Below are 49,834 nucleotides of genomic sequence, written 5' to 3' on the forward strand. Positions count from 1 at the left end.
GCACCTGGGCCGGCGTCGGCTTCTCGACAGTGTCGGCGGGCGGGGCGGCCGGCTGGGCGAGGCCGGAGAGCGAGGCGTGAACCGCGTGGATCAGGGCCGGGATGTCGGCGGCAGCCACATGATTGCGCGCAACGTATGCCGAAACGACTTGTGCCGATAGTTCGATGAACTGATCGTGCGCAAGTGAAGACGTTTCTTCTGGTTCCATCGGCTACTCCTTGATCGCCTACGTACTTCGCCGCAAACTCACGCGAATGCAAGCGTAAGTAGCCGAATGATGCACAGGCGTTCCTAAGTCCGACACAACAAAAGCCTTATGGGTAACGGCTTGTACGACGGATAGGTCGACTTGCACGGGGCAAACCATCAGAAGACGCAGATCCGCCGCACGGGCGGCGAGAGCCGCGGTACCGGATGTCTCCGGCGCCGGTGCTCGCCGCCCGCTCCGGCGGGCTCAGGCCGCCGCGGACTTGCGCCGGCCGCGCGCCTTCGGCGCCTCCGGCTCGGGCTGTTCGGCGGCCGCCGGGCGGCGCTGCTGGCCGAGTCCGAGGCTCTTGGCGAGCTGCGAGCGCTGGGCGGAGTAGTTCGCAGCGGTCGACGGGTAGTCGCTCGGCAGGCCGAAGCGCTGGCGGTAGGCGTGGATGTCGAGCCCGTGCGTCGACAGATGACGCTTGAGCGTCTTGTAGGGCTTGCCGTCGATGAACGAGACCAGCGCGTCCGGCGTGATCGACTTGCGCACCTGCGAGGCCGTCGGCCGCGTGCCGGTCTCGGCCTCGGCCTCCGGGCGCGCCGACCCGAGGCTCGTCACAGTGGCGAAGACGCTGCTGATCAGAGCGGGCAACTCGGATACGGGGAGAGAATTGTTCGAGACGAAAGCCGATACGATGTCGGCTGTGAGCTCCGTGTAATCGACCTGAACAGCGTCAGCATTGTCCGCCATGATCCCGTTCCCTTTTCGTGACAGCTCAACGCTCAAGCGGGCATCGGCCGCTGAAAGGCAATCGGTATTCGAGCGTTTTTCACAGCTCAGTGATCATATCGCGATGCGTTTTTCAGTCGTGGGCTCGTTTTATCGATCTCTCACCCTGGAATCGCCCGCCCGATCCTGGGATTCATCCGCCGAGCCTGCTGCCGCCTCCGGTCCGCCCGGCGCCCGTTCCCCGTCTCCGGACCGGCCTCAGCCCGACACCCGGGCCGCGTCCAGGATCCGGCGGGCGATGCCCGGATAGTCGCCGTCGAAGTGGTGCCCGCCCTCCAAGCGGATCGCGCGGACGCCCTTGAGGCTCGGATCGGTGCAAGCGGGCTCCTTCTCGGCGGAACCGTAGATGCAGAGAACCTTGGCCGGAGGCAGGGCGGCGATCTGCGGCACCACGGCGTGCGCGCCGCCGAGGCCGAGGAATCCCTTCACGGAGACGCTGAACCCGGTGCTGCGGCCGGGTCCCAGCAGGGCGATGAGGCCGATCCGGTCGGTCAGGGCCGCCGGAAGGTGAGGCCAGGCGAAGGGAAAGACGTCCGCCCCGAAGGAGTATCCGAGCACGAGGATCGGCAGACGCCCGTCCGGGTCGGCGGCCTTGAGCGCCGAGGCGGTGTCGGCCGCGACGGTCTGCGGATTCTTGTCGGACCAGAAGTAGCGCAGCGCGTCGATGCCGAGCACGTGGACGCCCTCCCGCGCCAGCCGGTCGCCGATCGTCTTGTCGATGTCGCGCCAGCCCCCGTCCCCGGAGAAGAAGATCGCCAAAGCCTTGGCCGGGCCGGCCGGGACGTGCTCGACGAGAGGCATCTGCCCCGTGCCGGCGTCCCGCACGGCGAGCGAGACGGCGGCGTCGACCGCCGCGTCGATGCGCGCCTGCGCCTCCGCCCGAACCCGCGTCTCGGGCCGGTGCGGACCGCGCGCGGCCCCAGGTTCGGCTTCCGCGGCTGCGCTCTCCCGCACGAGGACGAAGGGCTCCTGAAGCGTGGTCGCCCGGGGATAACGGACGCCGCCGGGGGCGGGCTCCGCCGGGAGGCCGTCGCAGGCCGGACGGTCCATCCCTACGATCTCCGTCGGATCGAGGGCGACGCCCCCTGCCACCGTCGCGGAGAGCGCTTGGCCGAGGATGGCGTGGGCGAGCGCCCCCCCCTCGCCCACGCCCACCAGGACGGGGTGGACGTAGCGCTTGGCCTTGAGGGCGCGCTGAAGATTCTTGGAGAGGTCCTCCACGTCGGACATCGGCCGGATGCAGGGCCCCGCGTCGCGCGCGAGTCCGGCCCGCCAGGTCTCGAGGTCGAGGCTCAGCACCATCAGGCCGCGGCGGCGCAGGCGCTCGGACAGGGCCTGCTCGGTGGGGCCGGGGCCGCCCGCGCCCGAGATCAGCAGGGCGAGGCCGGCCGGATTGCCGCCCGGCATCTCGACGGGCACGTCCTTGAAGTGGGCGGACGAGACCCGAACCGGCGTCGCGGACGCGATCAGGGCCGGAGCGGGCGGGCGCCAGACGAGCAGCAACCCCGCGCCGGCGGCGGCGAGGAGCAGGGCTGCCCCGATCGCGAGGGCGAGGCGGGTCAGGCCCTTGTGGCTCGGTGCCCCGCCCGGCCCGCTCATCGCCGGATCAGCCCGAAGGGCGAGCCGTTGACGAGCGTCGCCACGTCGAGGAGCGCGCGCGGCGTGCCGAGGCCGCCGGGGCAGATCAGGTAGTAGGGCGTCCAGACCGGATCGAACTTCTGCTTGAAGGTGCGCAGACCGTCGAAGCTGTAGAGGTCGGCGCCGCGCCGGTAGAGGAAGGCGCCGAACCGGTTCCAGCGGGAGGCGAGGCGCCGGTCGACGAGGCCCGAGAGCGGGGCCGCGCCGAGATTGAACCAGCGGTAGCCCTCGTCCTTGGCCGCCAGGAGGAGGTTGGCGAACAGCGCGTCCATGATCACCCGCGAGGCGTCGGGCGTGTAGCGGATCAGGTCGATCGCCACCTCGTTCCGGTCGGCCCCCCGCCAGAGGTTGGCGAAGGCGACGATGCGGCCTTCCTTGCGCATCACCGCGATGTCGAAGCGGGCGAGATAGGCGGGATCGAAGTAGCCGAGCGAGAAGCGCTTCTCGCTGCCCGACTTCATGGCGAGCCACGCGTCCGAGACCGCGCGCAGCTCCTCCATCGCGGCCGGCACCTCGGCCCGGGGCAGGATCGCGAAGGTCAGCCCCTCCTTCTCGGCGCGCCGGGCGCCGTAGCGCAGATCGTGCCGGGCCGGCCCCTTGAGGGAGAAGTCGGCGAGCGGCACCCGGGCGACCTCGCCGAGCTTGAGGGCGGCGAGCCCCATGTCGAGGAAGAGCGGCAGGTTCTCGGGTCCGACTCCGTAGAAGACGGGCCGGGCGGCCGTCCGGTCGGCGAGCTCGCGGAAGGCCCAGGCGAGCTCCGGTGCGGTCCCGGCAGGCCCCACCGGCTCGCCGAGCGCCACGAGGCTGCGGCCGGCGCGGGCATACATCACGAAGCCCTGCCCGTCCGCGGAGGTGAGGAACGCCTTGTCGCCGAGGAGCGCGAGGGCCGCCGAGGCGCCGGGCGCGCGGGCCACGGCCTCCACCACGGCCTGCGGGATCTCGGGCTCGGCGCGCGGCTCGCCGCGCCGGTTCACCGCGTTGTCGAAGCCGATCGCGGCCATGCCCGCCATCAGCGCGAAGGAGGCTCGGATCAGGCTCGGGGCGTCCCCGTCCCAGTTGACCTGCCACCACAGGGCGTCCGCGTCCGCGCAGTGGCGCCACGCGACGAAGCCGAGGCCGCTCGCGCCCGTGACGAGGGCCGCGACGCCGGCCAGCGCGGGCCGGCTCCAGGTAAAGGGGGTCGCCTGCGCCGCCGGTGGCGGGCAGCGATAGAACGAGGCGCGGAAGGCCGCGAGCAGGGCGGCCAGCGTGCCGAGCAGGCACGCCTCCTCCCAGTCGAGACCCTTGCCGAGCGAGAAGGCTGCGCCGAGCACGAGCAGCATCAGGGCGAAGCGCCAAGCCCGGGCGAGGCGCCGGTTGAGGCCCCGCGCCAGGACGAGCAGGGCGAGGCCGACGAGGCTCGCGGCGAAGTGCGAAGCCTCGACGAAGGGCAGCGGCACCACCTGCGACAGGATCTCGATGCGGGCGGCGAGATCCCGCGTCGCCCCCGAGGCCAGCAGCATGACGCCCCCGGCAAGCGCGATGCCGGCGGCGGCGCGCGGCACCATCGGCTCCATGAGGCGCGCCGCCGCCCGGGCCGGCCCGGCGAATGCGGCGCGGCGGCGGACGATCTCCGTCCCGGCGAGGCCGAGCATGGCGACGAGGAAGGGCAGCAGCGTGTAGACGATCCGGTAGGCGAGGAGGCCGCCGAGCACGTCCGCCCGGCCGCCCGCGCCGAGGCTCGCGACGAGCGTCGCCTCGAAGGCGCCGAGGCCGCCCGGCGCGTGGCTCGCGATGCCGACCACGGTCGCCGCGACGTAGATCAGGGCGAAGGCGGGAAAGCTGCCGACCGCGTCGGCGGGCAGGAGCACGTAGAGGGTCGCCGCCGCGGCGGTGAGGTCGACGATGCCGGCCCCGATCTGCACCAGGGCCGCGCGGGTGGTGGGCAGGCGCATCGAGAACCTGGCGAGGCGCAGAACGCGCTCTCTGCGGCCGAGCCAGAGGACGAGGCCGGCGACGAGCCCGAGGATGGCGAGCCCCGCGGTGACCTCCGCCCGCGGCATGCCGGCCGGGGCTGCGCCGCCGTGGAACCCCGGCAGGTTGGCCGGGCCGAGCACCAGCGCCACCGCCGCCATGGTGACGAGGGAGACGAGGAGGGCGAACCACGAGGCACCGAGAATGCGCCCGACGTCGCCGAGGGCCACCGCGTGCGGACCGTAGGCCCGGTAGCGCAGGGCGCCCTGCGTGAGGAGCGGGAAGCCCAGGGCGTTCGAGGCGGCGTAGCCCCCTGCTCCCGTCGCGGCGGCGAGGAGGCGCGGGATCCGGCCGGGCGCCACCGTCTCGACGGCGACGAGGTCGTAGACGCCGATCGCCGCGAAGCTGATTCCGGTGAACAGGCAGGCGAGCGCGAGCGCGGCGCGCGGGATCTGATCGAGCGCGTCGGAGACCGCCGAAAGCGTCACGCTGCCGAGCGTGTGGTGCAGCACAGCCAGGGCGAGTGCGGCGATGCAGAGCCCCGCGATCGACGGCAGCAGCCGGCGGATCTGGGAGGTCGCGACCACGCGGGCTGCGTCCTCTTGCAGGGGCAGGGATTCGGGGCTCGTCGGCATGCGCGTCGTCGGGCTCGGGAGCGGGGCTGTATCCGGGGCGGGTTGTGGCGGCTCAGGCGCCTGGGCGCCCCATCCGCGAGGGCTGGCGCAGGCGGGTTGCGCGAGGGTCTCTCAAGCGGTGCGAACTCCGACTCGCCCCGCATGAAGGTCAGGGCGTGCATCCTCTTTAACCAGGAAAGTTCAACGCTGCCTGAATGAACCTCACGTCATGCGTGCGGAGCGTGCAGATACGGTCCTGCCGTGTCTGCATTCTGTTTGGCGAAAATCAGGCGCCTCGACGGTTTCGCGCGGGAGGCTGCTGTTTCGAGCGGAAGGCTGCGCCCGCACCGATTCGTGCCGGTCATCGCGGCGAAAGCGGGGCCGCGCCGGGTCACGGCCGACTTGAGCGGAATGCATGGCCGCGGGCGCGATCGGGCGAGACTTCGGGCCGCGGTTTCGCCTATACGGCGCGTCCCCTGTCACCGAGGCACAAGGCTCCCAACCGGATGAACGACGCGCTGTGGACGGAAGAGACGACACGGAAGGCGGTCTTCCAGTGGGTCGAGGGTCGTGACGCGGCGGAGATCGCCGCCGATCTCGGCACCACCCCCGAGGACGTGATCCGCCGGGTCGCGCAGGCCGCGCAGACCCTGGGCTCGAAGCCGAAGAAGCCCGCTGCCCCGCCGCGGCCGGCGCCCGCCGTCGCGGCCCGGCCGATTCCGGCAGCGCGGCCGGTCGAAGCCGCCGCGAAAGCCCGCATCCTGCCGCGCGCCGTGCCGACGGCCGAGGCGCCGCGCGAGGCGGCGCGGGACCTGTCCCGCAAGGCACCCGCGGCCCAGGCCGAGGTGCCCGCTCCGGTCCGGTCCGCGCCTGCCGCGCCGCCGCGCCAAGCGGTCGCCGCCGCGCCCGCTCCCGTGCGGGAGGTCCTCGCTCCGGCAGTGCCGCAGCCGGCGCCGTCTCCTGCGCCGGCACCAGCACCTGCTTCGGCCCCTGCCCTTCCTGCCACGGCCGGGCGCAGCCCTCTCGCGGCGGCGGACGGCGGCGAGGGCGTGCCCTTCATGAAGGCCGGCCTGTTCGACTGCGTCTTCCCGCTGTGGTCCGACCACGAGGGCGGCTCCATCGAGACGAAGCGCGTCTGCGGCTGCCGCGTGGTCACCGGCAAGCGCTGGTGCCCGCAGCACTACGCGATCGTGTTCGAGCCGATGCGCAAGCCCCAGCGCGCGGCCTGACCCGGCCGCCCACCATCATGGAGCCGCGCTCAAGACCGCCAGCGCGGCGGCTCCTCGTAGCTGAGGGAGCTAACGATCGCCCTGTAGGCGGCCTCCGGGAACGCCTTCAGGGTCTCGGCCCGGACGTTGCCGAGCATCCCGAGCTGCAGGCTGAACCGGGCGGCCACCGCGTCGTCCGGCGCCTCGTAGATCGCGATCACGTCGTAGACGCCCAGCGTCAGGTAGAAGTGCTTGAACTCGCCGCCCATCCCGGCGAGCAGCGCCTTGGCCGCGTCGAGGCGGCGCGGCGAATCGACGGCCGAGCGGGCGCCCTGGTCCGTCCAGTGTCCGAGCATGATGTAGGTGGTCACGACAGGCCTCCGAAAGCGAGAGACGTGCCGCGGCGATTCTCTCACAATGCCGTGTTCGGCGCGCGCCGTCGGCCATGCTCGTCCGGCATGTCTTGCCGGCGAGCACGGCATTGAATGCATGATTGTCTTAACCTGTACTTTGCATTTACTCGATCCAGGCTCGGGAACGTACGATTTCGGCGTTTGGAACTGAGACAAAGCTTGTCGGGCCCGCTATAAGACGGTCGGTTCGTGTTTCCAGACCGTCAGCGGCGGGTGCCGAGCGGGCAGCCTGCCATGTGCATGTCGTCCCACGGAGGGCCCTGCCATGACGACGCTTCACGCCGTCTTCCACCAGCATCCGTCCGCGCAGCGCCTCGACGTGCGCAGGCTCGGCGTCCACGACCTCAAGGTCGCTTTGTCCAAGGGCGTCGAGGATTTCCTTGCCATGCCCACCCACGTCCTGTTCGCCATCGCCATCTATCCGATCGCCGGAATCGTCATCGCCACCCTGACCTTTGAGGAGAGCCTGGTCCCCCTGCTCTTCCCGCTCGCCTCCGGCTTCGCCCTGGTCGGGCCCTTCGCGGCGATCGGCCTCTACGAGATGAGCCGGCGACGGGAGCAGGGCCTGGAGGCGACCTGGTCGAGCGCCTACGAGCCCCTGAGGGCGCGCTCGGCCGGCTCGATCTTCGCGGTCGGCTTCCTCCTGATGACGATCTTCCTCGCCTGGCTCGTCGCGGCGATGGGGCTGTACTGGGCGCTCTACGACGGCACGACCCACCCCTCCGTGCCCGCCTTCGTGGAGGAGGTCCTGACGACGGGCCGCGGCTGGATCCTCATCCTTCTCGGCAACCTCGTCGGATTCGCCTTCTCGCTGGCCGCCCTCTCGGTGAGCGTCGTCTCGATCCCCCTGCTCGTCGACCGGGACGTCGATGCGCTGGCGGCGATCGAGACCTCGATCGCGGTGGTGCGGCGGAACCCCGGCCCGATGCTGCTCTGGGGCTTCATCGTCGCGGGCCTTCTCCTCGTCGGGATGCTGCCGCTCTTCATCGGCCTCGCGGTCGTCCTGCCGGTGCTCGGCCACGCGACCTGGCACCTCTACCGGCGGGCGGTGGCGCCCTGAACTCCGGCGGGCTCGCGCTCCGGGCCTTGATCGCGCATAAGCCTCCGCTCGATCCGACGGAGGCGGCGCGATGACAGCGGCAGACCTGATCCCTTACGCCCATCTGGTGCTGCGGGAGGCGAGCCTGCCCGACCTGCCGAACCACTATCGCGGCAAGGTCCGGGACAATTACGACCTGCCGGACGGGCGCCGCATCCTGATCAGCAGCGACCGGCTCAGCGCCTTCGACCGGATCCTCGCCGCGATCCCGTTCAAGGGACAGGTCCTCACCCAGACCGCCCGCTACTGGTTCGATGCCACCGCCGACATCTGCCCGAACCACGTCCTCGCCTATCCGGACCCGAACGTGGTGGTGGGCCGGCGCCTGACCATCCTGCCGGTCGAGATCGTGGTGCGCGGCTATCTCGCCGGCACCACCGCGACCTCGATCCTCACGCAGTACCGGGCCGGGGCGCGCACCCTCTACGGCCACAGCCTGCCGGACGGCATGCGCCCGAACGAGCGCCTGCCGGCCCCCATCATCACGCCCACCACCAAGGCCGAGGCCGGAGGACACGACGAGCCGCTGACCGAGGCGGAGATCCTCGCCAAGGGCCTTCTGAGCCCCGAGCAGTGGCGCACGGTCTCGCGGGCCGCCCTCGCCCTGTTCGCCCGCGGGCAGGAGATGGCGGCCGCGCGGGGGCTGATCCTCGCCGACACGAAGTACGAGTTCGGCACCGACGCGCAGGGCCGCATCGTGCTCGCCGACGAGATCCACACGCCGGACAGCAGCCGCTACTGGTTCGCCGGGAGCTACCCCCAGCGCTTCGCCGACGGCGCGGCGCCGGAGAGCTTCGACAAGGATTTCGTGCGCAACTGGGTGGCGGCGCGCTGCGATCCCTACCGGGACGCCATCCCCGAGATCCCGCAGGACGTCGTGATGGAGACGGCGGCCGTCTACATCCGCGCCTTCGAGACGATCACGGGCCAATCCTTCCCCCTGCCCGACCGGGACGAGGCTCCGCTCGACCGGATCCGGCGCAGCATCGCGGCCTATCTCTCCGCGTGAGCGACCTCTCCCAAGATCCCGGCTTCTTCACGCTGCTCGACGGCAGCCACGCCCGGCTCCTCGGCCGGCCGCTGGCGCCCGAAGGGCGTGGCGCCGACTGGCTCTACGCCGAGGCGCCCTTCGCGGTGCTCGCCCATGACGGGTCGGCGGACCCTCGCTTCGTCTACGCGAACCGGACGGCCCAGTCCTGCTTCGGCTACGACTGGGCAGCCTTCACCGCCCTGCCCTCGCGGCTATCGGCGGAAGCGCCGGAGCGCGCGGCGCGCCAGGAACTCCTCGACCGGGTCGCCCGCGACGGCTTCGCCACGGGCTACCGGGGCGTGCGGATCGCGGCCTCCGGCCGCCGGTTCCTCATCGAGGACGGCACCGTCTGGCAGCTCGTCGACGCGGACGGCACGGTGCGGGGCCAGGCCGCGACCTTCTCGCGCTGGCGCGACGTCTGATGGTGGCAGGCTGGGCGCGACCGGCCTGCCACTCTCGCCGCGCATGCAGGAGACCGCTCCGGAAGGCGGACGTCGACCTACGAGACCCAGGCCGTCTCTCGGGACGACGGACGCTGCGGCCGGTGGGTCACGTCCCGATCGCGGGCGGGCTGATCACGTCCGAGAAGTCCAGGTTCACGGGGGTGATCCACGCCGGTTCGACGGATGTCCGCGCGACCGCCGGAGCGGTGATCTGCGCGGACGCATCGGCGTCCCCGACCGAGAATTCGGCGGCCCAGAGGGAACCCGACCCCTTCAGGAAGAAGCCGAAGTGGAGGGTGATCGCATCGCAGGGAACGTCGATGACGATCCTGCGTGCGGTCCAGGGAACGTCCCCGAAGAGCCAGCCGCTCCGCGCACCCTTCAGGTTGTCGAAGGCGAAGGTGTGGCCCGGCATGCCGTCCACCCGCGCCCAGATCGTGGCGCCGTGGGTCACGCCCTCACAGCGGAGACGGGCCCGGATCTCCAGCCTCCTGGCACGGAACGGCACCGCGGAGACCGTCTGCAGGTAGGTGCCGAATGCCCGGGCCAGGTTCGGATAGAGGCGTAGCGCCGCCTCGGGATCGAGACGGATCAGCGCCGTGCCGCGATCCGGATCCCGGTCGACGTCGTCGGCTCCGTGATCGTAGGCCGCCGGGTGCTCCGCCTGGAACCCCCAGCCCCTCAGCTCCGCCGCTCGGCGACGCGCGGCGGCCTCGTCCCGCTTCGCCCGTGCGGACAGGACGTTCCAATCCTTCAAACCAAACTGCCGGGACACGATGTCCAGGCATTCTCCGTGTGAGACGGCGACGTTCCTGGCGCGCAGTGCGGCCTCCAGGGCCTTGGCCATGGCCTTTGCGTCGGTGATGGTGGGCATGCGGATCCCCGAACCGGGTCGACCCCTGTGTCAGTGCTCGCGTTGCTGACCGGCCGACCCTGTGCGCGGGATCGACGATCCGTACCCGGATGCATTCACCACACTCCTCGGAGCGCGAGCGGCAGGCTGCATCGGCCGGATGGCAGGAGAGCATCCGGCACGACGAGGCGTCAACCGGCCTGTCCGAGGTTCGCTGTGGGTCGTCGGCGCGGCCGGCCGATCACGGTTCGCGGGACGAACGCCGCGCGGGAGCGGCCCGGGCGAGGGAGCCCCCTTCAGTTCCGGAGCGCCGGCACTGCCCCGGCCATGCCCCCGGCGGCCAGCGCCGCGAGCGCGCAGGAGGCGACCCGGGCCTGTCGGGAATCGGCGCGGCTCGTCAGGATGACGGGCACCCGCGCGCCGAGCACGAGGCCCGCGCAGGCGGCGCCTCCGAGATAGACCAGGGACTTGTAGAGGCTGTTGCCGGCATCGAGGTTCGGCACCACCAGGATGTCGGGCTCGCCCGCCACCAGCGAGACGATGCCCTTCGTGCTCGCGGAGGCGGTCGAGACCGCGTTGTCGAAGCCGAGCGGGCCGTCGAGGGTGGCGCCGGTGATCTGCCCGCGGTCGGCCATCTTGCAGAGGGCGGCCGCGTCGATCGTCGAGGGCAGCGAGGGGTTCACCGTCTCCACCGCGGCGAGGATCGCGACCTTGGGGTCGGGGATGCCGAGGCCGTGGGCGAGGGAGACGGCGTTGCGCACGATGTCGGCCTTCTCCAGGAGGCCGGGGGCGATGTTGACGACGGCGTCCGTCAGCATCAGCGGCTTGTGGTAGGCCGGGCAGTCGAACCAGAAGACGTGGCTCGCCCGGCGGCCGGTGCGCAGCGGCGAGTCCCGCCCGACCACCGCGCCGAGCAGCTCGTCCGTGTGCAGCGAGCCCTTCATCAGGGCGCCGATCTCGCCCTGCGCCGCGAGCTCCACGGCCCGTCGCGCCGCCGCGTGCGGATCGGACGCCTCGACGATCCGCAGGCTCCCGAGGTCGAGGCCCTGGTCCTGCGCGATCTGCCGGATCCGTGCCGCGGGGCCGATCAGCACCGGTTCGATGAGGCCCTGCTCGCCGGCCTCCAGGGCCGCCCCGAGGGCGCCCGCCTCGCACGGATAGACCACGCCGACGCGCAGGCTCCCGCAGCCGAGCGCCAGGGCCGTCAGGGCGCCGAGCTTCGGATAGCTCGCCGGCGCCTGCAGGATCGAGGTCGGCATCTCGGTCATCGCGCAGCTCTCGCTGTTGCCTCGGGAGGGTTCAGGTGAGGGTCGCGGCCAGCGCCTCGGCGGCGGAGCGCAGGGCGGGCAGGCGCTCGGCCGCGTTGTCCCGCGACAGCCGCACCACGGGGGCCTGCAGGGCCAGGGCGGCGAGGCAGTCGCGGCCGGTCCGGTCGAGGATCGGCACCGCGATGCAGAACAGGCCGGAGAGGTACTCCTCGTCGTCGAAGGCGTAGCCCTGGCGGCGGATCCGGCCGAGCTCCGCGTCGAGCGCCTCCGGGTCCGTGAGGGTGTTCGCCGTGTGCCGCTCGAGGTTGAGCGTGCCGAGGAGGCGGGACCGCTTGCCCGGCGGCATCATCGCCAGGAAGATCTTGCCGCTCGCCGAGCAGTGGGCCGGCACCCGCGAGCCCTTCTGGAAGGCGACACGCAGGGGGGCGGCGGCCTCCACGCGGTCGAGATACATCACCTCGCTCCCCTGCAGCACCGTGAGGTTGCAGGATTCGCCGAGATCCCGCGCGACCCGCTGCAGGATCTGGTGGCGCTGCGTCGAGCCCGGGTTGTTCGACAGGATCGCGAAGGCGAGCGCCGTCGAGCGCGCGGCGAGCTCGTAGCGGCGCCCGTCGGGCATGCGTCTCACCAGTTCGGCGCCTTCGAGCATCGTCAGCCATCGGTGAAGCGTGGGCTTGGGGAGGTTGGCGGTCTCGGTCAGTTCGGCGAGCGTCGGCGCGTGGTCCATCGCCGCGATGGTCTCCAAGAGCGAGAAGGCCTTCAGGGCCGGCGAGGATTCGGTGCTGTCATCCATCGGTCGATCGAGTCCTATTCCATTTTTCAGAATGTGAGAAGCAAAAAAATGAGATGAAGCTTGCGTTCGGCCGAAACCCGGCGCTAGGATCCGGGGGTGCGGCGAGAACCGAGCCCCGCACGGCCGGAGGGCCGAAGCGGCGCCGCCGGGCGGGCGGGACGCCACCCGGACGCACCCGCGCCGCGGCGCCGGCGACGGGTGCCCGAGGAAGCAGCCAGAGGGACACAGCCAGAGGGCACAGCCATGAGAATGACGACCGAAGAGGCCTTCATCAAAGTCCTCCAGATGCACGGGATCGATCAGGCGTTCGGGATCATCGGGTCGGCCATGATGCCGGTCTCGGACCTGTTCCCCAAGGCGGGCATCACCTTCTGGGATTGCGCCCACGAGACCAACGCGGGCCTCATCTGCGACGGCTACACTCGCGCGACCGGACGGATGGCGATGGCGATCGCCCAGAACGGGCCCGGCGTGACCGGCTTCGTCACGGCGATGAAGACGGCCTACTGGAACCACACGCCGATGCTCCTCGTGACGCCCCAGGCCGCCAACCGGACGATCGGCCAGGGCGGCTTCCAGGAGGTGGAGCAGATGGCCCTGTTCGAGGACATGGTCTGCTACCAGGAGGAGGTGCGCGATCCGTCCCGCGTCGCCGAGGTGCTGAACCGGGTGATCGAGAAGGCGTGGCGGGGCTGCGCGCCCGCGCAGATCAACGTGCCGCGCGATTTCTGGACCCACGAGATCGACATCGCGCTGCCGCAGATCGTGCGGCTCGAGCGGCCGGGCGGGGGCCGCACGGCCATCGCCGAGGCGGCCGAGCTCCTCTCCGAGGCCAAGTTCCCGGTGATCCTGAACGGGGCGGGCGTCGTGATCGGCGACGCGGTCGCCGAGTCGGCGGCCCTCGCCGAGCGCCTCGACGCCCCCGTCTGCTCCGGCTACCAGCACAACGACGCCTTTCCCGGCAGCCACCCGCTCGCGGTCGGCCCCCTCGGCTACAACGGCTCGAAGGCCGCGATGGAGCTGATCGCGAAGGCCGACGTCGTGCTGGCGCTGGGCACCCGCCTCAACCCGTTCTCGACCCTGCCGGGCTACGGCATCGACTACTGGCCGCGGAACGCGAGGATCATCCAGGTCGACATCAACCCCGACCGGATCGGGCTGACGAAGCCGATCACGGTCGGCATCTGCGGCGACGCCAAGCAGGTGGCCCGCCAGCTCCTGGAGCAGCTCTCGGGCAGCGCGGGCGATGCGGGGCGGACCGAGCGCAGGGCGCTCGTCCACCAGACGAAGTCCGCGTGGCTCCAGACCCTCTCCTCGATGGATCACGAGGACGACGATCCCGGCACGCGCTGGAACGTGGAGGCGCGCGAGCGCGATTCCGAGCGGATGTCCCCGCGCCAGGCGTGGCGGGCGATCCAGGCCGGGCTGCCGAGGGACGCGATCATCTCCACCGACATCGGCAACAACTGCGCGATCGGCAACGCCTACCCGACCTTCGAGAACAGCCGGAAGTATCTCGCGCCGGGCATGTTCGGCCCCTGCGGCTACGGCTTCCCGTCGATCGTCGGCGCCAAGATCGGCTGCCCCGACACGCCGGTCTTCGGCTTCGCGGGAGACGGCGCCTTCGGCATCTCGATGAACGAGATGACCTCGATCGGCCGGGAGGGCTGGCCGGCCGTCACGATGGTGATCTTCCGCAACTACCAATGGGGTGCGGAGAAGCGCAACACCACGCTCTGGTACGACAACAACTTCGTCGGCACCGAGCTCGACCCGAAGCTGAGCTACGCCAAGATCGCGGAGGGCTGCGGCTTCAAGGGCGTGAAGGTCGAGACGACGAGCGAGCTCACCCACGCCCTGCGGCAGGCCGGCGAGGCGCAGGCGCGGGGCGTGACGACCTTCATCGAGGTTCTGCTCAACCAGGAACTCGGCGAACCCTTCCGCCGGGACGCGATGAAGAAGCCGGTCCGGGTGGCGGGCATCGAGCGCTCCGACATGCGCCCGCAGCGCCCGCCGATGTGAGTCTGCCTGACCTTGAGGCGCGGGCGACGGGCCCCCTTCCGACCGGAAGGGGGCCCGACCCGTTTGGCGGATCGACGTTGGCGCGCCGAAGCCTCCTGCCCCGAACGGAACGGAACGGGCGCGACGCGCTCCCTCTCCCGTTCGGGAGAGGGCTGGGGTGAGGGGTGCGCGTTTTCCGGAGATGTCGCATCCCTCACCCGGTCGGCTGTCGCCGACTCAGACCTCCCGGACGGGAGAGGTGGGTGCTCGATGGGAAGGGCCGTGCCTGCGCGACGGCGCCTGCCCTTCCCAGCCGCTATCCGAGCCGCAACAGGTGGATCAGCCCGAGGCTGACGAGCAGGAGCAGGAACAGGGAGAGGGTCACCGCCGCCGTCACCCGGCCGCCGACGCGGCCGATCACCCGGACGTCGACGCCGAGGCCGAGGGCCGCCATCGAGACCACGGTGAGGAGGCCCGCCGTCTTGGTGATCGGCCAGATCGCGATGTCCGGCACGAGGCCGAGCGAGCGCAGGGCGGCGAGGCCGAGGAAGCCCAGGATGAACCAGGGCACCAGCTTGAGGAGGTCGAAGCGCCGGCCCCGCCCCTCCGCCGCGTCGCTCCGGAAGCGGGAGGCCATCAGCGACAGCGACACGACGACGGGGCCGAGCATCAGCACGCGCACGAGCTTCACGAGCGTCCCGATCTGCGTGCTGACGAGCCCCGCCGGCACGGTCGCGGCGAGCACCTGCGGCACGGCGTAGACGGTCAGCCCCGCCAGGATGCCGTACTGCGTGGCGCTGAGGCCGAGCAGCGGGATCAGCAGCGGCAGGCCCAGCACCATCACCACGCCGAGGATCGCCGTGAACGAGATCGAGGAGGCGACGTCGTCGCTGTCCGCCCCGATCACCGGCGCCACCGCGGCGATCGCGGAATTGCCGCAGATCGAGTTGCCGCAGGCGATCAGGATGGAGATGCGCGGCGGCAGCCCGAGCAGGCGGCTGATGCCGTAGCTCGCCGCGATCGTGACGAAGACCGCGGCGACGATGGCGCCGAGCAGGACCGGGCCGGAGGCGACGATGGCCGCGAGGCTGATCGAGGCGCCGAGCAGCATCACGGCGACCTCGAGGAGCTGCTTCGCGCTGAAGGCGATGCCGGGCCGCCAGCGCGGGCTCGGCTCCCAGAGCGTGCGCAGCGCCATGCCGAGCAGGATCGCGATGACGAGGGCCTCGACGTAGGGGTGGCCGAAGGCGTGCTCCTCGCCCGCCTGCAGCGCCAGCGAGATCCCGGTCACGGCGAGGCAGAGCCCGACCCCGGGCAGCAGCTCCGCGAGGCGTCCGCGCCAGCGCCGCACGCCGGAAGGTGCCCGCACCGGCCTATTGTCCTGCAGCAACGATCCGCTCCCCTCTTCTTGCGCGCTCCCCTGCCCCGTCAGGCCGGCAGCGTCCGGCCGGCCGGGCGCGGCGCTTCGGCCTCCGCCCGCGCGACCTCGCGCTGCCCGGCCCGGCCGATCCAGATCGCGGAGGCCGCGCTGATCAGCCCGGCGAGGGCGCAGTAGGCGCAGACGAGCCACGGCCTGTCGGCGCCCGAAACCTGGAGCAGCGCGGTCGCGATGATCGGCGTCAGCCCGCTCGCGAAGATGCCCGAGAATTGATAGACGAACGAGATCCCCGTGTACCGAACCCGCGCCGGGAACAGCTCCGAGAACAGGGCCGCCTCCGGCCCGTAGACGGAAGCATAGAGGATGCCGAAGGGCACGATCAGGGCGAGCCAGATCGCCGTGGTGCTCTCCGGGTGGGCGAGGAAGATCCAGAAGGCCGGGAAGGCGGACAGGCCCGTGACCAGCGAGCCCCAGGCGTAGACGCGCGTGCGCCCGAGACGGTCGGAGAGCCAGCCGAACAGCGGGATCGTGCCGCACAGCACGATCGCCGCCACCGCGACCCCGAGGAGCGCCTGCGTGCGCGGCACGTGGAGCGTCTGGGTGAGGTAGCCGATCGAGAACACCGCGAAGATGTTGAAGATGACGCCGTCGACCATCCGCGCGCCCATGCCGGCGAGGACGTTCCTCGGATAGCCGCGGATCATCGCCACGAAGGGGATGGCGGCCTCGCGGTTCTCCTCCTTCACGGCCGCGAATTCCGGCGTCTCCATGACGTTCAGGCGGATGTAGGCGCCGACCGCGACGAGGGCGACGCTCAAGAGGAAGGCGAGCCGCCAGCCGTAGGAGAGGAACTGCTCCTCGTTCAGGGTGTAGGAGAGGGCCGCCACGACGCCGGAGGCGAGGCAGAGGCCGAGCGCGAGGCCGATCTGCGGGATGCTGGCGTAGAGCCCCCGCCGCTCGGGCGGCGCGTACTCGAAGGCCATCAGCACCGCCCCGCCCCACTCGCCGCCGAGGCCGATGCCCTGGACGACGCGCAGGAGGAGGAGCAGGACCGGCGCGGCGACGCCGATCTGCGCGTAGGTGGGCACGAGCCCGATCAGGAAGGTCGCCACGCCCATCAGCATCAGGGTGATGACGAGCATGCTCTTGCGGCCGATGCGGTCGCCGAAATGCCCGAACACGACGCCGCCGAGGGGGCGCGCCACGAAGCCGACCGCGAAGGTGGCGTAGGCCAGCAGCGTCGAGACGAGGGGATCGCTCGCCGGGAAGTAGAGCTTGTTCAGGACGATGCCGGCCACGACCCCGTAGAGGAAGAAGTCGTACCACTCGATCGTCGCTCCGATCAGCGCGGCCGCGACCACCCGCCTGAGGCCGGCCGGGGCCCCGTCACGCCGCGCGTCTCTCCCGATCTCCGCCATGCCCGCCTCCTGCCATGCCGGCCCCTGTTCCAAGGCCCGGTTCAGATGGGTGCCGCGCCGCCCGGGCCCGGTCCGCGCCGGTGGATCGCCTCCGCCGCTTCCGGCGCGGGACGGCGCGCCGGATCCTCCGCGGGCAGCCGGGCCGACGCAGCCCGGTCCGCCGCCGCGTCCCGCGCGTCCGCCAGGATCATGCGGGAGGCCTTCTCGGCGATCATGACCACGGGCGCGCTGGTGTTGCCGGAAACCAGCGTCGGCATGATCGAGCAGTCGACCACCCTGAGCCCGGCCACGCCGCGCACCTGCAGGCGCGCGTCCACCACGGCCATCGGGTCGTCCCCCATGCGGCAGGTGCCGGCGGGATGGAAGATGGTCGCTCCCGACGCGCGGGCGAACGCGAGGAGCGCCGCGTCGTCCCGCACGGCCGCGCCCGGCCTGTATTCCTCCACCAGCAGGTGGCTCAGCGCCCGGGTGCCGGCGAGGCGGCGCGCGAACTTGATGCCCTCGACCGTGCAGCGCCGGTCGGTCTCCGTGGCGAGGTAGTTCGCCCGCATCACCGGCGCCGCGAACGGGTCGGCGCTGCGCAGGGTGACGCTGCCGCGCGATTCCGGCCGGAGCTGGCAGACCGAGAAGGTGCAGCCCGACCAGGGATGGGGCTTGGCGCCGGCGAGGTCCGCGGAGAGCGTCGCGAAATGGAACTGGACATCGGGGGTGCCGGCGCCCGGCATCACGCGGGTGAACAGGCCGCCCTGGTTGATGCCGACGGCGAGCGGCCCGCTCCGGTGCAGGAGCCATTGCAGGCCGATCTTCGCCTTGCCCCGCAGCGAGGCGAGATCGTCGTTCGTGGTGATGGGCTTCGCGACCCGGTACATCAGCCGGATCTGGAGATGGTCCTGCAGGTTCTCGCCGACGCCGGGCAGGTCGTGGACCACGCCGATGCCGTGGCGGCCGAGTTCGGCGGCCGGCCCGATCCCCGACAGGAGGAGGAGCTGCGGGCTCTGGAGGGCGCCGGCCGCCAGGATCACCTCCCGGCCGGCGCGCGCCTCGCGCATCGATCCGCCCTGGCGGTAGCGGACGCCGACCGCGCGGCGCCCGTCGAGAACGAGGCCGGTCGCGTGGGCGTTCACCTCGACGCGCAGGTTGGCGCGCCCGGCGGCAGGGCGCAGGTAGGCGACCGCGGTGCTGCAGCGCCGGCCGTTGCGGGTGAAGAGCTGGTAGTAGCCGGCGCCATCCTGGTCGCCGCCGTTGAAATCCTCGGTGCGGGGCACGCCGAGTTCCGCGGCGCCCGCGATGATCGCTTCGATCAGCGGGTGGGGCACCCCGATATCCGAGCACCAGAGCGGCCCGTCAGCCCCGTGGGCGGGGCCGCGCCCGCGGCTGTTGTGCTCGGAGCGGATGAAGTCGGGCAGCACCTCGCGCCAGGACCAGCCGGGATTTCCCTGCGCCGCCCAGCGGTCGTAATCCTCTGCCTGGCCGCGGATGTAGATCAGGCCGTTGATCGAGGACGAGCCCCCGAGCGTGCGCCCGCGCGGCCAGTAGATCCGCCGGTCGTGCATGTTCGGCTCGGGCTCGGTGTAGAAGCCCCAGTTCAGGGTCTTGTGGAACATCGTCTTCCCGTAGCCGATGGGAAGATGGATCCAGGGGGAGCGGTCGCGCGGACCCGCCTCGAGGAGCAGCACGCGGTGCCGGCCGTCCGCGGAGAGCCGGTTGGCGAGGACGCACCCGGCCGTGCCGCCACCGACAACGACGTAGTCGAAGTGGTCGCGCTCCATCGCCGACTCCCTCGCCCCGCTGCGTTTCCCCGTTCCGCCCGTTTCCCCGAAAAATCTCGAAAAACGGTACGTTATGTTCGATTAGATGAGGAAATGGCGCATGTGTCAATGCGCGCGGCCGGGCGCGGCGCGCCGGACATCGTGCCTTCCGAGGCTGCTGCAGGGCTGGGAGCGAGGAGGACGGCTCAGGGTGCCCGGCGCGATCGGACCGGGCGTCGCCGACCTCAGTTGCTCGGAGAGAAGGCCAGCGCCTCGTTCCGCTCGTTCTTGGCGATCTGGAGCATGTGCCACTTCGCGCCCGCGACCACCCGCTCGACCGAGAAACCGGAGCCGGCGTGCCGGGCGGGGGGCTGCGTCGCCTGGATCTGCGCCGTGCCGGTCAGCAGGAAGAGGGCCGCGGCGAAGGGCAGGATCTGGTGGAGGCGGTCGAGGTCGTTCATCGCGGCGATGGGATTCGGTGGCTTCGATCGAGGCCCGAGCTATCACAGCTCTTTGTGCACTGCAAAAATCTTCGGCCTGCCACGCTGCATGGCAGCAATGTCAGCGAGACGCGTTGCCGAGCTCGCTGACGATGTACTGGGCGAGATGCTCGGCGGCCGCGGAGATCTCGCTCGGTTTGCGCTGCAGCACGATCTCCAGCGCCGGCAGGACCGGCAATCCGTCCGCCGGTCCCAGGCGGCGCACGTGGTGGCTCAGCGCGCAGAGGGGGAAGATCGAGATCGCGAGCCCGGCATAGACCGCCGCCTGCAGCCCGGCGATGCTGTCGCTCACCGCCGTCACCGTCCAGGAGCGCCCGACGTGGCCGAGCGCGTCGAGGGCGCGCTGCCGGTAGAGGCTGCCCGCGGGCAGGAGCGCCAGGGGCAGCGGGCCGCTCGCACCGACCGGATAGTCGCGGGCGGCGACCCAGATCAGCGGCTCCTCGCGCACGGTCGTGCCGCCCTCGAACTCGGGCTGGCGTGTCATCAGGGCGATGTCGATCTCCTCCCGCTCCAGGGCCGCGTGGAGATGGACGCTGCGCGAGCATCGCAACTCGATCTCGATCTGCGGGTAGGCGCGGGCGAAGCCGCCGAGCACGGCCGGGAGCAGGAAGGCGGCGTAGAGGTCCGGCACGCCGAGGCGGACGTGGCCGGAGATGTCCGGGGCCTGGAAGCGGTCGCGGATCTCGTCGTTGAGGCCGAGCAGGGTCCGGGCGTAGCCGAGCAGCATCTCGCCCTCGCGGGTGAGGGTGAGGTGGCGGCGGTCGCCCGCGAAGAGCGGCTTGCCCAGGGCCTTCTCCAGGCGGTGCATCTGGTGGGTCACCGCCGGCTGCGTGCGCCCGACCTGCCGGCCCGCCAGGGTGATGCTCCCGGTGTCGTTCACCGCCACGAAGGTGCGCAGCAGCGGAATCTCAAGATCCGGAATCATTCCGATCAATTTCCTGAATGATCGCGATGCAGACAATAAATTTCCCGTGACCGTTGGCAATGGTTAGCGTGTGACCCTGTGGCGCGGTCCCGCCTCGAATGTCAGGCACTCAAGACCTGATGGAGGCCGCACCGCGAAGGTTGAGGAACGCCAATCGGCCGTCGAGGACAGTCTCGGGCCGCGCCTGAACTTGCGCGCCGCCCCGGCTCGACTTCGCGGCCTCCGTCAAGAGGGCAGCAGCATGCTTGGGCTCAGTCGTTTCAAGGCCACGGACCGCGTCCTGTTCATCATCTGCCTGATGTACCTGGTCACCTACATCGACCGGGTGAACATCGGCACCGCCGCGCCCGCCATGCAGAAGGAGCTCGGCCTCAGCAACACCGAGCTCGGCCTCGCCTTCTCGGCCTTCGCCTACCCCTACGCGTTCTTCCAGATCGCCGGCGGCTGGCTCGGCGACAGGCTCGGCCCGCGCCTGACGCTGCTCATCTGCGGCGCCATCTGGTCGGCCGCCACCGTGATGATCGGCTTCGTCGAGGGGGCGGTCTCGCTGATCCTCGCCCGCTTCATCCTCGGCATCGGCGAGGGCTCGGCCTTCCCGACCGCGACCCGCGCCCTCTCCAACTGGATGGCGGCCGACCGGCGCGGCTTCGCGCAGGGGATCACCCACGCCTTCGCCCGGCTCGGCAACGCGGTGACGCCGCCGCTGATCGCCCTCCTGATCGTGGCCCTGTCCTGGCGCGACTCGTTCGTCATCGTCGGCCTGATCAGCTTCGCCTGGGTGGCGCTGTGGTGGTTCTACTTCCGGGACGATCCGCGCGAGCACAAGCACGTCACCCAGGCCGAGCTCGACGTGCTGCCGAAGATGAGGATCGCCTCCGAGCGCCGGGCGGTGCCGTGGCGGCGCCTCCTGAAGCGGATGCTGCCGGTGACGCTGACCGACTTCTGCTACGGCTGGACCCTGTGGCTGTTCCTCAACTGGATCCCGTCGTACTTCCTCCACCAGCACAATCTCGACATCAAGAAGTCGGCCATCTTCGCCTCGGGCGTGTTCTTCGCCGGCGTCGTCGGCGACACGGTGGGCGGCGTCGTCAGCGACCGCATCCTGCGCCGGACGGGCAGCGTCTCGAAGGCCCGCGTCAGCGTCATCGTGGTGGGCTTCCTCGGAGCCTTCCTGTTCATGCTGCCGGTGCTGTTCGTGACGGACCTCGTCACCATCGCCCTCTGCCTCAGCGGCGCGTTCTTCTTCGCCGAGCTGATCGTCGCCCCGATCTGGGCGGTGCCGATGGACATCGCGCCCCAGCACTCGGGCACCGCCAGCGGCTTCATGAACTTCGGCTTCGGGCTCGCCGGCATGATCTCGCCGGTCGTCTTCGGCGCCGTCATCGACGCCACCGGCCGCTGGGACCTGCCCTTCGTCGCCTCCCTGGGCCTCCTGCTCCTCGGCGCCGTGCTGGCGCTGCGGATGCGGCCCGACGAGCCCTTCCTCGACGACGAGGAGCCGCAGGCCGCCGCCCTCACCTCGCCCGTGCCGGTCAGGCCCACCGCCTGACCGGAGATGGCGGGCCGCGCAGGCCCGATCACGGACCCCGAACCCTCACAAGCGCCAAGGAGTCGCCCATGTCCGTCGCCGTCGCCCAGCCGATCGGCCGGTCCGAGCCGCTGCCGATCACCCCGAAGCCCGTCGATCGGACCGTCGACCCCGCGCCCGTCGAGGCGGTGATGCGCCGGGCCCGCGCCGCCCAGAAGATCTTCGCCGAGGCCGACCAGGAAGGGGCCGACGCCGCCGTCCGGGCGCTCGCCTGGTCGCTCTACAAGCCCGAGAACGCCCGCGAGCTCGCCGAGCTCGCGGTGGCCGATACCGGCCTCGGCAACGTGGCGGACAAGATCGTCAAGAAGCAGCGCAAGACCTTCGGCACGCTCCGCGATCTGCTGCGCGGGCGCTCCGTCGGCATCATCGAGCAGGACCACGCCAAGGGGCTCGTGAAGTACGCCAAGCCCATGGGCGTGATCGGCGCAGTGACGCCCTCGACGAACCCGGGCGCCACGCCCGTCAACAAGGCGATGATGGCGGTCAAGGGCCGCAACGCCATCGTCATCGCCCCCTCGCCCTTGGGCTACCGGACGACGGCCCGCATCGTCGCGCTGATGCGCGAGGAGCTGGAGCGGATCGGGCTGCCCGCCGACCTCGTCCAGATCCTGCCCGAGCCCGTGACGAAGGACTCGACCGAGGCCCTGATGCGGGCCTGCGACCTGATCGTGGTGACGGGCTCGCAGGACAACGTCCGGCGCGCCTATTCCAGCGGCACGCCCGCGATCGGCGTCGGCGCGGGCAACGTGCCGGTGATGATCGACGAGACCGCCGATCTCGACGCGGCGGCCGAGAAGATCCGCGACTCGAAGATCTTCGACAATTCCACCTCCTGCTCGTCGGAGAATTCCGTCGTCATCGTCGACGCGGTCTACGATCAGGCGATCGCGGCGCTCGAGCGGGCCGGCGCCTATCTCTGCACGCCGGAGGAGAAGGGCCGCGTGGCCGAGCGGCTCTGGGTCAAGGGCAAGCTCAACCGCGACCTCATCGCCCGCGACGCCGCGGTGCTGGCCGAGGCGTTCGAGCTGCCGCCGGAGGCGCGCGGCAGCAGGTTCTTCCTCGTGGAGGAGGAGGGGGTCGGCCGCGCCCACCCGTTCTCCGGCGAGAAGCTCGCCCTCGTCCTCACCGTCTACCGGGCGAAGGACTTTGCGGCGGCCAAGGCGCGGGTCGCCGAGATCCTGGAGCACCAGGGCAAGGGCCATTCCTGCGGCATCCACACCACCGACATGGCCCGCGCGCGGGAGCTCGCCGCCGATCTCGACGTGGTGCGGGTGCTCGTGAACTTCGCCCACACCTTCGGCAACGGCGGCGGATTCAACTCCGGCCTCGGCTTCACGCTGAGCATGGGCTGTGGCTCCTGGCAGAAGAACAGCATCTCCGAGAACCTGAGCTACCGCCACTTCCTCAACATCACCCACCTCGTCACCCCGATCCCCGAGGACCGGCCGAGCCCGCGCGACCTGTTCGGGCCGCACTGGGAGAAGATCGGCTACGTCGAGGAGACTTCAGCGGAGGCCGGCCGATGAACTTCCTGGAACACGTCGCCAAGGCGCGGGTGCTCGCCCCCGCCGGCATCCCCGTCCCCCGCGCCGTGCACTGCCGCACGCCGGAGGAGGCCGGGAGCGCCTTCGCCGAGTTCGGCCCCTGCATGGTCAAGGCGCAGGTGCCGACCGGCAAGCGCGGCAAGGCCGGCGGCATCCGGGCCGCCCGTTCGCCCGAGGAGGCGGTTGAGGTCGCGCGCGCCATCCTCGGCATGACGATCGACGGCCACGCCGTCGAATCGGTCCTGCTGGAGGAGCGGGCCGAGATCGCCCGCGAGTTCTACGCGGCGATCCTCAACGACACGGCGAGCCGCAGGCCCCTCGTCCTGTTCTCGACCGAGGGCGGCATGGACATCGAGGAGGTGGCGGAGAGCCGCCCCGAGGCCCTGCGCCGCCACCCGGTCGACCTCGACCGGGGCTTCACCGAGGCCGAGGCCCGCGCCCTCGTCTCGGGCCTCGACCTCGGGCCGGCGGCCGAGGCGATCCCCGGCATCCTCGCGGCCCTCTACCGGATCTCCGGCCAAGTCGACGCGGAGCTGATCGAGGTCAATCCGCTGGCGCTGCTCGCGGACGGGCGCGTCGTCGCCCTCGACTGCAAGCTCACCCTCGACGATTCCGCGGCCTTCCGGCAGGCGGACCTCGCCGCCGCGGCCGCGCCCGAGCCGATGACGGCGCTCGAGCGCGAGGGGCTGGAGCAGGGGCTCAAGTTCATCCAGCTCGACGGCAATGTCGGCGTGCTGGCGAACGGGGCCGGGCTCACCATGACCACGATGGACGTGATCAGCCATTGCGGAGGCCGGCCCGCGAACTTCCTGGAGATCGGCGGCGAGGCCTACACCAAGTCGGAGGCGGCGCTCCGCCTCGTCCTCGCCAATCCCGGCGTGAAGAGCCTCGTCGTCAACTTCTGCGGGGCGTTTGCCCGCACCGACGTGATGGCCGAGGGCGTCGTGACCGCCTGGAAGCGGCTCTCGCCCACGGTGCCGGTGTTCTTCTCGATCCACGGGACCGGCGAGGACGAGGCCGTGCGCCTCGTGCGCGACGGCCTCGGCGTCGAGCCCTACGACATGATGGAAGACGCGGTGCAGGCCGCGGTGGAGGCAGCCCGATGATCGTCTATCGCCAGCACGCCCGCGTCCTCGTCCAGGGCATGACGGGCAAGCAGGGCAGCTTCTGGACCGAGAAGATGCTCGCCTGCGGCACCAACGTCGTCGCCGGCGTCAACCCGAAGCGCGCGGGCGAGCGGCACCTCGGCCTGCCCGTCTACGCAACCGCGCGCGAGGCCATGGCCGGGACGCCCTTCGACTGGGCCGTGATGTTCATCCCGCCCGCGGCGGCGCGGGACGCCGCCCTCGACGCGATCGAGGCGGGCGCGCGGACCGTGGTCATCCTCACCGAGCACATCCCCGCCCGCGACGTGATCGCGATCCACCACGCCGCCGCGGGCCACGGCACTCGCATCATCGGGCCGAATACGGCCGGGATCGTGACGCCCGGCGACGGCTTCGTCGGCATCATGCCGGGGCACAACGGCAACATCTTCCAGCCGGGCGAGGTCGGCGTGATCTCGCGCAGCGGCAGCCTCGGCACCCTGATTTGCCTCAACCTGACCCGCGCCGGGATCGGCCAGTCCGCCTTCCTCGGCATCGGCGGCGACCCGATGATCGGCACCACGACCCGCGACGCGCTGGAGGCGCTCGACCGGGACGAAGCGACCCGGGCGGTCGTGATGGTCGGAGAGATCGGCGGTGCGATGGAGGAGGAGGCCGCCGCCTACGCGGCCGGCATGAGCAAGCCCGTCGTGTCCTTCATCGCGGGCCGCGCCTCGCCACCCGGCAAGAAGATGGGCCATGCCGGCGCCATCGTCTCGGGCGCCTTCGGAAGCTACGCGGGCAAGCGCCGGGCGCTGGAGGCCGCGGGCGTCGCGGTCGCCGACACGCCGGGCGAGATCCCGCACCTGCTGCGGTCGGCCCTCGGCGCCCCGCGGGACGCCGCGCAGGCCGTGCCGCTGCACGCGTGAGCGGGCCGCTTCGGGAAAGGAACGTGCGGGGCGGCGGGGCGGCATCGCCCCGCCCGCGGCCGGTCAGGCGCTGAACAGCGCCTGGATGTAGGTCGTCACGGCCGCGACGGAGCCGAACTTCTCGGCGAAGTCCGGGTCGAAATAGGCCACGCGCGCGGCCACGATGCCGATCACCAGCACCCAGAACAGGCCGACGCCCGACCGCATCACGGCCCGGGAGACCGGACCTTGGCGGGACTCGCCGCGGCCGACGGCGCGCAGATCCTGCGCCACCGGCTCGCCGAAAGGATCAAACTGAATCTGGCGCATGGGATCCGCGGCACCGACTAGCAAACACGCGGATTCATGTCGTGGATCAAGGCGCCGAAGCAATGGTCGCGTTTTGCAAATTTCAGGTCTCGGCGAGATGGATCTTCTCTTCTGCCGCTCAATGAGGAGAAGGTTCGTCTTTTCTCCCTCGAAGACTCCTCAGGCGCCGTTCCGGGCCGCGTCGAATGCGCCGAGGAACGTCACCAAGTTTCGCGGCAGGGCGTCGCAGAGATAGCCGCCTTCCTGCACGAGGAGCGTCGTCAGTCCGGCGCCCGCGATCATCCGGGCGGCCTGCCCGAAGCCTGCCCCGGTCACCCGCAGCACCCCGATCGGGTCGTGCTCCGAGGCGTCGAGCCCGAGCGCCACCACGAGGGCGGCCGGCCGCGCGACCGCGATCTCGGCGAGCGCCTCCCCGATCGCGTCGAGCCAGGGTCCGTCGCCCGAGCCGTGCGGCAGCGGCCGATTGCGGTTGTGGCCCGTCCCTTCTCCGGACCCGGTCTCGTCGGCGTAGCCGGCGAAGAACGGGAAGTAGTCGGCCGGGTCGGCGTGGACCGAGACCGTGAGCACGTCCGCGCGGGCGTAGAAGATGCCCTGCGTGCCGTTGCCGTGGTGCACGTCGATGTCGAGGATCGCGACCCGGCCGCCGGTCGCGGCGACCATCCGTTCGGCGGCGATGGCGGCGTTGTTGAGAAAGCAGAATCCGCCCGCCGAGTCGGCGTAGGCGTGGTGTCCCGGCGGCCGGCACAGCGCGTAGGCGTGGCCCTCGTCGAGCGCGCAGTCGGCGCCCCCGATCGCCGCCTGCGCCGAGCCGTAGACCGCCTCCCAGGTCCCGGCCCGGATCGGCGTCGAGGTGTCGGCGAGATGCAGGCCGAGGCGCCCGAGAAGGCCCGTCGGCGCGCGGTGCATGTGCGGCCGCGCGAAGTGCCCGGTGAGGATCTCGTCGCCGACGCCGGGGATCTCGGCACGCCGCTCCCACACGGTGCTGAGCAGGTCGAGGTAGCCGGCATCGTGCACGGCGCGGATGGGACCGAGCCCCTGGTCCGCCGCCTCCGTGATCCGGTGCCCGGCCGCCGCTGCGGCGTCGCGCAGGACGCGGTAGCGGTCCGCCCGCTCCGGATGCGGGATCAGGCTTCCGCGCCGGAAGAACAGCTCGGGGTCGTGCTTTACCGAGCGCGCGTCGTGGATGATGCGCATGGGGTCCCGCTCCTCCCAGTCCTGATTAGGGCTCGGAGCCGGTTCGCGAAAGGCGCGAGATCTCGGGCGATGCGGATTTAACCAATACTGTCGATCGGGCCCGCATCCCGGCTCCCGGGTCCGGATCCTGCAGACTCCGTCTCCGCGAAGACGATCCGTTCCCTATCGGGAACGGCGCAGTGCAGATTTCGGACATCGGGGAGCTGATATGAACACGCGCGACATCTGGGCGGTGGTGGCCGTCTCGTTCCTGGCGGCCTGCGCGCTCACCCTGTCGCTGCCGATCCCCTCGGTCGCGGAGCCGGCCGCTTCCGTGCGGAACGGGCCGGCGCCCCTGCCCCCGGCCGCCGATGCCGCGGTGATCCCGGCCGCGCACGTCTCGGCCGAGACGGCCCTCGAAGGCCGTCGCCGCATTCGCGTCGTCTATCCGAGCTACGTGCGTTGAGCCGCGGCGGCGCGCCTCAGAGTTGACCGTGGACGGGCGGGGTCCGCCACATGTCGAGGGCGATCATCAGATCCCGGCGCCGCCGGAGCATCTCGATGGCATCCTGTGCCGCAGGGCTCGCCTCGAACAGTTCCGCCGGATGAGCCTTGCCGAGCGATGCGAAGACCCGGTCCGCGAACTCGGCGCCGTTGGCCTCGATGATCCGGGCTATCTCAGCGAGCATCATGCCTGCCTCCCGATTATCGCGTTCCCAGCGAATCGCGTGCGCATTGCATGATGCAATCTCGCAACGGTCAAGCCTGAAATTCGAAACGCGTTCGCAGAAATGCTTGCGGCACCGCACCATTGGCAGACGGAGGCCGGTTACACCCGGATGTATGCCGCACGACATACACCTCAAGATTGTATGTCGTGCGGCAATCAAAATTGCCGATTTATCCCGACGTAATCAGGGGTATATAGGTATTTGTCCTCGGTTCGATCGGCCTGTACTATCTTTCATCTCCGTAGTTGATGATGGCGGATCCTCAGGTTGTGAAGGTCGTTCGTGGCGTCGAGCTCATCGATCAGCGTGTGCACGCCGACCCGCGCGGCGCGCTCGTCGCGCTCGAGCCGCATGAGAACCTTCCGTTCGCACCGCGTCGCGTGTTCTTCATGGCGGTGGAGAAGCCGGGGACCATCCGCGGCGGCCACGCCAATTCCTGCGACGAGTTCCTCGTCGTTCTGAAGGGATCGGTTCTCGTCGAGGTCGACAACGGGGGCGAGCGCGCGGGCATTCGCCTGGAGCGGTACGACCAGGGCCTCTGGATCCGCGCGGGTATCCTGATCCACCTGCGCGAGTTCGAGGCCGGCACGATCCTCCTCGTCTGCGCCTCTGAACTCTACGAGGATACCCGGCACTACGACCGCGCGCGGCCGGACCTGTTCCTGGCGGATTGCCACGCATGACCATCCCGCAGGCGGCGCCTCCGCGGCGCATCGCCCGCTTCCGGGAGGAGATCGACCGCGCGGTCGCCTCCGTCCTCGGCGGCAGCACCTACATCCTCGGGCAGGCGGTGGCGGATTTCGAGGCGGCCTTCGCGGCCAGTGCCGGGCAGCCGCACGGCGTCGGCGTCGCCTCCGGCACGGAGGCGCTGGCGCTGGCCCTGCGCGCCCTCGGGATCGGCCCCGGCGACGAGGTCATCGCGCCGGCCCTCACCTTCGCGGGGACGGCCCAGGCGGTCCTCCAGTGCGGCGCGCTGCCCCGGCTCGTCGACGTCGACCCGGTCACGCGCTGCCTCGATCCTGCCCGGGTGGCGGAGGCGGTGGGAGCGCGCACGGCCGCGATCCTGCCCGTGCACCTGTTCGGCCATCCCGCCGACATGCCCGCGCTGATGAAGATCGCCGAGCATCACGGCCTCGCGGTGATCGAGGATTGCGCGCAGTGCCACGGCGCCAGCCTCGCGGGGCGGCCGCTCGGCAGCTTCGGTCACGCCGCCGCCTACTCCTTCTACCCGACGAAGAACCTCGGATGCGTCGGCGACGGCGGCGCGATCCTCACCCGCGACGCGGCCCTCGCGGACCGGCTGCGGGCCCTGCGCCACTACGGCTTCGCGGGGCCCGAGCGTGTGAGCCGCGGCCTCGGCTTCAACGCGCGCCTCGACGAGATCCAGGCCGCGATCCTCCTCGTGCTGCTGCCGCATCTCGAGGCCGGCAACGCCGAGCGCCGCGCCATCGCGGCCCGCTACCGGGCCTGCCTGAGCCTGTCCGGCCTCGGCCTGCCCCCAGAGGCGCCGGGCCACGTCTATCACCAGTTCGCCGTGACCCACCCAGAGCGCGACCGCCTGATGCGCCACCTCGCCGAGGCCGGCATCGGCACCGCCGTGCACTACGCTCCGGGCCTCCACCGGCACCCCGCCTTCCGCGAGGGCGCGACCGGCCCGCTGCCCGTCACGGACGCGCTCGCCGCGACCCTTCTCAGCCTGCCGATCCAGCCCGAGGTCGCGGACGAGGCGCCGGCCCGGGTCGCGCAGGCACTTCGGGGTTTTTCCCTGTGACGACCCGCGTGCTCCTGTATGGCGTCGGTTCCCCCGTGGTGGCCGACGTGGAGGAGAGCCTGCACCGGGCGGGGCTCGCCCTCGCTGCGGGCATCCGCAACCGGCCGTGCGAGAGCCACCTCTCCGAAGCGGCGACGATCCTGGCGCCCGAGGCGCTCTCGCCCGATCTCCTCGCCCTGCCCTTCCTCGTGCCCCTGTTCACCCCCGCGCACCGCCGATTGGCCGCGGGTGAGGCGGCCGCGCGCGGCCTCGCGCACCCTTTCACCCTGATCGACCCGAGCGTCGCGGCTCCGCGCCGGATCGACCTCGGGTCGGGCTGCTACGTCAATGCCGGCTGCAGCCTCGGCGCGGCAAGCCGGTTCGGCGCTTTCGTCTTCGTCAACCGCGGGGCGAGCATCGGCCACCACGCGGACCTCGGCGACTTCGTCTCGATCGGGCCGGGCGTCGTCCTGGCGGGCCACGTCACGATGGGCCGCGGCAGCGTCGCCGGTGCCGGCGCCACCATCCTGCCGGAGCGGACGATCGGCGCGAACGCCGTCGTGGGCGGCGGGGCCGTGGTGACGCGGGACGTGCCGGATGGGTGCCTCGTCCTCGGCAATCCGGCCCGCATCGTTCGCCGCGACATCGGCGGCTACCAGGGTCTGCCCGTGACATGACGAAGCCCGTCGTCCACCTCTACACGGTCTGCTGGGACGAGGCCGACATGCTCGGCTTCTTCTTCCGCCACTACGACAGCTTCGTCGACCGCTACGTCGTCTACGACGACGGCTCGACGGACGGCTCCCGCGAGATCCTGGCGGCGCACCCGAAGGTCGAACTGCGCGCGTTCACCCGGGTCGAGGCGGAATCCTTCGTGCTCTCCCACAAGGCCATGCAGGACGAGGCTTGGAAGGAGAGCCGGGACGTGGCCGACTGGGTGGTCGTCACGGCGATCGACGAGCACCTTCATGTTCGCGGCCGGGCGATGGCCGGATATCTCGCCGAGCAGGCGTCGCTCGGCGTCACCCTGGTCCCCGCCCTCGGCTTCGACATGAACCATCCGGAGATGCCCGACGATCACGGCCTGCTCGTCGACCGGGTGACCCGCGGCCGGCCGCGGATCGCCTTCAACAAGCTCAGCGTCTTCAAGCCCGAGGCTCTGCGCAAGAGCGGGTTCGGCCCGGGGCGCCACGCCGCCGAGCCGCAGGGTGACCTGCGCCTGCCGGCCCGCGACGAGCTGATGCTCTGGCACTACAAGCACCTCGGCTTCGCGCGGAACGCCGCGCGCGAGGCCGCACAGGCGGAGCGCCTCGGCCGGGTCGACCGGGTGCAGGGCTACGGCCGGCACTATCTCTGGGGCGAGACGAGGCTGCGCACCTTCTGGGACGAGATGGAGCGCGAGGCGCGCGATCTCTCGGCCAAGCGGTTCGACCCGGCCGTCGCGGCGATCCGCCCCCTCTGGTGGGAAGAGCGCTCCGACATCGTCCGCGCGCCGGCCGAGCACCCTCCATCCGCACAGGCTGGCCGCCATGAGCCGGCGCCGCTCGTGTCGGTGCTCGTCAAGAGCTACAACCACGCACCCTACGTGGCGCAGACGATCCGGAGCCTCCTCGACCAAACCTTCCAGGACTTCGAGATCGTCGTCACGGACGACGCCTCGGTTGACGCCACCGCGGACATCGTGCGCGGTTTCGCGGATCCCCGCATCCGCCTGGAGGTGCTCCCAGAAAACCGCGGCATCTCGGGCGCCATGAACGCGACGATCGCCCGGGCCCGCGGACGCTACCTGGCGATTTTGAACTCCGACGATTGGGCCCTGCCCGGCCGGCTCGCCCGGCAGGTCGCCTTCCTGGAGGCGAACCCGGGCGTCGCGGCGGTGTTCGGGATGCCGCGGGCGGTCGACGAGGGCGGCGTGCCGACCGTGCCCTTCAACGACTTCCGCGCGCCCTTGCGCCTGCCCGACTTCTCGCGCCGCTCCTGGCTGCGGCAGTTCTTCTTCCACGGCAACTGCCTGTGCGCGCCGACCGCGATGATCCGGCGCTCCGCCTACGAGGCGGTCGGCGCCTACGACCCGCGCCTGACGAACTACCAGGATCTCGACATGTGGATCCGGATGCTGGTGGCGGGCCAAGCCTTCCACGTGCTGGACGAGGAACTGACGGCCTTCCGCATCCGCGCGGGCGACGCCAACATGAGCGCGCCCCGGCCCGACACGCACCTGCGCTCGGCCTTCGAGAAGACGAAGATCCTGCGCCACTTCGCCGATCTCGACCGGGCGAGCTTCGACGCCGTGTTCGGCCCCGGCCCTGACGGCTCCGGCGATACCTTCCCCGCGGATCGACCTGTGGCGCTCTGCGTGGCCGAGCTCGCCCGGCGCAGCCCGCGCGTCGAGTACCAGCACTTCGCCCTGGAGGTCTTCTACGAGGCCGCTGCGCGGACGGAGGACTTCCACCGATTGCGCGCCGAGGCCGGGACGATCGACGCGTTCGGCCTGCAGGCCGTGACCGCGCGCGACCGCATCATCGCCGATCTCCACCGGCAGCCGGGGCGCGGCTTCGCCTATCCGCACGACGCCGCGGAGTGCCGCCGCCTCACCGACATCGCCCTGCTCTACCGGATCGTGCTCGCGCGCGACCCGGACGACGGCGGGTTGCGGCATCACCTCGGGGCGCTGCGCCAAGGCCGCGACCTCCGCAGGATCGCTGAGGGTTTCGTCGCATCGCACGAGTTCGCGGTTCTCCGCGGCGAAGACACTGCGGCGGTCGTCCTCTGCAGGCAGGCGGCCGGGCGGGCGCCGTCCGAGTCGGAGCGCGACCTCGCGCCGGACGAACTCGCGGTCACGCTCGTCCGCTCGCCCGAGGTGCGGGCTCGGCACGCGGTCCTGCCCGGCCTCTACCCGGACGGGCTGCCGCTCGGCGCCCCTCACCTCTACGCGTGGTGGGTCGAGGAGGCGGAAGTCCTTCGGCGCGGACCGCGCCGACCCGCGGACACCTCGGCAAGCGTTTCGGGGAGCGGGCTCCTCCTGTCCTTGATCGTCCTGATCGACCGCCCGCCCGACCGGGCGGAGGTGGCGCTGCTGCGGCGGATGGCGGCGGGGGCGGCCTGTCAGATCGTGCTCGCTCCTCTCGATGCCGCGAGCGACGCGGCAACCCGCGCGCTCTGCGCCGGGCAGAGTCGATTTGCCTGCGCGCCGGGGGATCCGACGGAAGCTTCACGATCCGACGCGGACGCCGGTTCGGCCGCCGGCCTGGTCCTCGACCGGGCGCAGGCTCGGTGCCGCGGCCCCTTCACGGCGCTGCTCCGGCCCGGTGACCTGATCGCCCTCGACGTCGTCGCCGCTCTCCAGCCGCTCCTCGACGGGGCCGATGTGCTGCTCACCGACCAGGACATCCACTCGTCCGGAGGCCGCCGCAGCGATCCGGCCTTCAACGGCCGTTGGGACCCGGATGCCTGCCTCGCCCGTCCCCCGTCGAGCCTCGTCCTGTTCCGCTCGGACCTGATCGGGCGCCTCGGCGGCTGGTCCGGTGCCGCCGGGGGGCTGGCGGATCCCAGCCTCATCCAGTGGAGCCTGCTGCTGAGAGCCGGGCACCATCTCGCGCCGGAGCGGATCCGCGCCGCGCATCGGCTCCTCGCGCACCGGCGCGAGACACCCGCCCCGGACACCGCAGACCTGGCCGGCGTCGTCGAGCGCTTCCTCCACGAGAGTGGCAGGCGGTCGGAGATCGCCGCCGTCGAGCCAGGAAACGGCATCCTGCGCCTGCGTTACGCCCGCCCGGAGACGCCGAAGGTCACGATCATCGTGCCGACGCGGGACCGGCTCGATCTCCTGGCCCCCTGCGTCGAGAGCATCCTGTCCGGAACCCGGTATCCCGACTTCGAGATTCTCGTCCTGGACAACGAGAGTGCAGGCCCCGAGACACAGGCCTACCTCGCGGAGCGGGCGGCCGATCCCCGATTCAGATCGGTGTCCTGTGCCGGAATCTTCAACTGGGCGCGGCTCAACAACCTCGGCGTGGCCCGGTCCGAGGGCGCCATCCTCGTCCTCCTCAACAATGATACCGCGGTGCTCGAACCGCACTGGCTCGACGAGCTCGTGTCGCACGCCCTGCGGCCGGAGGTCGGCGTGGTCGGAGCCAAGCTCCTCTATCCCGACGGTCGGGTGCAGCATGCCGGGATCGAGTTCGATGCCTCCGGAGAAGCCCGCCACGTCTGGCGCTACGCCTCACGCAACGCCTCCGGCTACCTCGACCAGATCGAGATCGTTCGCAACGTCTCGGCGGTGACGGGCGCCTGCATGGCGTTCCGGCGGTCCGTCTTCGAGGCGCTCGGCGGGATCGACGAGACCCTCCGCGTGGCTTGGAGCGACGTCGATTTCTGCCTGCGCGCCCGCGAGGCGGGCCTGCGCGTCCTCTGGACGCCGCACGCCGGGCTTCTCCACCACGAGGGAGCGACGCGCCTGTTCGACGCCTCGCCTCAGGACGCGGAGCGGTTCGCCCGAGAGGCTGACTGCACGCGGGCGCAGCGGCGGGGCTCGTTCGCGGGCTTCGCCTATCAGAGTCCGCACCTCGTCACGCACGAGGACGAGCCCCGCCTCGCCACGCGCCCGCTGGCAGCGATGGCCGAGGCCAACCGGACTGCAGCCATGGGAGCGGCCGACGGCTCGATGGCCGCGGATGCGATTCCGCCGGCGGCTCGCGAGGCCCCTGCCCCCGAGCGGCCCGGCCCGCGCTGGTACCACCGCGCGCGGATCGAGAGCGCGAGACGTTTGTGGAGGGGGCTGCGCCGCCACTGACGGCGCTGACGCAGCGTCGATCGGTCGAACGTCGCCGACGGGGCAACCCGACGGGTGCAACCTGTCCGATGAGCTCCGTCGCCACGTCCCGAGCAGGCAGGGACCATCGCGGCCGCCGATTGCCATTCATTCCCGCGCATGGTTGCCGGAAAATCCCGATGCGGTTTCCTATATATCATGGCATTGTCGGGCACTTTAGCAAGTACATCTCATAAACGTGCTAAATCTGCATCAGTAACTCTGAAGATATGATCCATAATCGCCCGAACATGGATTAGAATTGACTCCACTCGATCTTCATTAACTGATCGTCCTGGGGTCTGACTCGTCCAGAACCTCATTATCGATTATGCAACTGAAAGTATGGTGGGCTTATGTCGACGGTCGGATCGTCTCTGCGTCGGTCTCTATTGCTGAGCGTGCCGGTCTGGGCAGTCTTGGTGGCCGAAGGCCGTGCCGATTGCCAGCCGGCCGTGCCGACCGGCGGCCAGACCGTGACCTGCACCGGCACGCAGACCGGCGGCTTCGTCGCTCCTGCGAACGTCACGGGCCTCACCGTGAACATCCAGTCCGGCGCCACCGTCAGCGGCTCGCAGCAGACCAGCGCGGGAAATAACCCGGGTAACTCGACCGTGCGGGTCAACGGCGCGAGCACCGTGAACAACGCCGGCACGATCAGCAACGCGGCGCCGGTGAACCGCGACAGTTTCGGGGTCAACCTCTACGGCAGCGGCATCACCCTGAACAATTCCGGCACGATCTCGCTCACGGCGCCAGCAGGCAACGCGGCGCTCCGGGTCTACGGCGCCTTCACGAGCGTTCAGGGGCAGCCGGCCGGCACGACCTTCGACAACCTCAGCATCGTCAACAGCGGCACGATCAACGTCACGCAGAACGGCAACGGGATCGCCCGCGGCATCTATGCCGGGGAGCGGATCGGGACGTTGACCATCACCAACACCGCGACGGGCCTGATCTCCGCCGCGCGCGGCGGCACTGCCACCGCCTCCGCCAACGCTGTCGCCGCCATCGATTCGGACGACAACGTGCAATCCGTCACGGTGAACAACGCCGCTGGTGGCCGGATCACGGCGACGGGCGCCAACACGCAGGCCATCAGAGGCCGCGCCTCGTCCTTCGTCATCAACAACAGCGGTGCGATCACCAACACGGACGCGACCGCCGGTTCAGCCGCGATCGCGCTCTATGCGGACGATCCGCAGCCCTACAACAGCACCATCACCAACACGGCGACCGGCGTGATCACCGGCGACGTGCGCAACACCGACGTCGACAACCAGACCGCGGCGAGCGCCGTCGCCAGCCGCCGCTCCGGCACGATCACCAATGCCGGAACAATCAACGGCAACCTCATCTTCGGCAACGGCGACCAGACCATCAACAACACCGGCCGCATCTCCGGCAGCATCACGTTCCTCGACGTGGCCACGGCCGGTGCTGTCGCCGGCAGCGTCAACACGATCAATCTCGGCACCGGCTCGTCGATCGGTGGCAACATCACCGCCCGCGGCCTCGGCGCCAACGCCATCAATCTCGCGGGCACCGGCACGCTCACCGGCACCGTGACCGGGTTCACCAGCCTCACCCAGACCGCCGGCGCCTGGACCCTCGGCGCCGGCTCGGTGCAGAACCTGTCGGGCAACCTGACGGTGGCCGGCGGCAACCTGACCCTCGCCGCGGGCTCGACGCAGAACATCGGCGGCCGGATCCAGGTGACGGGCTCAGGCGCGCAGCTCACCGTCAACAACGCGATCACCGACAAGGCCGTTCTGCTGGCGGGCTCGAACACCACCGTCGTCAACAACGGCACGCTGACCGGGACCGGGGCCGCAGGCCGCGCGAACAACGCCGGCACTCGCGTCTACGGAGTGCTCGCCGATTCGCCCTCCACCGGAAGCATCGCGAATATCACCGTCGTCAACAACGGCTCGATCAGCGTCACCGAGAACGGCGTCGGCATCTCGCGAGGCGTCTACGCGGGCGAACGAATCGACGCGATGACCCTCACCAACACGGGTCGCATCTCGGCGACGCGGGTCGGCAACGGCACCGCCGCGGTGGCGGCCGTGGACTCGGACGACGACGTGACGGCGCTCACGGTGACCAACCGCGCGGGCGGCCAGATCACCGGCACCGGCACGGGGGTGCGCGCCGTCCAGGGCCGGGCACGCAGCTACACCCTCGTCAACGAGGGCACCATCACGGGCCCTGCGGGCGGGCAGGCCGTCGTCATCTACGGCGCCGGCACCGCCACCCTCACCAACGCGGCTTCCGGTACGATCACGGGCGACGTCCGCCTCGTCGATGCCGATTCGGCCAACCCCACCAACAACCGGCGCAACAGCACGACGACCAACGCCGGCCGCATCGCGGGCAACATCGTCTACGGCGCGGCCAGCCACACGCTGACCAACACCGGCACCGTCACGGGCGGCATCACCTTCAACGACGTCGCCGCCAGCGTGAACACGGTCAATCTCGGCACCGGCTCGGTCATCGGCGGTGCCATCACGGCGCAGGGCCGGGGCACGAACGCCCTCGCCCTGTCGGGCACGGGCACGCTCGCCAGCAACGTCGTGGGCTTCACCACGCTGTCGCAGGCGGGCGGCGCCTACACGCTGGCGGCCGGCACGACGCAGGGCTTCTCGGGCGGCGCCTCCGTCACCGGCGGCACGCTGACCGTGAACTCCGCGCTCAACGCCAACACGGCGGTCGGCAGCGCCGGCACGCTCGCGGGCACGGGCACGGTCGGCGGCACCCTGACGAACGGCGGAACCGTCGCGCCGGGCAGCGCCGCCGCGCCGACGGGCACGCTCGCGGTGGCCGGCGCCTACGTCCAGCAGGCCGGCGGCACCCTGCAGAGCACGATCACCCCGGAGGGACAGGCCGCGCGCCTCGCGGTGACGGGCGGCGCGACCCTCGCGGGCACGGCGCGCGTCAGCCCGACGCCGGGCACCTACCTGCCGGGGACCCGCTACACGGTGCTCACGGCGCAGGGCGGCGTGCGCGGCGCCTTCGCGGCGGTGACGGACAACGGCACCCTGCCCTTCCTGATCCGGCCCGCCGCCTCGACGGACGCCAACAACGCCTACATCACGCTCGCGCAGCAGAGCTTCACTCTGGTGGCGCTGACGCCGAACCAGGCCGGCGCCGCCCGCGGGCTCGACGCGGCGCTCGCCAACAACCCGGCGGCGCTCGCCGCCCTCGACAGCCAGAGCAACGCGGCGCTCGCCGGCGTGCTCGACCGCGCCGCGGGCCAGGGCTACGCCTCCGTGGCCGACCCGCAGCTGCGCGCCGGCCGCGCCTTCACCGACCAGCTCGTCTCCCGCGCCTACACGGCCAGCTTCGAGCCCGGCCCGACGCAGTTCACCCTGCCGCCGGCCGTCTACGCCGCGGACCTGCCGCAGCGGGCACCGGTGCCGGAGCCGCGGGTGATCGAGACGAGCCGCGGCTACGGAGTCTGGGCGACCGGCTACGGGCAGTTCGGCCGGGTCGACGGCACCCTGAACGCCGCCGGCCGCAGCGAGACCATCGCGGGCTTCGCGGGGGGCATCGACATGCACCCGCAGGTCGGCACCGTGCTCGGCATCTCGGCGGGCTACGGCTCGGTCGACGTCAGCCTCGGGCGCACCGGCGAGCGGGCGCACACGGATAACGGCCAGGTCGGCGTCTATGGCGGCCTCACGGACGGGGCGCTCTACGCCAATGCCGCTCTCGGCTATGCCCGGGCGGAGGGGCGCCTCGAGTGTCCGCCCGTCTTCGCCGCGCTCGGGGGCACGGGTGCCCGCGGCACGATCAGCGGCAACCAGTTCCTGTCGGCGGGCGAGGCGGGGTACCGCATCGCCTACGCGCCGGGGCAGGTCCTCGCGCCCTTCGTCGGCTTCCAGGTCACGACCTTCGACCAGGACCGCGTGCGCGAGGTCGGCGGCGGCCTGTTCAACCTGAACGTGGCCGGACGCGACTACCTCTCGGCGCGCACGCTGGTCGGCGGGCGCCTCGAATCCTCCGCCACGCTCGGCGGGCGGGTGTTCACAGTCGCCTTCAAGGCCGCCTACGTGCACGACTTCGCGGATGTCGGCCGGACGATCACCTCGGCCTTCGCGCTCGCCCCGGCAGTGCCCTTCGCCGTCGCGGGACGGCGCCTCGACCGGGACCGCGCCCTGATCGGGCTCGGTATCGGCACGCTGCTCGCCCCGGGCCTCACCGGCTTCGTCAACTACGACGCCGAGGTGGCCTCGACCGACTCGATCCAGGCGGTTCGGGGCGGGCTTCGCTACAACTTCTGACCGGTCCGGCCAGAGCCGCCCTCAGCGGCTCCCGCCGCCGCCGCCGTTGGCGCTGCCGTTCGGGATCGCCCGCTCGGGGAAGCTCGCGTTGCCGCCCGCGGCGGAGTTCGTGGTGATCGTCTCGGCGCCGGTGGCGCCCGGGGCGATGACGATGTCCCGGCTGTTGCCGGTCGTGTTCGGCTGGGTCTGAACCACTACGCCGGGCCGGCCGGGGGGCAGGGTGCCCGGCAGGATCTGAGCCAGGGCCGGGCCCGCATTCAGGAGGGCGAGGCCGGCGAGAAGGGCGCGCGTCATCGGGATTTCCACAGGTCTGGGGCCGCCGCGGCGAATGTTGCCGCGGCCTCGGGGCGGACGGAGGATCTGCCGGCCTGATCGAAAGCTAAGATCGGAGCGGGCGGGCGCAAGCGGGGCGCGACCGCGCACGAACGGCGCAGGGCGGCACACCGCAAGAAAGAGCCCGCCGCGGTCGGGCGACCGGGCGGGCGAAGCCTTGGGAGGAACGCCGTCGAAACAGCGATGAACGGAAGGTAGGCCGATTCACAACCGTGGCAATTCCGATGCACGCTGGGCTGGTATGCCAAGGGCGCGTGGATGGGCGCGTGCGCACGCATCGTGGTCCGCTGCTCGGCCCGGATCCGGGATCAGGCATCGTCCTCGGGGGCGAACACCTCGCCCTCTTCGGCGAGCCGGGCGTTGCCCTCGTCCGCCCGCAATTCCTTGAGCGCCCGGTACTCCGCGATCAGCCTGCGCAACTCCGGGCTCGCCGGCGGCACGGCTTCGGCCTCGAGGGCCGCCGCGGTCGCGGCTTCGACCCGCGCCCGGTCTTCGTCCGAGAGGCCGGCCGGATCGGACAGCCCGAATTCCTGCGCGACGCGGGCGGCGATCTCGGCCCGCTTGCCCTCCGCCGTGCAAGCCGTATCGGACATGGCCTGACTCCTCCCTCTGCCGCGCCTGCGAGGCCGATTCTCCGGCCCCTGTCCCGCAATCCCGCGATCCGCGCTCCGTTCCGAGGGGCAGGGAACACGAACGCGCGGGCCATCCCGACGTCACGATCCCGTGCAGGATCGGGAGCCCGGAATGCCGAGACTGGGCCGGAGGCCGAGCGTACGGAATGTGACGGGCCCGAGAACCGCCAAGCTTTCGTCACGCTTTGTGGCGAAAGTCGCGCCTCGCCCACCCGGACCGGAGAGGAGCCTGCCTTTGCAGAAGTCCCACGCCGCGCGCCCGAGCGCCCTCGATGCGCGCCTGAGCGCACCCAAGACCGCCAAGATCCTGCTCGGCAACGAGATCGTCGGCTGCCACCTGCGTGAGGAGGGCGGCGACGACGCCCGCCTGGAGATGATCAGCGCCGCCGGCATCCCCGAGCATTTCGTCCTCGCCGTCGGCGATGGCGACGAGCGGCTCGCGCGGGTGACCTGCCGCAAGCAGGGCGCGAACGGCGCGGAGATCTGGGTGCAGTTCCTCGGCCCTGCCCGGCTCGCGGCCTGAACGGCCCGCCCGAGGCTTCGGCCTCGGGCACCGCGGCCCGCCTGCGGCGTTGGCGCTGGGAGAACCGGCGCACGACGAGGAGGCCGCCAGGATGGACGACCGCACCGACACGCAGGCGCAGCGCATGCCGCACGGCAAGCCCGAGAGCGAGGGGCTCGCCAACGCCCCCCAGGACACCGCGACCGGCCGCGTGAAGCGGCAGGACGGGCCCCTGGAGCGCCCCGGCACCGAGGCCGAGGAGAGGGCCGGGAAGACGGACGCGAAGCGGCGCACGGATTTCTGATCGTCCGCCGATGCACGCCGTATGCCCCTGCGGCGGCTCGATGTTTTCGAGCGGCAAAGCTCCGTCGCAGGCCCCGGAACCGCGCCCATCGTCCGCCCGTTGGCCCGGGACCGACACGGGAGAGCATCATGGGCACCATTACCGGCAGAACGACGATCCGCACGACCCTGGCGGCCACCCTTCTCCTCGGCCTCGGGGGCACGGCCCTCGCGCGCGGCGGCGGGGACGCGGGCAGCGGCCTGTCGCCCTACGCGGCCCTGTCCGGCAACGACCGCTCTGCGGGCGTGAACAACGGCAATTACCGCAATCCTCGCCTCGATCCCTACATTCGGGCCTACGGCGACGGCTACGACCGGCCGGTCCGCTACCGCCGCGCGCCGGTGCCGGGCCCCTATTACGGCTATCCCTACTGATCCGGGAGGCACTACGGCGCCGGCTCACGGAGCCTCGGGGCTCCGGTAGCCGGCGGAGCGCCAGGCCCGCGCCGCGACCGCGGCAACGATCCGCTCCAGGCGCTCCTCGGGCAGCGCCGCGCTCGCGGCGAGGTGATAGGTCTCCCAGCCGATGCTGAGGAAGTCGAGGCCGAAGCGCTCGGCCGCCGAGCGGGCGCCGAGGCCCGCGTCGGCGGCCCCGGTCGCGATCACGGCGGCGACTGCCTGGTGGGTGAATTCCTCGACGCCGTAGCCCGCGATGGCGGCGGGTGCCAGACCCTGCTCGGCCAGCATCTGATCGAACCAGACCCGGGTGCCCGAGCCGCGCTGGCGGTTGACGTAGCGCACGCGTCCCCCAGCGAGATCTCCGAAGGACCGGATCCCGAGCGGGTTGCCGGGCGCCAGCAGCAGGCCCTGCTCGCGCGCGAACAGCGGCTGCACCCGCAATCCCGGATTGTCGACGAGGTCGGCGAAAGGCGCGCCCGCCTCCGCGACGGTGCGGGAGCCGCAGTGGAAGCCAGCCACGTCCGCGCGCCCGTCGAGCAGGTGCTGCACAGCCTCCCGGCTTCCAACCACGGCGACGTCGCAGTCTCCGAGGGCCGCAAGAGCGTCCATCAGCACGAGGTCGTGGCTCGCCGCGATCGCGAGCGGGCGCGGCGCGCCGTCGATCAGGCTCGCGAGGCGCGTCTCGACGGCGCGCGCCTCCCGCGCCAGCGGCGCCGCGAGCCCGGCCGCGGCGTCGGACAGGGCGCGCGCCAAGCCGTGGCCTACCGGCGTCAGGGCGGTGCCGTGGCCGCGGGTCTTGCGCACGAGCTGCTGGCCGATCGCCGCCTCCAGGCTGCGCAGGCGGTCCCAGGCGGCGCGGTACGACAGGTCGAGCGCGGTCGCCACGCCCTGGACCGATCCGGTTCTCTCGATGGCGGCGAGGAGCGCCAGCGCGTCGGCGACGGCGACGCGCCGGGAGCCGAGGCGGATCACGCCGCCGAGCCCGAGTTCCACCGCGATCTCGGTGCGGGCCGGTTCCGTCATGTCGTGTTGCGCCCCACCCTCGTCCGACCCCGGCGGGCCGATCCTGCGGCAGCCTCATAGCACATCGCTCCCGGCGCCCCCTTCCGGAACGATCGGGCTGCACGCGATTGAGCCAAAATTAACCAAACCGGCGCTCAATGCGGGAGGCTCAAGGCCGAATCTTCCCGCATCGGTGACGGCGGACCGGAGGGCATGCGCGCGCTGCGCGGATGCGGCCGGCGCGCGCCCGCGCGGGCGGCCCGAGCGGCACGCGTACCCCGAGTCGAGCCCGCATGGTCCACGTCGCGTACCCGTCCGGCCCCTCCGCGGATCTCCGCCGACGCCGTCGTCTCAGCCGGGGCCTGAGCCTCGCCTTCATCGGCGTCGGTGTCGCCGCCACCCTCGCATCCGTGCTTCCGGAGCCCGCGCGGCGGGACGAGCCGACCCAGGACGCGGCTGCCGTGGCAGCGCCGGCCACGTCGCGGCCGGCCGAGGCCGCGGTCCGGACGACGGTTGCCGGCGCGGCCGCCTGGATGCTCGACCCGAACCCTCTGCTCGGACGCGACTCCGCGACCTTCGCGCGCCCGCGACCCGCCGGGATCGCCCCGTCGGCACCCTCCGCACGCGCCGAAGCCCCTGCCCGCGCTGAAGCCCCTCCCCGCCTGGAAAACCTCGCCCGCGCCGAGACGCGCCCGGTGCAGGTGGTCGCCGAGGCGCCCGCTCCGCTCCCGGCCGCGCGGCCGCCTTTCGTGCCCCTTCCGGTGCCGCGACCGCCGGAGCTGCGCCCCGCGCTGGCCGCGATGACGCCGCGCCTCGCGAGCCGCCAGCCCATGCTCTCGACTCGCAGCGTCTTCAGTGCCGCGACGGCCGAGCGCCCCCTGTCGGAACGGGCGCCCGCGGAGCGCTCCCTGGTCGAGCGGCTTTTCGGCGGCTCGGAGGAGCGGGCAACCCCGGCCCTCGCCTACGCCGCCCCGCAGCGGGACGGCATCGACGACTCGCCGCGAGCCCGCCTCAGCCCGGCTCCGACGCCGAGCGGCGGCACCGCCATCTACGACATCAGCGCCGCGCGCGTGACCCTGCCGAGCGGCGAGGTGCTGGAGGCCCATTCCGGCCTCGGCCACGCCCAGGACAATCCCCGCCACGTGCACCTGCGCATGCGCGGCGCGACGCCCCCCGGCACCTACGACCTGACCGAGCGCGAGCGGCTCTTCCACGGGGTGCGGGCCATCCGCCTCAACCCGATCGGCGGGAGCGCCGCCATCCACGGGCGCGACGGCATCCTCGCCCACACCTACATGCTGGGCCCGAGCGGTGCCTCGAACGGCTGCGTCGTCTTCCGGAACTACGACCGCTTCCTGCAGGCGTTCCTGCGCGGCGAGGTCCGGCGGCTCGTCGTGGTGGCCGGGAGCAAGGGGGATGGCCCGCTGCCGGGCGGCAGCCGCATCGGCCTGTGGGACCGCATGACCGGCCGGACGGGCGGCTGAGGCCGCCCGCGCGGTGCGACGGCGCTTACTCGCCGCCGTCGATGCGCCGGCCGAGGAGCGCGATGGCGCGCTGATAGACCGAGGCGGCGTTCCAGCCCTGGATGGCCGCAAAGTTCGGCTCGCCCGGCTGGTAGCCGGCGCCTGCCCGCCAGCCATGCGCCTTGAGGAAATTGGCGGTGGCGTTCAGGGCGTTCGGGGCGCTGTCGAGGTTGCCGCCCGTGCCGTAGTTGAGCACGCTCTTCGGCAGGAACTGCGTGTGGCCGACCTCGCCGTGGGCCGCGCCCCGGGTGCTCGGCGAGAGGATGCCGCGGTCGACGAGCGTCAGGGCGGCGTAGAGCTGGTCCGTGAAGAAGGCGGAGCGCCGGCAATCGTAGGCGAGGGTCGCCACGGCCGAGAGCGTGTTGATGTTGCCCTTCACGGCGCCGAAGCCCGTCTCCATGCCCCAGATGGCCAGGAGCGGCCCCGGCGGCACGCCGTAGCGCTGCTCGATCGAGGAGAACAGGGCGGCGTTCGACTGCTTGAGCGCGCGGCCGCGCGAGACGATGGCGGGCCCGCCGCGCTTGGCCAGGAACTGGTCGAGGGAGAGCTTGAAGCTCTTCTGGCCGCGGTCGGCCGAGATGGTGGGTGCGGAGTAGGAGGTCTGCATCAGGGCTGCGAGGCTCGACGCGCTGGCGCGTCCCCTCGCCTCCTCGGCGAATTCCCGCTTCCAGGCCTCGAAGCCCGCGGCCGAATTCCCGCACTGGGCGGCCTCGACCCGGCCGGTCAGGCCGACGAGGGCCGCGAGCCCGGCCGCCGCCAGGGATCTCCTGTACCCACTCGTGATCATCCAGAACTCCTGTGTGCGACGGGTCCGGAAACCGCGGCCCACGGCGCGCGACCTTAGCCGCTCAGCCCTGCCATGCGGATTCCCGGACGTCTATGCAAGACCCTACGGCCGGGTCCGCGCGGCAACGACTCAAGCCCTTGATGGTGAACGAATAGGGCAGATCGCGGGCCGAGGCGCCGGCATTTCCGGCGTCTTCCAGGCCGCCGCACGCGAGCCCGGAAGCCGGAACCGTCCGCCGCAGCACGTGGGCCCGTGATGGCGGCCCCGGCTTCCGGATGCCCGTTTCGCCAGCCCGGAGGAGCAGGATCCATCCCGATGCGGCCTCGGCCCAGATCCTCGTTCAGACCATGAGAATGAACGTTCATTGACCTGAGAATGAACGTTCATTATGTTCGGTGGCAGAGGATATCGCATGCACCCGACAAGCCGGACCATCCCGAGCCGATCCGCATTCGACGCGAGCCTGATCGTGCGCGTATCCGGACGCTCCGCGCCTCAGGCGGACGGCGTCGCGGTCCGGTTCCGCATCCCGGAGCCGCTGCGCGCCGCGTTCTCGCCGATGGCCCTCCTCCCGGCCGGCCTCCTGCTGCTCGGCTGGCTGGCGCTCGTCGGCTGGACCGGCGCGGGGCCGGCGGGCTGGCAGTCGCGCGTCTGCGCCGGGCTCGATCTGCCGCCACGATCCTGCGGGACGGTGCGGCCCGCGGACGAGGCGGCCCGGCCGCTCGGGGAAGCCCTGTCGTGAGCGCCGCCGTCGGCACGGTCCTCGACGCCCGCGGCAATCCGGCCGCCCGGCGCGAGCACATCCTCGACGCCGCCGAGACCTGCTTCGTGCGCAACGGCTTCCACCGCACCACCATGCAGGACCTCGCCCGCGAGGCCGCCATGAGCCCGGGCAACTTCTACCGCTACTTCCAGTCGAAGGAGGCCCTGGTCCTCGGCCTCGCGGAGCGCGAGCGGCAGCGCGGCATGGCGCTGGTCGAGGAGCTGGAGCAGGCCGGCGACCGGCGCGGCGCGCTTATCGGGATCATCGAGCGCTACTTCCTGGCGCTCTCCTGCGAGACCGCGATCCTGCGCCTGGACATCTGGTCGGAGGCCACCCGCAACCCGGACATCGCCGCGATGGTGGCCCGGGGCGAGGCGGAGGCGCGCGCCTGGTTCGTCGAGACGCTGGCCGCCCTCGCCACCGCGCCGGGCTGCGATCCTGTCGCCCTGTACGAGGCGATGCATCCCCTGATGAAGGGCATCGTGGTCGGCCGGGCGCTCACCCCGGACTACGACCCCGCGCCGGCCGTCGCACACCTCCTCGCTCTGATCGAGTCCGGCCTCCACGGAAGCCGACCCGACGCTGACGGGACACCTGATCGATGAAAGCCATCCTCGCCCGCGTCGCACCGGCGTTCCTGGCGCTCGCCCTCTCCGGCGCGCCGTCCCTGGCGGAGCCGGGCCCGGCCAAGCCTGCCGCCGAGAGGCCGGGCCCCGCCGTCAGCGTGGTCGAGGCGGTGCGCCGCGAGATCGCCGAGACGATCGTCGTCACCGGCACGCTGGTGCCGCGCGACGAGATCCTCGTCACTCCCGAGATCGAGGGCTACCGCGTGACTGAGGTGCTGGTCGAGGAGGGCATGCGCGTCGAGGGCGGGCAGGTGCTGGCGCGCCTCTCGCGCGACCTGATCGACCGGCAGCTCGCCCAGCAGAACGCTCTGGTGGACAAGGCGCGCGCCGCGATTCCCCAGGCTCGGAGCACCATCGAGCAGGCCGAGGCGGCCGAGATCGAGGCGCGCCTGTCCCACGACCGCGCCCGCCAGCTCCTGCAGACCGGCAATGCCACGGCCGCCGTGATGGAGACCCGCACGGCGGCCCTGCGCCAGGCCGAAGGCAAGCTCGCCTTCGCCCGCAACGGGCTCGTCATCGCCCGGGCCGATCTCGCGCAGGCCGAGGCGGTGCGCGACGAGCTGCAGCTGCGCCTCGCCCGCACCGAGATCCGGGCGCCGGAGGGCGGCATCGTCAGCCGCCGCACGGCCCGCGTCGGCCTCGCGGCCTCGGCCTCCGCGGAGCCGCTGTTCCGACTGATCGCCCGCGGCGAGATCGAGCTCGAGGGCGAGGTCATCGAGACGAAGCTGCCGCTCGTCAGCGAAGGCAGGCCCGCCTGGATCGAGATCGGCGACGGCGAACGGGTCGCGGGCAGCGTCCGCGCGGTCTATCCGGAGGTCGACAAGGCCACCCGTCTCGGCAAGGTCCGCGTCCGCCTCGATCCCGACCGGCGCCTTCGCATCGGCACCTTCGTGCGCGGTGCGGTCGAGATCGCCCGAACCCGCGGCGTGACCGTGCCGCAGGCCGCCATCCTGTACGGGGGCGGCAAGCGCAGCAGCGTCCTCGTCGTGGCGGGCGACACCGTCGAGGCGCGGGAGGTCCGCACCGGGCTCTCCAACGACGACGATGTCGAGATCCGCTCCGGCCTCGGCGCGGGCGAGCGCGTCGTGGCCCGTGCCGGCAGCTTCCTGCGCGACGGCGACCGCGTCCGCCCCGTCCTCGTCGCGAGCGAGGGGCCGAGCGTCGCCGGCGCACCCTCGCCGCGCGACACCGCGGAGGCCGGCCTGCCCTGAGCGGGCGGCCGACCTCCTCGTCCCACCTCCGTGAAAGACGGGTCGCCCCGATGCGCCTAAACGTCTCCGCCTGGGCGATCCGCAAGCCGGTCGCGCCCCTCGTCCTGTTCCTCGTGCTCGTGGTGCTCGGCCTCGTCAGCTTCCGGGGGCTCGCGGTCACGCGCATGCCGAACGTCGACGTGCCGATCGTCTCGGTGGCGATCACGCAAGGAGGCGCCGCGCCGTCCGAGCTCCAGACCCAGGTGACGAAGTGGGTCGAGGACTCGATCGCGGGCGTGCGCGGCGTCAAGCACATCACCTCGTCGATCACCGAGGGCTCCTCCATCACCACGGTGGAGTTCCGTCTCGAGGCGAACACCGACCGGGCGGTGAACGACGTCAAGGACGCGATCTCGAAGATCCGCATCAACCTGCCCCGCACCATCGACGAGCCGGTGATCAGCCGCGTCGAGATCGCGGGCCTGCCGATCCTCGTCTACGGCGTGACCGCGCCCGCGATGACGCCCGCCGAGCTGTCCTGGTTCGTCGAGGACACGGTCGCCCGCTCCCTTCAGGGCGTGAAGGGCGTCGGCGGCGTCGAGCGCGTCGGCGGCGTCGCCCGCGAGGTCCGCGTCACCCTGATCCCCGACCGGCTCCTGGCGCTCGGCATCACGGCGGCGGACGTGAACCGTCAGCTGCGCCTCACCTCCGCCGACATGGCGGGCGGGCGCGGCGAGGTCGGCGGGCGCGAGCAGTCGATCCGGACGCTCGCCGCCTCCCGCAGCGTGCGCGACCTCAAGGCCACCTCGATCGTGCTGCCCGGCGGCCGGAAGGTGCGGCTCGACGATCTCGCGACGGTGGAGGACGCGATCGAGGAACCGCGCACCTTCGCCCGCTTCAACGGCGAGCCGGTCGTCGCCTTCGCGGTCTCCCGCGGCTCGGGCGCGAGCGACGCCGAGGTCGCCGCCGGCGTCGAGGCGCGCATCCGCGAGTTCACGGCGGCCTACCCGGACGTCGCGTTCGAGAAGATCGATTCCTCGGTCTCGGCGACGCTCGGCAGCTACGATTCGGCCATGCACACGCTGATCGAGGGCGCGCTCCTCGCGGTCGTCGTGGTCTTCCTGTTCCTGCGCGACTGGCGGGCGACGCTGATCGCGGCGGTCGCGCTGCCGCTCTCGGTCTTTCCGACCTTCTGGGCGATGGACGCGCTGGGCTTCACCCTCAACGGCATCAGCCTTCTCGCGATCACGCTGGTGACCGGCATCCTGGTCGACGACGCCATCGTCGAGATCGAGAACATCGTCCGCCACATCCGCCTCGGCAAATCGCCCTACCGGGCGGCGATCGAGGGCGCGGACGAGATCGGCCTCGCGGTCATCGCCATCACGGCGACCCTGATCGCGGTCTTCGCCCCCGTCTCGTTCATGGGCGGCATCGCGGGCCGCTACTTCATCCAGTTCGGCCTGACCATCGCGGTGTCGGTGTTCATGTCGCTCCTCGTGGCGCGGCTGATCACCCCGATGCTCGCGGCCTACTTCCTGCGCGACCACGGCCACGCCGAGGAGCGGGAGGGGCGGGTGATGCGCGCCTACGGCCGCCTCGTCGGCTGGTCGGTGCGCCATCGGGTGATCACCCTGATCGTCGGCCTCACGCTGTTCGCGGGCTCCCTCGCCTCGACGGCGCTCCTGCCCTCCGGATTCGTGCCGAAGCAGGACAATGCCCGCACGCTCGTCATGGTCGAGCTCGCGCCCGGCGCCAAGCTCGCCGACACCGTGGCGGTATCCGACCGCGTCGTCGCGCGCATCCGCGCGCTCCCCGAGGTGACGTCGGTCTTCGTGGACGGCGGCCGGCAGGCCGGCGGCAAGAAGGAGACGCGGCTCGCGACGCTCACGGTGAACCTGACGCCGAAGAACCGGCGCGCGAAGAAGCAGGCGGCGATCGAGACGGAGATCGCCGCCCTCCTCGCCGAGGAGCCCGACATCCGCTCCTGGACCCTGCGCGACAGCGGCCAGCGCGATCTCGCCCTGGTGGTGAGCGGCCTCGACGTCGCGGTGGTGAGCGAGGTGGCCGCGCGGCTGCAGCGCGACATGGCGGCGATCCCCCACCTCGTCGCCGTGATGTCGACGGCGCCCCTCGACCGGACCGAGGTGCGCATCCGCCCGAAAGAGGGCGCGGCCGCCGACCTCGGCGTGACGACCGACGCCATCGCCGAGACGGTGCGGGTCGGCACGATCGGCGACATCGGCCTGAACCTCGCCAAGTTCAACGCGAAGGACCGTCAGGTGCCGATCCGGGTCCAACTCCCGGAGAGCGCCCGCGGCGCGGTCTCGCGGCTCGAGAACCTCAAGGTGCCAGCCAAGAACGGGGCGGCGGTGCCGCTCGCCGCGGTCGCCGAGATCGAGCTCGACCAGGGGCCCGGCGCCATCGACCGCTACGACCGCGCGGTGCGCGTGGCGGTGGAGGCCAACATGGAGGGCTCGGACGCGCTGGGCTCCCTGATCGCCCAGGCGCTCCAGACGCCGACCGCCCGCAGCCTGCCGCCGGGCGTCACCATCCGGCAGACGGGTGACGCCGAGATCATGGCCGAGGTCTTCTCCGGATTCCTGATGGCGATGGGCGCCGGCATCATGATGGTCTACGCCGTGCTGGTGCTGCTGTTCGGCTCGTTCCTGCAGCCGCTCACCATCCTGTTCTCGCTGCCGCTGTCGATCGGCGGCGCGATCCTCGGCCTGCTCCTCCTCAACATGCCGATCTCGATGCCGGTGGTGATCGGCATCCTGATGCTGATGGGGCTCGTGACGAAGAACGCGATCATGCTGGTCGATTTCGCCGTCGAGGAGATGGCCCGCGGCGTCGATCCGGTCACCGCGATCGTCGATGCCGGCCGCAAGCGGGCGCGGCCGATCGTGATGACGACCATCGCCATGGCCGCAGGCATGGTGCCCTCCGCCATGGCCCTCGGCGTCGGCGGCGAGTTCCGCGCGCCGATGGCGGTGGCGGTGATCGCGGGGCTCATCGTCTCGACCCTGCTCTCGCTGGTCTTCGTCCCGGCCGTGTTCCTGCTGATGGACGGCCTCTCGCGCCTCCTCGGGCGGCTCCTCGGCCGCTTCGTCGGCGCCCGCGACGAGCCGGACGGCACATCCCTGCCCCACCCCGCGGCGGGCAGCTGACTCGGAGCCGCCCACCTCTCCCGTCCGGGAGAGGTCGAGTGCGTGCCAGCGCACCGGGTGAGGGGTGCGGGTTATCCGGAGAGGTCGCACCCCTCA

The 49,834-nt window shown here is 71.6% G+C and carries 43 protein-coding genes; 23 read left to right on the top strand and 20 right to left on the bottom strand.

Annotation, left to right across the window (positions count from 1 at the left end):
• From MOX02_RS09480 to mprF, 4 genes are all read right to left on the bottom strand, one after another.
• Positions 1 to 208: MucR family transcriptional regulator (locus MOX02_RS09480; RefSeq protein ID WP_174804899.1), on the bottom strand; the 208-nt coding region annotated here is incomplete at its 3' end.
• Positions 209 to 454: 246 nt separating this feature from the next.
• The gene (locus MOX02_RS09485; protein WP_147025548.1) at positions 455 to 940 is read right to left on the bottom strand and encodes a Ros/MucR family transcriptional regulator; all 486 of its coding nucleotides are present in this window, start codon (positions 938 to 940) and stop codon (positions 455 to 457) included.
• Positions 941 to 1,177: 237 nt separating this feature from the next.
• Complete coding sequence (locus MOX02_RS09490) at positions 1,178 to 2,578, bottom strand: AcvB/VirJ family lysyl-phosphatidylglycerol hydrolase (RefSeq protein ID WP_147025549.1); 1,401 nt, start codon at positions 2,576 to 2,578, stop codon at positions 1,178 to 1,180.
• Positions 2,575 to 5,205, bottom strand: coding sequence for a bifunctional lysylphosphatidylglycerol flippase/synthetase MprF (gene mprF, locus MOX02_RS09495; protein ID WP_147025550.1), 2,631 nt, complete (start codon positions 5,203 to 5,205; stop codon positions 2,575 to 2,577). Before mprF ends, MOX02_RS09490 begins: the two co-directional genes overlap by 4 nt.
• A 485-nt stretch (positions 5,206 to 5,690) precedes the next feature.
• Here mprF and MOX02_RS31130 point away from each other — a divergent pair, with 485 nt between their 5' ends.
• Complete coding sequence (locus MOX02_RS31130; RefSeq protein ID WP_170267769.1) at positions 5,691 to 6,413, top strand: hypothetical protein; 723 nt, start codon at positions 5,691 to 5,693, stop codon at positions 6,411 to 6,413.
• A gap of 29 nt (positions 6,414 to 6,442) precedes the next feature.
• On the opposite strand, the gene MOX02_RS09510 is transcribed toward MOX02_RS31130, so the two are convergent.
• Positions 6,443 to 6,763 carry a GYD domain-containing protein gene (locus MOX02_RS09510; RefSeq protein WP_147025552.1) on the bottom strand — a complete coding sequence of 107 codons (321 nt, stop codon included), beginning with the start codon at positions 6,761 to 6,763 and terminating at the stop codon, positions 6,443 to 6,445.
• 307 nt (positions 6,764 to 7,070) lie between these two features.
• Between MOX02_RS09510 and MOX02_RS09515 the strand changes: the two genes are divergently transcribed.
• From MOX02_RS09515 to MOX02_RS09525, 3 genes are all read left to right on the top strand, one after another.
• On the top strand, positions 7,071 to 7,865 hold the full coding sequence (locus tag MOX02_RS09515) for a DUF2189 domain-containing protein (RefSeq protein ID WP_147025553.1): 795 nt from the start codon (positions 7,071 to 7,073) through the stop codon (positions 7,863 to 7,865).
• Between the two features lie 70 nt (positions 7,866 to 7,935).
• On the top strand, positions 7,936 to 8,913 hold the full coding sequence (locus MOX02_RS09520; RefSeq protein ID WP_147025554.1) for a phosphoribosylaminoimidazolesuccinocarboxamide synthase: 978 nt from the start codon (positions 7,936 to 7,938) through the stop codon (positions 8,911 to 8,913).
• Positions 8,910 to 9,356 (top strand): MEKHLA domain-containing protein, encoded by a 447-nt coding sequence (locus MOX02_RS09525; RefSeq protein WP_147025555.1) that lies wholly within the window; start codon positions 8,910 to 8,912, stop codon positions 9,354 to 9,356. Before MOX02_RS09520 ends, MOX02_RS09525 begins: the two co-directional genes overlap by 4 nt.
• 127 nt (positions 9,357 to 9,483) lie before the next feature.
• On the opposite strand, the gene MOX02_RS09530 is transcribed toward MOX02_RS09525, so the two are convergent.
• From MOX02_RS09530 to MOX02_RS09540, 3 genes are all read right to left on the bottom strand, one after another.
• Positions 9,484 to 10,251, bottom strand: coding sequence for a glyoxalase superfamily protein (locus MOX02_RS09530; protein ID WP_147025556.1), 768 nt, complete (start codon positions 10,249 to 10,251; stop codon positions 9,484 to 9,486).
• A gap of 275 nt (positions 10,252 to 10,526) precedes the next feature.
• Entirely contained in the window at positions 10,527 to 11,489 is a 963-nt protein-coding gene (locus tag MOX02_RS09535) for a bifunctional enoyl-CoA hydratase/phosphate acetyltransferase (protein WP_147025587.1), read from the bottom strand.
• A gap of 40 nt (positions 11,490 to 11,529) precedes the next feature.
• A complete protein-coding gene (locus tag MOX02_RS09540; RefSeq protein WP_147025557.1) occupies positions 11,530 to 12,291 on the bottom strand; it encodes an IclR family transcriptional regulator in 762 nt (253 codons plus the stop codon).
• Between the two features lie 243 nt (positions 12,292 to 12,534).
• Here MOX02_RS09540 and xsc point away from each other — a divergent pair, with 243 nt between their 5' ends.
• Entirely contained in the window at positions 12,535 to 14,313 is a 1,779-nt protein-coding gene (gene xsc / locus MOX02_RS09545; RefSeq protein ID WP_147025558.1) for a sulfoacetaldehyde acetyltransferase, read from the top strand.
• 295 nt (positions 14,314 to 14,608) lie between these two features.
• Here xsc and MOX02_RS09550 read toward each other — a convergent pair whose 3' ends face one another.
• The 5 genes from MOX02_RS09550 to MOX02_RS09570 all read right to left on the bottom strand — a co-directional run bounded on the left by MOX02_RS09550 (position 14,609) and on the right by MOX02_RS09570 (position 20,261).
• Positions 14,609 to 15,679, bottom strand: a complete 1,071-nt coding sequence (locus tag MOX02_RS09550) for a YeiH family protein (RefSeq protein WP_238178989.1) — start codon at positions 15,677 to 15,679, stop codon at positions 14,609 to 14,611.
• Positions 15,680 to 15,720: 41 nt separating this feature from the next.
• Positions 15,721 to 17,088, bottom strand: coding sequence for an MFS transporter (locus MOX02_RS09555; protein WP_147025560.1), 1,368 nt, complete (start codon positions 17,086 to 17,088; stop codon positions 15,721 to 15,723).
• 41 nt (positions 17,089 to 17,129) lie between these two features.
• On the bottom strand, positions 17,130 to 18,857 hold the full coding sequence (locus MOX02_RS09560; RefSeq protein WP_147025561.1) for a GMC family oxidoreductase: 1,728 nt from the start codon (positions 18,855 to 18,857) through the stop codon (positions 17,130 to 17,132).
• Between the two features lie 224 nt (positions 18,858 to 19,081).
• Entirely contained in the window at positions 19,082 to 19,297 is a 216-nt protein-coding gene (locus MOX02_RS09565) for a hypothetical protein (protein ID WP_147025562.1), read from the bottom strand.
• Positions 19,298 to 19,397: 100 nt separating this feature from the next.
• Positions 19,398 to 20,261 carry a LysR substrate-binding domain-containing protein gene (locus MOX02_RS09570; protein ID WP_147025563.1) on the bottom strand — a complete coding sequence of 288 codons (864 nt, stop codon included), beginning with the start codon at positions 20,259 to 20,261 and terminating at the stop codon, positions 19,398 to 19,400.
• Between the two features lie 241 nt (positions 20,262 to 20,502).
• Here MOX02_RS09570 and MOX02_RS09575 point away from each other — a divergent pair, with 241 nt between their 5' ends.
• The 4 genes from MOX02_RS09575 to sucD all read left to right on the top strand — a co-directional run bounded on the left by MOX02_RS09575 (position 20,503) and on the right by sucD (position 25,407).
• Complete coding sequence (locus MOX02_RS09575; protein WP_147025564.1) at positions 20,503 to 21,810, top strand: MFS transporter; 1,308 nt, start codon at positions 20,503 to 20,505, stop codon at positions 21,808 to 21,810.
• A 68-nt stretch (positions 21,811 to 21,878) separates the two neighbouring features.
• Positions 21,879 to 23,375, top strand: coding sequence for an acylating sulfoacetaldehyde dehydrogenase (gene sauS, locus MOX02_RS09580; RefSeq protein WP_147025565.1), 1,497 nt, complete (start codon positions 21,879 to 21,881; stop codon positions 23,373 to 23,375).
• Positions 23,372 to 24,499 (top strand): succinate--CoA ligase subunit beta, encoded by a 1,128-nt coding sequence (locus tag MOX02_RS09585; protein ID WP_147025566.1) that lies wholly within the window; start codon positions 23,372 to 23,374, stop codon positions 24,497 to 24,499. The genes sauS and MOX02_RS09585 overlap by 4 nt, the downstream gene beginning before the upstream one ends.
• Positions 24,496 to 25,407: a succinate--CoA ligase subunit alpha gene (gene sucD / locus MOX02_RS09590; RefSeq protein ID WP_174804901.1), complete on the top strand. Its 912-nt coding sequence runs from the start codon at positions 24,496 to 24,498 to the stop codon at positions 25,405 to 25,407. Before MOX02_RS09585 ends, sucD begins: the two co-directional genes overlap by 4 nt.
• A gap of 63 nt (positions 25,408 to 25,470) precedes the next feature.
• On the opposite strand, the gene MOX02_RS09595 is transcribed toward sucD, so the two are convergent.
• Both MOX02_RS09595 and MOX02_RS09600 read right to left on the bottom strand, forming a co-directional pair.
• Complete coding sequence (locus MOX02_RS09595; protein WP_147025567.1) at positions 25,471 to 25,716, bottom strand: hypothetical protein; 246 nt, start codon at positions 25,714 to 25,716, stop codon at positions 25,471 to 25,473.
• Positions 25,717 to 25,875: 159 nt separating this feature from the next.
• The gene (locus MOX02_RS09600) at positions 25,876 to 26,910 is read right to left on the bottom strand and encodes a histone deacetylase family protein (protein ID WP_147025568.1); all 1,035 of its coding nucleotides are present in this window, start codon (positions 26,908 to 26,910) and stop codon (positions 25,876 to 25,878) included.
• Between the two features lie 208 nt (positions 26,911 to 27,118).
• Between MOX02_RS09600 and MOX02_RS09605 the strand changes: the two genes are divergently transcribed.
• The gene (locus tag MOX02_RS09605; protein ID WP_147025569.1) at positions 27,119 to 27,355 is read left to right on the top strand and encodes a hypothetical protein; all 237 of its coding nucleotides are present in this window, start codon (positions 27,119 to 27,121) and stop codon (positions 27,353 to 27,355) included.
• Between the two features lie 16 nt (positions 27,356 to 27,371).
• Here the strand turns inward: MOX02_RS09605 and MOX02_RS09610 are convergent, their stop codons facing one another.
• Complete coding sequence (locus tag MOX02_RS09610) at positions 27,372 to 27,581, bottom strand: hypothetical protein (protein ID WP_147025570.1); 210 nt, start codon at positions 27,579 to 27,581, stop codon at positions 27,372 to 27,374.
• A 308-nt stretch (positions 27,582 to 27,889) separates the two neighbouring features.
• On the opposite strand from MOX02_RS09610, the gene MOX02_RS09615 reads away from it, so the two are divergent.
• The 5 genes from MOX02_RS09615 to MOX02_RS09635 all read left to right on the top strand — a co-directional run bounded on the left by MOX02_RS09615 (position 27,890) and on the right by MOX02_RS09635 (position 38,469).
• Positions 27,890 to 28,303, top strand: coding sequence for a sugar 3,4-ketoisomerase (locus MOX02_RS09615; protein WP_170267773.1), 414 nt, complete (start codon positions 27,890 to 27,892; stop codon positions 28,301 to 28,303).
• The gene (locus tag MOX02_RS09620; RefSeq protein ID WP_147025572.1) at positions 28,300 to 29,391 is read left to right on the top strand and encodes a DegT/DnrJ/EryC1/StrS family aminotransferase; all 1,092 of its coding nucleotides are present in this window, start codon (positions 28,300 to 28,302) and stop codon (positions 29,389 to 29,391) included. Before MOX02_RS09615 ends, MOX02_RS09620 begins: the two co-directional genes overlap by 4 nt.
• Positions 29,388 to 30,047 (top strand): LbetaH domain-containing protein, encoded by a 660-nt coding sequence (locus tag MOX02_RS09625; protein WP_147025573.1) that lies wholly within the window; start codon positions 29,388 to 29,390, stop codon positions 30,045 to 30,047. The genes MOX02_RS09620 and MOX02_RS09625 overlap by 4 nt, the downstream gene beginning before the upstream one ends.
• A complete protein-coding gene (locus tag MOX02_RS09630; protein ID WP_147025574.1) occupies positions 30,044 to 34,162 on the top strand; it encodes a glycosyltransferase in 4,119 nt (1,372 codons plus the stop codon). The genes MOX02_RS09625 and MOX02_RS09630 overlap by 4 nt, the downstream gene beginning before the upstream one ends.
• A gap of 440 nt (positions 34,163 to 34,602) precedes the next feature.
• Positions 34,603 to 38,469 (top strand): autotransporter outer membrane beta-barrel domain-containing protein, encoded by a 3,867-nt coding sequence (locus MOX02_RS09635; protein WP_147025575.1) that lies wholly within the window; start codon positions 34,603 to 34,605, stop codon positions 38,467 to 38,469.
• 21 nt (positions 38,470 to 38,490) lie between these two features.
• Here MOX02_RS09635 and MOX02_RS09640 read toward each other — a convergent pair whose 3' ends face one another.
• Together MOX02_RS09640 and MOX02_RS09645 are read right to left on the bottom strand one after the other, a co-directional pair.
• Positions 38,491 to 38,763, bottom strand: a complete 273-nt coding sequence (locus MOX02_RS09640) for a hypothetical protein (protein ID WP_147025576.1) — start codon at positions 38,761 to 38,763, stop codon at positions 38,491 to 38,493.
• A gap of 347 nt (positions 38,764 to 39,110) precedes the next feature.
• Complete coding sequence (locus tag MOX02_RS09645; protein ID WP_147025577.1) at positions 39,111 to 39,395, bottom strand: hypothetical protein; 285 nt, start codon at positions 39,393 to 39,395, stop codon at positions 39,111 to 39,113.
• 274 nt (positions 39,396 to 39,669) lie between these two features.
• Here MOX02_RS09645 and MOX02_RS09650 point away from each other — a divergent pair, with 274 nt between their 5' ends.
• The 3 genes from MOX02_RS09650 to MOX02_RS09660 all read left to right on the top strand — a co-directional run bounded on the left by MOX02_RS09650 (position 39,670) and on the right by MOX02_RS09660 (position 40,653).
• Positions 39,670 to 39,957 carry a hypothetical protein gene (locus MOX02_RS09650; protein ID WP_147025578.1) on the top strand — a complete coding sequence of 96 codons (288 nt, stop codon included), beginning with the start codon at positions 39,670 to 39,672 and terminating at the stop codon, positions 39,955 to 39,957.
• Positions 39,958 to 40,048: 91 nt separating this feature from the next.
• Entirely contained in the window at positions 40,049 to 40,240 is a 192-nt protein-coding gene (locus MOX02_RS09655) for a hypothetical protein (RefSeq protein WP_147025579.1), read from the top strand.
• 128 nt (positions 40,241 to 40,368) lie between these two features.
• A complete protein-coding gene (locus MOX02_RS09660) occupies positions 40,369 to 40,653 on the top strand; it encodes a hypothetical protein (RefSeq protein WP_147025580.1) in 285 nt (94 codons plus the stop codon).
• 24 nt (positions 40,654 to 40,677) lie between these two features.
• Here MOX02_RS09660 and MOX02_RS09665 read toward each other — a convergent pair whose 3' ends face one another.
• Entirely contained in the window at positions 40,678 to 41,700 is a 1,023-nt protein-coding gene (locus MOX02_RS09665) for a substrate-binding domain-containing protein (RefSeq protein WP_147025581.1), read from the bottom strand.
• Between the two features lie 272 nt (positions 41,701 to 41,972).
• On the opposite strand from MOX02_RS09665, the gene MOX02_RS09670 reads away from it, so the two are divergent.
• Complete coding sequence (locus MOX02_RS09670) at positions 41,973 to 43,163, top strand: DUF2778 domain-containing protein (RefSeq protein ID WP_170267775.1); 1,191 nt, start codon at positions 41,973 to 41,975, stop codon at positions 43,161 to 43,163.
• Positions 43,164 to 43,188: 25 nt separating this feature from the next.
• Here MOX02_RS09670 and MOX02_RS09675 read toward each other — a convergent pair whose 3' ends face one another.
• Positions 43,189 to 43,989, bottom strand: coding sequence for a lytic murein transglycosylase (locus MOX02_RS09675; RefSeq protein ID WP_147025582.1), 801 nt, complete (start codon positions 43,987 to 43,989; stop codon positions 43,189 to 43,191).
• A gap of 412 nt (positions 43,990 to 44,401) precedes the next feature.
• Between MOX02_RS09675 and MOX02_RS09680 the strand changes: the two genes are divergently transcribed.
• From MOX02_RS09680 to MOX02_RS09695, 4 genes are read left to right on the top strand one after another with little or no spacing between them, the layout of a single operon-like run.
• A complete protein-coding gene (locus MOX02_RS09680; RefSeq protein ID WP_147025583.1) occupies positions 44,402 to 44,731 on the top strand; it encodes a hypothetical protein in 330 nt (109 codons plus the stop codon).
• Positions 44,728 to 45,357, top strand: a complete 630-nt coding sequence (locus tag MOX02_RS09685) for a TetR/AcrR family transcriptional regulator (protein WP_147025584.1) — start codon at positions 44,728 to 44,730, stop codon at positions 45,355 to 45,357. The genes MOX02_RS09680 and MOX02_RS09685 overlap by 4 nt, the downstream gene beginning before the upstream one ends.
• The gene (locus MOX02_RS09690; protein WP_147025585.1) at positions 45,354 to 46,589 is read left to right on the top strand and encodes an efflux RND transporter periplasmic adaptor subunit; all 1,236 of its coding nucleotides are present in this window, start codon (positions 45,354 to 45,356) and stop codon (positions 46,587 to 46,589) included. The genes MOX02_RS09685 and MOX02_RS09690 overlap by 4 nt, the downstream gene beginning before the upstream one ends.
• A 50-nt stretch (positions 46,590 to 46,639) precedes the next feature.
• Entirely contained in the window at positions 46,640 to 49,738 is a 3,099-nt protein-coding gene (locus MOX02_RS09695; protein ID WP_147025586.1) for an efflux RND transporter permease subunit, read from the top strand.
• Positions 49,739 to 49,834 lie beyond the last annotated feature (96 nt).

The sequence above is a fragment of the Methylobacterium oxalidis genome, from assembly GCF_007992195.1.
Lineage (GTDB): Bacteria > Pseudomonadota > Alphaproteobacteria > Rhizobiales > Beijerinckiaceae > Methylobacterium > Methylobacterium oxalidis.

Bases quoted from the DNA above. Each gene is read 5' to 3' on its own strand.
- MOX02_RS09485 (WP_147025548.1), bottom strand. From the start codon at position 940: ATGGCGGACAATGCTGACGCTGTTCAGGTCGATTACACGGAGCTCACA.
- MOX02_RS09490 (WP_147025549.1), bottom strand. From the start codon at position 2,578: ATGAGCGGGCCGGGCGGGGCACCGAGCCACAAGGGCCTGACCCGCCTC.
- mprF (WP_147025550.1), bottom strand. From the start codon at position 5,205: ATGCCGACGAGCCCCGAATCCCTGCCCCTGCAAGAGGACGCAGCCCGC.
- MOX02_RS31130 (WP_170267769.1), top strand. From the start codon at position 5,691: ATGAACGACGCGCTGTGGACGGAAGAGACGACACGGAAGGCGGTCTTC.
- MOX02_RS09515 (WP_147025553.1), top strand. From the start codon at position 7,071: ATGACGACGCTTCACGCCGTCTTCCACCAGCATCCGTCCGCGCAGCGC.
- MOX02_RS09520 (WP_147025554.1), top strand. From the start codon at position 7,936: ATGACAGCGGCAGACCTGATCCCTTACGCCCATCTGGTGCTGCGGGAG.
- MOX02_RS09530 (WP_147025556.1), bottom strand. From the start codon at position 10,251: ATGCCCACCATCACCGACGCAAAGGCCATGGCCAAGGCCCTGGAGGCC.
- MOX02_RS09535 (WP_147025587.1), bottom strand. From the start codon at position 11,489: ATGCCGACCTCGATCCTGCAGGCGCCGGCGAGCTATCCGAAGCTCGGC.
- MOX02_RS09540 (WP_147025557.1), bottom strand. From the start codon at position 12,291: ATGGATGACAGCACCGAATCCTCGCCGGCCCTGAAGGCCTTCTCGCTC.
- xsc (WP_147025558.1), top strand. From the start codon at position 12,535: ATGAGAATGACGACCGAAGAGGCCTTCATCAAAGTCCTCCAGATGCAC.
- MOX02_RS09555 (WP_147025560.1), bottom strand. From the start codon at position 17,088: ATGGCGGAGATCGGGAGAGACGCGCGGCGTGACGGGGCCCCGGCCGGC.
- MOX02_RS09560 (WP_147025561.1), bottom strand. From the start codon at position 18,857: ATGGAGCGCGACCACTTCGACTACGTCGTTGTCGGTGGCGGCACGGCC.
- MOX02_RS09565 (WP_147025562.1), bottom strand. From the start codon at position 19,297: ATGAACGACCTCGACCGCCTCCACCAGATCCTGCCCTTCGCCGCGGCC.
- MOX02_RS09570 (WP_147025563.1), bottom strand. From the start codon at position 20,261: ATGATTCCGGATCTTGAGATTCCGCTGCTGCGCACCTTCGTGGCGGTG.
- MOX02_RS09575 (WP_147025564.1), top strand. From the start codon at position 20,503: ATGCTTGGGCTCAGTCGTTTCAAGGCCACGGACCGCGTCCTGTTCATC.
- sauS (WP_147025565.1), top strand. From the start codon at position 21,879: ATGTCCGTCGCCGTCGCCCAGCCGATCGGCCGGTCCGAGCCGCTGCCG.
- MOX02_RS09585 (WP_147025566.1), top strand. From the start codon at position 23,372: ATGAACTTCCTGGAACACGTCGCCAAGGCGCGGGTGCTCGCCCCCGCC.
- sucD (WP_174804901.1), top strand. From the start codon at position 24,496: ATGATCGTCTATCGCCAGCACGCCCGCGTCCTCGTCCAGGGCATGACG.
- MOX02_RS09595 (WP_147025567.1), bottom strand. From the start codon at position 25,716: ATGCGCCAGATTCAGTTTGATCCTTTCGGCGAGCCGGTGGCGCAGGAT.
- MOX02_RS09600 (WP_147025568.1), bottom strand. From the start codon at position 26,910: ATGCGCATCATCCACGACGCGCGCTCGGTAAAGCACGACCCCGAGCTG.
- MOX02_RS09605 (WP_147025569.1), top strand. From the start codon at position 27,119: ATGAACACGCGCGACATCTGGGCGGTGGTGGCCGTCTCGTTCCTGGCG.
- MOX02_RS09610 (WP_147025570.1), bottom strand. From the start codon at position 27,581: ATGATGCTCGCTGAGATAGCCCGGATCATCGAGGCCAACGGCGCCGAG.
- MOX02_RS09620 (WP_147025572.1), top strand. From the start codon at position 28,300: ATGACCATCCCGCAGGCGGCGCCTCCGCGGCGCATCGCCCGCTTCCGG.
- MOX02_RS09630 (WP_147025574.1), top strand. From the start codon at position 30,044: ATGACGAAGCCCGTCGTCCACCTCTACACGGTCTGCTGGGACGAGGCC.
- MOX02_RS09640 (WP_147025576.1), bottom strand. From the start codon at position 38,763: ATGACGCGCGCCCTTCTCGCCGGCCTCGCCCTCCTGAATGCGGGCCCG.
- MOX02_RS09645 (WP_147025577.1), bottom strand. From the start codon at position 39,395: ATGTCCGATACGGCTTGCACGGCGGAGGGCAAGCGGGCCGAGATCGCC.
- MOX02_RS09655 (WP_147025579.1), top strand. From the start codon at position 40,049: ATGGACGACCGCACCGACACGCAGGCGCAGCGCATGCCGCACGGCAAG.
- MOX02_RS09660 (WP_147025580.1), top strand. From the start codon at position 40,369: ATGGGCACCATTACCGGCAGAACGACGATCCGCACGACCCTGGCGGCC.
- MOX02_RS09665 (WP_147025581.1), bottom strand. From the start codon at position 41,700: ATGACGGAACCGGCCCGCACCGAGATCGCGGTGGAACTCGGGCTCGGC.
- MOX02_RS09670 (WP_170267775.1), top strand. From the start codon at position 41,973: ATGGTCCACGTCGCGTACCCGTCCGGCCCCTCCGCGGATCTCCGCCGA.
- MOX02_RS09675 (WP_147025582.1), bottom strand. From the start codon at position 43,989: ATGATCACGAGTGGGTACAGGAGATCCCTGGCGGCGGCCGGGCTCGCG.
- MOX02_RS09680 (WP_147025583.1), top strand. From the start codon at position 44,402: ATGCACCCGACAAGCCGGACCATCCCGAGCCGATCCGCATTCGACGCG.
- MOX02_RS09690 (WP_147025585.1), top strand. From the start codon at position 45,354: ATGAAAGCCATCCTCGCCCGCGTCGCACCGGCGTTCCTGGCGCTCGCC.
- MOX02_RS09695 (WP_147025586.1), top strand. From the start codon at position 46,640: ATGCGCCTAAACGTCTCCGCCTGGGCGATCCGCAAGCCGGTCGCGCCC.